The sequence below is a fragment of the Intestinimonas butyriciproducens genome, assembly GCF_004154955.1.
GTDB classification, from domain to species: domain Bacteria; phylum Bacillota; class Clostridia; order Oscillospirales; family Oscillospiraceae; genus Intestinimonas; species Intestinimonas butyriciproducens.
This window is the reverse complement of sequence record NZ_CP011524.1, coordinates 393515-451185: the sequence shown is the minus strand read 5'-3', so window position 1 is coordinate 451185 and position 57671 is coordinate 393515. Positions and strand designations below refer to the sequence as shown.

57 protein-coding genes and 1 pseudogene (2 of these 58 running past the window's edge) are annotated in these 57671 nt (G+C 58.1%); 57 read left to right on the top strand and 1 reads right to left on the bottom strand.

Annotated features, from left to right (window positions below; genetic code table 11):
- The 36 genes and pseudogenes from SRB521_RS02195 to SRB521_RS02015 all read left to right on the top strand — a co-directional run.
- Positions 1 to 477 carry the 3' end of a hypothetical protein gene (locus SRB521_RS02195; RefSeq protein ID WP_116721436.1) on the top strand. The gene continues 561 nt to the left of window position 1, outside the view, so the window shows 477 of its 1038 coding nt (coding positions 562-1038); its start codon lies off the left edge, out of view; the stop codon is at positions 475 to 477.
- Between the two features lie 156 nt (positions 478 to 633).
- A complete protein-coding gene (locus SRB521_RS02190; RefSeq protein ID WP_116721437.1) occupies positions 634 to 972 on the top strand; it encodes a hypothetical protein in 339 nt (112 codons plus the stop codon).
- Positions 969 to 1952 carry a DNA adenine methylase gene (locus SRB521_RS02185; RefSeq protein WP_116721438.1) on the top strand — a complete coding sequence of 328 codons (984 nt, stop codon included), beginning with the start codon at positions 969 to 971 and terminating at the stop codon, positions 1950 to 1952. Before SRB521_RS02190 ends, SRB521_RS02185 begins: the two co-directional genes overlap by 4 nt.
- Positions 1953 to 1954: 2 nt before the next feature.
- Positions 1955 to 2455 (top strand): hypothetical protein, encoded by a 501-nt coding sequence (locus SRB521_RS02180; protein ID WP_116721439.1) that lies wholly within the window; start codon positions 1955 to 1957, stop codon positions 2453 to 2455.
- A complete protein-coding gene (locus tag SRB521_RS02175) occupies positions 2448 to 3176 on the top strand; it encodes a DUF3849 domain-containing protein (protein WP_116721440.1) in 729 nt (242 codons plus the stop codon). Before SRB521_RS02180 ends, SRB521_RS02175 begins: the two co-directional genes overlap by 8 nt.
- 20 nt (positions 3177 to 3196) lie before the next feature.
- Complete coding sequence (locus SRB521_RS02170) at positions 3197 to 3556, top strand: SpoVG family protein (RefSeq protein ID WP_116721441.1); 360 nt, start codon at positions 3197 to 3199, stop codon at positions 3554 to 3556.
- A 31-nt stretch (positions 3557 to 3587) separates the two neighbouring features.
- A complete protein-coding gene (locus SRB521_RS02165) occupies positions 3588 to 4145 on the top strand; it encodes a YodL domain-containing protein (RefSeq protein WP_242976497.1) in 558 nt (185 codons plus the stop codon).
- Between the two features lie 131 nt (positions 4146 to 4276).
- The gene (locus tag SRB521_RS02160; protein WP_116721442.1) at positions 4277 to 4531 is read left to right on the top strand and encodes a DUF6133 family protein; all 255 of its coding nucleotides are present in this window, start codon (positions 4277 to 4279) and stop codon (positions 4529 to 4531) included.
- The gene (locus tag SRB521_RS02155; RefSeq protein ID WP_116721443.1) at positions 4531 to 4938 is read left to right on the top strand and encodes a prepilin peptidase; all 408 of its coding nucleotides are present in this window, start codon (positions 4531 to 4533) and stop codon (positions 4936 to 4938) included. The genes SRB521_RS02160 and SRB521_RS02155 overlap by 1 nt, the downstream gene beginning before the upstream one ends.
- 10 nt (positions 4939 to 4948) lie before the next feature.
- A complete protein-coding gene (cpaB, locus tag SRB521_RS02150; RefSeq protein ID WP_116721444.1) occupies positions 4949 to 5773 on the top strand; it encodes a Flp pilus assembly protein CpaB in 825 nt (274 codons plus the stop codon).
- On the top strand, positions 5770 to 6576 hold the full coding sequence (locus SRB521_RS02145; protein ID WP_116721445.1) for a P-loop domain-containing protein: 807 nt from the start codon (positions 5770 to 5772) through the stop codon (positions 6574 to 6576). Before cpaB ends, SRB521_RS02145 begins: the two co-directional genes overlap by 4 nt.
- On the top strand, positions 6576 to 8072 hold the full coding sequence (locus SRB521_RS02140; protein WP_116721446.1) for a type II/IV secretion system ATPase subunit: 1497 nt from the start codon (positions 6576 to 6578) through the stop codon (positions 8070 to 8072). Before SRB521_RS02145 ends, SRB521_RS02140 begins: the two co-directional genes overlap by 1 nt.
- Positions 8069 to 8998 (top strand): type II secretion system F family protein, encoded by a 930-nt coding sequence (locus SRB521_RS02135; protein ID WP_116721447.1) that lies wholly within the window; start codon positions 8069 to 8071, stop codon positions 8996 to 8998. Before SRB521_RS02140 ends, SRB521_RS02135 begins: the two co-directional genes overlap by 4 nt.
- A gap of 4 nt (positions 8999 to 9002) precedes the next feature.
- Positions 9003 to 9875: a secretion protein F gene (locus SRB521_RS02130; protein ID WP_116721448.1), complete on the top strand. Its 873-nt coding sequence runs from the start codon at positions 9003 to 9005 to the stop codon at positions 9873 to 9875.
- An 11-nt stretch (positions 9876 to 9886) separates the two neighbouring features.
- Positions 9887 to 10282 (top strand): DUF4320 family protein, encoded by a 396-nt coding sequence (locus SRB521_RS02125; protein WP_087295606.1) that lies wholly within the window; start codon positions 9887 to 9889, stop codon positions 10280 to 10282.
- Positions 10279 to 10812, top strand: a complete 534-nt coding sequence (locus tag SRB521_RS02120) for a hypothetical protein (RefSeq protein ID WP_242976498.1) — start codon at positions 10279 to 10281, stop codon at positions 10810 to 10812. The genes SRB521_RS02125 and SRB521_RS02120 overlap by 4 nt, the downstream gene beginning before the upstream one ends.
- A gap of 83 nt (positions 10813 to 10895) precedes the next feature.
- The gene (locus SRB521_RS02115; protein ID WP_116721449.1) at positions 10896 to 11483 is read left to right on the top strand and encodes a DUF6550 family protein; all 588 of its coding nucleotides are present in this window, start codon (positions 10896 to 10898) and stop codon (positions 11481 to 11483) included.
- A gap of 77 nt (positions 11484 to 11560) precedes the next feature.
- Complete coding sequence (locus tag SRB521_RS02110; protein WP_116721450.1) at positions 11561 to 13315, top strand: DUF8193 domain-containing protein; 1755 nt, start codon at positions 11561 to 11563, stop codon at positions 13313 to 13315.
- A 20-nt stretch (positions 13316 to 13335) separates the two neighbouring features.
- Positions 13336 to 13683 (top strand): DUF3852 domain-containing protein, encoded by a 348-nt coding sequence (locus SRB521_RS02105; protein ID WP_116721451.1) that lies wholly within the window; start codon positions 13336 to 13338, stop codon positions 13681 to 13683.
- A gap of 9 nt (positions 13684 to 13692) precedes the next feature.
- Complete coding sequence (locus SRB521_RS02100; RefSeq protein WP_116721452.1) at positions 13693 to 14118, top strand: hypothetical protein; 426 nt, start codon at positions 13693 to 13695, stop codon at positions 14116 to 14118.
- Positions 14119 to 14213: 95 nt separating this feature from the next.
- On the top strand, positions 14214 to 15113 hold the full coding sequence (locus SRB521_RS02095) for a conjugal transfer protein TrbL family protein (RefSeq protein WP_087295596.1): 900 nt from the start codon (positions 14214 to 14216) through the stop codon (positions 15111 to 15113).
- Positions 15110 to 17039: pseudogene (locus SRB521_RS16405) on the top strand (DNA cytosine methyltransferase). The gene SRB521_RS02095 and the pseudogene SRB521_RS16405 overlap by 4 nt, the downstream one beginning before the upstream one ends.
- A 117-nt stretch (positions 17040 to 17156) precedes the next feature.
- Positions 17157 to 17492, top strand: coding sequence for a 4-oxalocrotonate tautomerase (locus SRB521_RS02080; protein ID WP_116721454.1), 336 nt, complete (start codon positions 17157 to 17159; stop codon positions 17490 to 17492).
- 63 nt (positions 17493 to 17555) lie between these two features.
- The gene (locus tag SRB521_RS02075; RefSeq protein ID WP_116721455.1) at positions 17556 to 17813 is read left to right on the top strand and encodes a hypothetical protein; all 258 of its coding nucleotides are present in this window, start codon (positions 17556 to 17558) and stop codon (positions 17811 to 17813) included.
- A 1-nt stretch (position 17814) separates the two neighbouring features.
- Positions 17815 to 18207 (top strand): hypothetical protein, encoded by a 393-nt coding sequence (locus tag SRB521_RS02070; protein WP_116721456.1) that lies wholly within the window; start codon positions 17815 to 17817, stop codon positions 18205 to 18207.
- Entirely contained in the window at positions 18204 to 18785 is a 582-nt protein-coding gene (locus SRB521_RS02065) for a hypothetical protein (protein WP_116721457.1), read from the top strand. The genes SRB521_RS02070 and SRB521_RS02065 overlap by 4 nt, the downstream gene beginning before the upstream one ends.
- A gap of 145 nt (positions 18786 to 18930) precedes the next feature.
- Positions 18931 to 20694 carry a VirB4 family type IV secretion system protein gene (locus tag SRB521_RS02060; RefSeq protein ID WP_116721630.1) on the top strand — a complete coding sequence of 588 codons (1764 nt, stop codon included), beginning with the start codon at positions 18931 to 18933 and terminating at the stop codon, positions 20692 to 20694.
- The gene (locus SRB521_RS02055; protein WP_116721458.1) at positions 20694 to 21890 is read left to right on the top strand and encodes a hypothetical protein; all 1197 of its coding nucleotides are present in this window, start codon (positions 20694 to 20696) and stop codon (positions 21888 to 21890) included. Before SRB521_RS02060 ends, SRB521_RS02055 begins: the two co-directional genes overlap by 1 nt.
- Before the next feature lie 14 nt (positions 21891 to 21904).
- Positions 21905 to 22162 carry a DUF6103 family protein gene (locus tag SRB521_RS02050; protein WP_116721459.1) on the top strand — a complete coding sequence of 86 codons (258 nt, stop codon included), beginning with the start codon at positions 21905 to 21907 and terminating at the stop codon, positions 22160 to 22162.
- Positions 22159 to 22773, top strand: a complete 615-nt coding sequence (locus SRB521_RS02045; RefSeq protein WP_116721460.1) for a hypothetical protein — start codon at positions 22159 to 22161, stop codon at positions 22771 to 22773. Before SRB521_RS02050 ends, SRB521_RS02045 begins: the two co-directional genes overlap by 4 nt.
- A complete protein-coding gene (locus tag SRB521_RS02040; RefSeq protein ID WP_116721461.1) occupies positions 22770 to 23804 on the top strand; it encodes a hypothetical protein in 1035 nt (344 codons plus the stop codon). Before SRB521_RS02045 ends, SRB521_RS02040 begins: the two co-directional genes overlap by 4 nt.
- A gap of 292 nt (positions 23805 to 24096) precedes the next feature.
- Positions 24097 to 24531 (top strand): hypothetical protein, encoded by a 435-nt coding sequence (locus tag SRB521_RS02035; protein ID WP_207215990.1) that lies wholly within the window; start codon positions 24097 to 24099, stop codon positions 24529 to 24531.
- A gap of 3 nt (positions 24532 to 24534) precedes the next feature.
- A complete protein-coding gene (gene mobP3, locus SRB521_RS02030) occupies positions 24535 to 26493 on the top strand; it encodes a MobP3 family relaxase (protein ID WP_116721463.1) in 1959 nt (652 codons plus the stop codon).
- 12 nt (positions 26494 to 26505) lie between these two features.
- Complete coding sequence (locus tag SRB521_RS02025; RefSeq protein WP_116721464.1) at positions 26506 to 27411, top strand: DUF3991 and toprim domain-containing protein; 906 nt, start codon at positions 26506 to 26508, stop codon at positions 27409 to 27411.
- Positions 27412 to 27527: 116 nt separating this feature from the next.
- On the top strand, positions 27528 to 29345 hold the full coding sequence (locus tag SRB521_RS02020; RefSeq protein ID WP_116721465.1) for a type IV secretory system conjugative DNA transfer family protein: 1818 nt from the start codon (positions 27528 to 27530) through the stop codon (positions 29343 to 29345).
- On the top strand, positions 29342 to 29599 hold the full coding sequence (locus SRB521_RS02015; protein ID WP_006572730.1) for a helix-turn-helix domain-containing protein: 258 nt from the start codon (positions 29342 to 29344) through the stop codon (positions 29597 to 29599). The genes SRB521_RS02020 and SRB521_RS02015 overlap by 4 nt, the downstream gene beginning before the upstream one ends.
- Positions 29600 to 29794: 195 nt before the next feature.
- On the opposite strand, the gene SRB521_RS02010 is transcribed toward SRB521_RS02015, so the two are convergent.
- Complete coding sequence (locus SRB521_RS02010) at positions 29795 to 30010, bottom strand: helix-turn-helix domain-containing protein (protein ID WP_116721466.1); 216 nt, start codon at positions 30008 to 30010, stop codon at positions 29795 to 29797.
- Positions 30011 to 30177: 167 nt separating this feature from the next.
- Between SRB521_RS02010 and SRB521_RS02005 the strand changes: the two genes are divergently transcribed.
- The 21 genes from SRB521_RS02005 to SRB521_RS01905 all read left to right on the top strand — a co-directional run.
- The gene (locus SRB521_RS02005; protein ID WP_116721467.1) at positions 30178 to 30732 is read left to right on the top strand and encodes an SLOG family protein; all 555 of its coding nucleotides are present in this window, start codon (positions 30178 to 30180) and stop codon (positions 30730 to 30732) included.
- A gap of 149 nt (positions 30733 to 30881) precedes the next feature.
- Positions 30882 to 32255: an ABC transporter substrate-binding protein gene (locus tag SRB521_RS02000; protein WP_116721468.1), complete on the top strand. Its 1374-nt coding sequence runs from the start codon at positions 30882 to 30884 to the stop codon at positions 32253 to 32255.
- A 22-nt stretch (positions 32256 to 32277) separates the two neighbouring features.
- Complete coding sequence (locus tag SRB521_RS01995; protein WP_116721469.1) at positions 32278 to 33870, top strand: helix-turn-helix transcriptional regulator; 1593 nt, start codon at positions 32278 to 32280, stop codon at positions 33868 to 33870.
- Between the two features lie 174 nt (positions 33871 to 34044).
- Positions 34045 to 34398 carry a hypothetical protein gene (locus SRB521_RS01990; RefSeq protein ID WP_116721470.1) on the top strand — a complete coding sequence of 118 codons (354 nt, stop codon included), beginning with the start codon at positions 34045 to 34047 and terminating at the stop codon, positions 34396 to 34398.
- A complete protein-coding gene (locus tag SRB521_RS01985; RefSeq protein ID WP_165366525.1) occupies positions 34395 to 36815 on the top strand; it encodes a histidine kinase N-terminal 7TM domain-containing protein in 2421 nt (806 codons plus the stop codon). The genes SRB521_RS01990 and SRB521_RS01985 overlap by 4 nt, the downstream gene beginning before the upstream one ends.
- A complete protein-coding gene (locus tag SRB521_RS01980; protein ID WP_116721472.1) occupies positions 36808 to 38250 on the top strand; it encodes a sensor histidine kinase in 1443 nt (480 codons plus the stop codon). The genes SRB521_RS01985 and SRB521_RS01980 overlap by 8 nt, the downstream gene beginning before the upstream one ends.
- The gene (locus tag SRB521_RS01975) at positions 38235 to 38852 is read left to right on the top strand and encodes a response regulator transcription factor (protein WP_116721473.1); all 618 of its coding nucleotides are present in this window, start codon (positions 38235 to 38237) and stop codon (positions 38850 to 38852) included. The genes SRB521_RS01980 and SRB521_RS01975 overlap by 16 nt, the downstream gene beginning before the upstream one ends.
- Positions 38853 to 39002: 150 nt before the next feature.
- Complete coding sequence (locus tag SRB521_RS01970) at positions 39003 to 39371, top strand: hypothetical protein (protein WP_075705364.1); 369 nt, start codon at positions 39003 to 39005, stop codon at positions 39369 to 39371.
- Between the two features lie 241 nt (positions 39372 to 39612).
- Positions 39613 to 44256 (top strand): S-layer homology domain-containing protein, encoded by a 4644-nt coding sequence (locus SRB521_RS01965; RefSeq protein WP_129868760.1) that lies wholly within the window; start codon positions 39613 to 39615, stop codon positions 44254 to 44256.
- A 215-nt stretch (positions 44257 to 44471) separates the two neighbouring features.
- A complete protein-coding gene (locus SRB521_RS01960) occupies positions 44472 to 45806 on the top strand; it encodes a hypothetical protein (RefSeq protein ID WP_129868759.1) in 1335 nt (444 codons plus the stop codon).
- A gap of 29 nt (positions 45807 to 45835) precedes the next feature.
- Positions 45836 to 47260 (top strand): SPFH domain-containing protein, encoded by a 1425-nt coding sequence (locus SRB521_RS01955; RefSeq protein WP_116721476.1) that lies wholly within the window; start codon positions 45836 to 45838, stop codon positions 47258 to 47260.
- Positions 47261 to 47394: 134 nt separating this feature from the next.
- Positions 47395 to 48222, top strand: a complete 828-nt coding sequence (locus tag SRB521_RS01950; RefSeq protein WP_173017902.1) for a hypothetical protein — start codon at positions 47395 to 47397, stop codon at positions 48220 to 48222.
- A 44-nt stretch (positions 48223 to 48266) separates the two neighbouring features.
- Positions 48267 to 48668 (top strand): hypothetical protein, encoded by a 402-nt coding sequence (locus tag SRB521_RS01945; protein WP_087347549.1) that lies wholly within the window; start codon positions 48267 to 48269, stop codon positions 48666 to 48668.
- Positions 48669 to 48690: 22 nt separating this feature from the next.
- A complete protein-coding gene (locus tag SRB521_RS01940) occupies positions 48691 to 49542 on the top strand; it encodes a DUF4428 domain-containing protein (RefSeq protein WP_242976501.1) in 852 nt (283 codons plus the stop codon).
- Between the two features lie 48 nt (positions 49543 to 49590).
- Complete coding sequence (locus SRB521_RS01935) at positions 49591 to 50274, top strand: TIGR00266 family protein (protein WP_116721478.1); 684 nt, start codon at positions 49591 to 49593, stop codon at positions 50272 to 50274.
- Positions 50275 to 50298: 24 nt separating this feature from the next.
- Positions 50299 to 51765 (top strand): hypothetical protein, encoded by a 1467-nt coding sequence (locus SRB521_RS01930; RefSeq protein ID WP_116721479.1) that lies wholly within the window; start codon positions 50299 to 50301, stop codon positions 51763 to 51765.
- A gap of 12 nt (positions 51766 to 51777) precedes the next feature.
- Positions 51778 to 52788, top strand: a complete 1011-nt coding sequence (locus SRB521_RS01925) for a DUF5067 domain-containing protein (RefSeq protein ID WP_116721480.1) — start codon at positions 51778 to 51780, stop codon at positions 52786 to 52788.
- Positions 52789 to 52901: 113 nt separating this feature from the next.
- Positions 52902 to 54101, top strand: coding sequence for a hypothetical protein (locus tag SRB521_RS01920; protein WP_129868758.1), 1200 nt, complete (start codon positions 52902 to 52904; stop codon positions 54099 to 54101).
- A gap of 69 nt (positions 54102 to 54170) precedes the next feature.
- On the top strand, positions 54171 to 55304 hold the full coding sequence (locus SRB521_RS01915; protein ID WP_116721482.1) for a TFIIB-type zinc ribbon-containing protein: 1134 nt from the start codon (positions 54171 to 54173) through the stop codon (positions 55302 to 55304).
- Between the two features lie 19 nt (positions 55305 to 55323).
- Entirely contained in the window at positions 55324 to 56640 is a 1317-nt protein-coding gene (locus tag SRB521_RS01910; protein WP_116721483.1) for a TPM domain-containing protein, read from the top strand.
- Between the two features lie 12 nt (positions 56641 to 56652).
- Positions 56653 to 57671: the 5' portion of a hypothetical protein gene (locus SRB521_RS01905; RefSeq protein WP_207215989.1), read on the top strand. It continues 121 nt past the right edge of the window; 1019 of the gene's 1140 nt are visible here — the first part of the coding sequence; it begins with the start codon at positions 56653 to 56655; its stop codon lies beyond the right edge, outside the window.

The following is a 57671-nucleotide window of genomic DNA, read 5'->3' as shown; positions in this document are numbered from 1 at the left end:
TCCGTGACCGAGTGCATTGCTGTGGATGTGGACTGCTGCCTCCCGCAGCTGAAGGACATCCTCTCCCAGTACGGCTCCGCGTCGGAACTTGTCCGCCATGCCATCGACTTTGGTTACATCTGGGGCGAGCAGGGACAGGGAGAACCCAAATGGCTGGATAAGTGGCAGGCAGTCATGGAGCTGGAGGACTGCCACCGCCTGGATTACGCCTTAGATCTGGCGCAGAACCTCCACTGCTATCACTTCATGCCCCGTGACATGGATCTTGTCGATTTCGGAAAAGAGCTGGCAAAACGGGATGGCATCTATCCCAAGGACGAACTGCTCGCCTCCTGCTTTGACGCTGAGGGCTATGCCAATCAGAGAATGAAGCGCATGGGCCTGTCCGCCGCAGAACATGGGTTTGTATCCTGGAACGGCACAGAGCCGGTCTATGAGTACAGTCAGCCGGAGATGGAGCCGACCATGTCCATGTGAAAAGCTGCCGCACAGACCAGTCTTCGCCGCAACGGAGGTGATGAAATAAAAAGAGTCAAATAGCCTGAAAGCTACAGGGGCCGTTACCCGAAAGGGACGAACGGCCCCTTCTTTTTTTGCGCTCTTTCCGGGTAACTGTCCCGGAAAGGAGTCTTCATGACGACGGACAACCCTATTGCCAAACACCTGAAGGAGTATCACTGCGGTGAGCTGAGAGTCGTCCCCAGCCGTGAGCTGGAGGCCGCTTTTCAGATCCGCGGACCCGACCTGCGACGGTTGATCAACAGCCTGCGCGGGGACGGCATCCCCATTTGCAGCTCTGATGCCGGCTATTATTACGCCGGCACCGAGGAGGAGCTGCGGAGGACGATCCGGCAGCTCCGAAGCAGGATCAAGAAGATCGCCCATGCGGAGCGCGGCCTCACAAAAGCGTTGGAGCAATTTACCGACAGCGGCCAGATATCCCTCCCTCTGGAGGGAGGTGATACCGCTTGAAAAGCTTCATCCCCTGGGTGGGAGGCAAAAGCAAGCTGCTCTGGCTGATCCACAAGCTGTCCCCCTCGCGCTATTCCCGGTTTATCGATGTGTTCGGCGGCAGCGGGACAGTAACACTGAGCCGTCCGATCCAGCAGGGATGCATGGAGGTTTATAACGATTTCAACGGCGACCTGACCAATCTGTTCTGCTGTGTCAAAAACAGAACCATGGCGCTCCTTCTGGAGCTTGGCTTCCTGCCGCTGAACACCCGTGATGACTTCAATGTGCTGTATAAGTTTTTCTCCCGTGAGGAATTCACCGATGACTATCTGGACGAGGAGATGGAACTGACCCAGCGATATCTGGAACCGCCGGATGCCAAAACCATCCGAAGGATGATGCTGGAACGAGCGCCTCGCGGAGATGTGCGGCGGGCTGCTGACTATTTCAAGCTTATCCGGTACAGCTTCAGCGGCGGCGCAAAGTCCTTCGCCGGAAAATCCTGCGACATCCGCCGCTTTTTCCATCTGGTCTGGGAGTGCTCACGCAGACTGGCGGAGGTGGTCATCGAGAACAAGGACTGCGTCGACCTCATCCGCCAATATGACCGGGAAGACGCATTCTTCTACTGTGACCCGCCTTACTACGATGCGGAGGACTGCTATGCGGTGGGCTTTCCCAAGGAAGGCCACCAGCGCCTCCACGATGCGCTTCTGGAGTGCCAGGGGTTTGTGATGGTTTCCTACAACTACTGCCCCTTCATCGTAGATCTGTACAAGGAGTTTTACATCTTCTACACCACACGCCCCAACAGTATGTCCCAGAAAGCCGGAAGCGAATACGAGGAGATCGTCATCACCAACTACGATCCCCGTCTCTATAACTCCGCAAGGCATTGGCAGCTCAGCATTTTCAATCTGTCAGCCGCGGAGGAAGACGACGGGCGCTACACGCTGATCCACGAACCGAAAACAAAATCTGATAAAACGGAGGAATGAAGATGACCTTTATCAAGTACACCAACGACGGCAAGGCCGTTATCCAGCCGGCGGCCCTCACCCTGAGCGGCCTCGAGCGGGAGGAAACGCTGGAGATGCATATCCTGGAAAACGCCATTGTCCTGCTCAAGCAGGAGATGGAGCCGGTGGAGAAAGCCACCGCTATGATGGCGCTGATTCGTCTGGTCAACAGCCTGTGGGCGGATATGATGGCCGGATGGGAGAAGCAGGAGGGCGATGCGGACCCGTGCGACGGTTGTTCTGGCTGCGGCGAGGATATGCTGCCCATTCCTGCGGAGGCCTTTGCGGATGCCGGCATCCTGCACGACAACCTCCGTGTGGTCAGCGTGGACGGCGCTGTTCTGGTGGTATCCGATGATCGCAAGACCAAGTGGGCGTCCGAGCTGGACAAGAGCCTGGAACAGCTCGGCATCGACAGGGTCGATTTCGAGAAGCTGGTCAAGGCAGTCATGGAGCTGGATGAGGACGAGGACGATGACTAAGGATCACGCCTACCTCTACCTCAGTTCCATCTCCGAGGCCAAACGGCAAAACGAGGTGGCTCTCTGGCGGGCAAGCCACTTGGAGAACATCGCCTGTAAGCAGGCCATCGAGGAGGCCATCCGCAAGGGCTTTGATGGGATGCACCTGAGTCACGACTGCGCCAGGGGCGTCATCGAGGACTTTGGCTTCAAGCGTGTGGGATGGGTGCTGGCCGCAACCATTCAGCTGAAACCGGAGGATGGGCGCTTCAGCCGCCGGAACAAGGAATGGGCCGCTGCGACCTTTATCCCCCGCAGCGACCGAAACTATGAGTTCATGGTGGAAAGTCACGTCGGTGTTCTGGACATCTTCGTAAATGAGTTTCGCGACGCCCAGGATGCGCTTGGGATGTTTGTGCGCTCCCACTGCGACGATATGACCGGGCAGGAGCTGGAGGGCAAGGTGCTGGTAATGAGTCCATTCACGCTGAAGGAGTCCTATTGGGCGCCGGAGAATCAGCTCTGGCTGGCGACCGGCGGCTTCGGCTGCGCCCCCAACGCTGCGGGCAGAGCGGTATACGCCACCTGCCTCGGTGACGGGGAGCGAACCCGGTGGAACCGGAGCGATTTCATCGGCATTCTCAAGGAAGAACATCTGCCCGACTGGGCAAGAGAAAGCCTGGAACAGATCCGGCGGGAAGATCCTGCCGAATCTGCCGGCATGACAACCCCATCCATGTGAGTGAAAGGAGCTTGATAACCATGGCAGCGACCAAAAAGAAACAGCAGGAAACCACCACGCCCCAGGTGGAGGCGCGGATCGACCGTCTGGTGGACGGAGATTTCAAGACCAAAGCCTTTGCCAGCGCTACCATCGGCGGGGCCTTTGCCGTCCACGGCATCCGGGTCATCGAGTCCGACAAGGGCCGTTTCATCTCCATGCCCCAGGACTCCTACAAGAAAAACGGTGAGACCAAGTACAACGACACCTTCCATGCCATCACCGCCGAAGCCCGGAACGCTCTGGTGGATGCCGTCAACGACGCCTACGAGCAGAAGCTCCAGGAGCAGCAGGAACAGAAAGGCGACGCTCCCGACCAGGCCATGAGCCAGCAGATGTGAGCCGCTCGCCCTGAAGGGAGGTGATGTGATTTTGGTCCGCTTCACAATAGACAATCGAAACCGCCTGATCTTCTATGGCAACACGGTGGGCTATGTGAAGGATGACGCCGCTGTTGTGGACGAGATGTTCCAGACGGATGAGCTGTCCCGCTACCTGGCCCGGTTGAATCTGACGCCTCAGTGGAAGGAAGGCGTATTTGACCGCCTTGCAGCCGGAGAGGCGCCCGGCGAGGAGCTGGGGCAGCCGCAAAAAGGCTGCCGCATCTGGCAGCTCCGGAAAGGCGTGGATGTCACCATGCGCTTTATCGGATATGAGGATCTGATAAAGCGGTTCGGAGAACCGGACGCAGACAATTATACGCAGGTCTATGACGGCGATCTGGGTACCAACGATTTGGAGCAGATCTACGCCATCTGCCGGGACAGCCCGCCTCCCGGATATCAGGGCTACCGGATGGCTCTGTCCGATGTGGTGGAGCTGTACGATGATTCCGGCAGCGAGTTCTTCTACTGCGACCGCGTAGGATTCCGTCCCATCCAGTTCAACCAGCGTCAGGAGCAAAACGAATGCCACGAAATGACTATGTAGTCTGGGAGGATAGCCGCCCGGATTTTCCTTTGCCCAGCCGAGGCCGGGGGCCTCCCCAAACGCATCCCATGATCTCTTTCCAGCCAACACACTACCAAAAATCATTTTTACTTACAGGAGGAATGTACCTTATGAAGAAGCTGTTCAAGAATATCGCCAAGTCCGCCAAGTCCGCCGCCATCAACTGCCAGACCTCCATCGCCGCCTTCCACCGCCGCGCCGTCTGCGGCAACGCCGGCGAGGGCTATATCGATACCGCCGTCAAGGTGCTGATCGCCGTCGTCCTGGGCGCCCTGGTGCTGGCCGGTCTGTACGCTGTGCTGAACGACACGGTCATGCCCACCGTGACTCAGCGCATCCAGGAGATGTTCGACTACGCCGGCTGATGCACTGGGCGCAGGCGCTGGTCTTCTGCGGCTGCCTGATGGGCGCTTCGATCTATGATGTCCGACACCGCCTGGTGGATGACCGGGTCTGTGTGGCGCTCGTGCTGGCGGGGCTGATCACCATCAGCCCCGCCTCCTTTTTGGGGGCGCTTGCGGGAGGGCTGCCCTTCTATCTGGGGGCGGGCTTTGGGAAAAACGGGGCCGGGGATACGGTGCTTGCGGCGTCAGCGGGGTTTGTGCTGGGCCTTTCCCGCACTCTCGCGGGGCTTACGCTGTTCGCCTTTTGCTACGCCCTGTTTGTGCTGGGAAAAAGTCTTGTTCTGAAGCTCTCCCATCGCCCCACCCGGTTCACCTGCCCACTGGTCCCGTTCATTGCCGCAGGATTCATTCCCTCATATTTCTTATAAGGAGGCTCATATGAAGATTTTCCGTAACCGCACCGTGATTGGTGTGCTGTGTATCCTCCTGGCGCTCGTCATCTGCTTCGGAGTGACGCCTCTGTTCAGCCGCAGCGCCAGTGAGAAGGCTGAGATCGTCCGCGTCACCGCCGACATCAAGGAGGGCGACGAGATCACCGCCGAGATGGTACAGACCGTGGAGGTGGGCGCCTATAACCTGCCGTCCGGCATCATGACAGAAAAAGACGAGGTCGTCGGCAAGTATGCCGCCGCCGACCTGAAGGTGGGCGATTACATTCTGGCCAGCAAGCTCTCCAACAAGCCTGCCGCTGAGAATGCCTATCTCTACAATCTGGACGGCACCAAACAGGCCATTTCGGTCACCATCAAGAGCTTTGCCACAGGTCTGTCCGGCAAGCTGGAGAGCGGTGACATCGTTTCCGTCCTCGTGGCCGACTATCAGGGCATGGGTGAAACTGTGATCCCACCCGAGCTGCAGTATGTAGAGGTCATCTCCGTTACCGCTTCCTCCGGCTATGACGCCAACACCGGCGAGGCGGTTGAGGATGAAAAAGAACTGCCCTCCACCGTCACCCTTCTGGTGACCACCGAACAGGCCAAGGTACTGGCCGGTCTGGAACAGGAAAGCGAGCTGCATCTGGCCTTGGTCTACCGTGGCGCCCCTGAGAACGCCGATGAATTTATCGCAGCGCAGGACGCTCTGATTGAGGAGCTGTACGCCGAGCCGGAAGCCGAGGAGACTGCCGAGACAACTGAGAATACCGAAACCGGGGAAAGCGAGGGTGCTGATCCTGCCGCAGAGAGCGAGGCGGATGCGGAATGAACTTCATGAAAGGAACCCTCTTTCACCGCAGTACGGAGCCAGAGGAGGTGGAAATCACCCAGGAATCCGGCGGCGGAGTCCTGGCCGTCTGGGGAAGCCCCGGCTGTGGCAAAACTGTGACTGCGGTAAAGATCGCAAAGCATCTGGCGTCCCAGAAAAAGAATGTGGCGCTGCTGCTCTGCGATATGACCGCCCCCATGATGCCCTGCATCTGCCCGCCCTCTGAGCTGGAGTGCGACAAATCCCTGGGCAGCATCTTCGCCGCCCAGCGGATCTCCGTGAATCTCATCAAGCACAACCTGACCACCCACAAGAAGCTGTCCTACCTGACCATGCTGGGGCTTCGCAAGGGAGAAAACGAGTACACCTATACTGCCTGCACCAAGCAGCAGGCAGAGGAACTCATCCGCGGCCTGCGAGAGATTGCCCCCTATGTGGTCATCGACTGCTCCAGCTATATCGCCAATGACATCCTCTCCGCCGTGGCGCTCATGGAGGCCGACAGCGTCCTCCGGCTGGCCAACTGCGACCTGAAATCCATCGGCTATCTTTCCAGCCAGCTCCCGCTCCTTCGGGAACTGCACTGGGATGAGGACAAGCAGTACAAGGCGGCGTCCAATATCAAGCCCCTCCAGGCGGCCGACCGTATTGGAAAGGTGCTGGGGAGCGTCGCTTTCCAGCTTCCGCACTCCCAGGAGCTGGAGGAGCAGTATCTGGAGGGCACGCTCTTGAATGATCTCTCCATGAAAGACAGCAAGGCGTTCCGCCGGGAGATCGAGAAAATCTGCAAGGAGGTGTTCTGATGCTTGGCAACAAGAGAAGCAATTCCATATTTGCCGCGCCCCCGGCCACCGCCCCGGTGGAAACCAAGCCGGAGCAGACCGAGGTGCATGACATCTCCTTTGAGGAAAATACCGGAAGGGCTATTTTTGCGGAAACCAAGGTCGCCCCCAAGGCGAGCGATGTCTTCTTCGCTCCCCAGGCCGAGGGGATGCCCTTCGCGGAGGTTCTCACTCAGGTACAGTCCTACCTCTCCGGTACCTACGCTACCCTGATCACGGAGAGCGGCGACGAGGCCAAGGAGCAGATGAAGCGCCGGATCGCCCGCTATTTGCAGGACAATCGCATGGCGGTGGACGGCATGAGCCAGAGCGAGCTGGTGGATGCCCTTTATACGGAGATGGCCGAGTATGGGTTCCTGACCAAGTACATCTTCGCCGACGGCATCGAGGAGATCGACATCAATTCCTGGCGCGACATTGAAATCCAGTATTCCGACGGCCGCACCGTCAAGCTGGAGGAACACTTCGACTCCCCGGACCATGCGGCCAATGTCATCCGCCGTATGCTCCAGAACTCCGGTAAGGTGCTGGACAACGCCAGCCCCATCATCACATCCCGTCTTGCCAAGAACATCCGTGTTTCGGTCATCAAGACCCCGGTGCTGGACGAGGACGCGGGCGTCGCGGCTTCCATCCGAATCGTCAACCCCAAGAATCTGACTAAGGAGGACTTTGTGGGCAGCGGCACCGCCACGGAGGAAATGCTGGATTTCCTGTCCGCCTGCCTGCGCTACGGCGTCTCCATCTGTGTGGCAGGCGCGACCAGCTCCGGCAAGACTACCGTGGCGGGCTGGCTCTTGTCCACCATCCCTGACCGCAAGCGGATCTTCACCATCGAGGACGGCTCCCGTGAGCTTCAGCTCATCCGGGAGCAGAACGGCAGGGTGGTCAACTCCGTCGTCCACACCCAGACCCGCGACAGCGAGAACGAGCGGCAGCGCATCGACCAGATTGCACTACTGGACATCGCCCTTCGCTTCAATCCCGACATCATCGCCGTGGGCGAGATGCGAGGCCCGGAGGCTAATGCTGCCCAGGAGGCCGCCCGCGTGGGCGTGGCCGTTCTCACCACCATCCACTCCAGCTCCAGCGAGGGCACCTATCGCCGCATGGTATCCCTGTGCAAGCGGGCCGTGGACACCCCTGACGATACGCTCATGGGCTATGTCACCGAGGCATATCCCATTGTGGTCTACTGCCGCCAGCTGGAGAACAAGGAGCGCCGCATCACCAACATCTCCGAGTGCGAGATCCTGCCGGATGGGAGCCGACGGCTTCACAAGCTCTACGAGTACAACATCACCGAAAACCGTCTGGAGGGCGACCGGTTCATCATTGAGGGACACCACCAGAAGTGCGAGGAGATGTCCGAGAGCCTGCAGCGCCGCTTTATTGAGAACGGTATGCCCCGCGGTGAGCTGGAGCAGTTCATCCAGAGAAAGGAGGAAACTGCATGACAATGATCCAACTGATCGCCTGCATCGGCATGATCGCCGGGCTTTTTATGGTGCTGGGGATCTCCCCTGCAGAAATGAGCGACAGCATCTTCTCCCGGCTGACTGCCGCCCCCGGCAGCATCCGGGCGGATATCAACGAGACGACCAAGCGAAAAAAGGCCGGCTTCTTCCGCCGGGAGATCACGGAAGCCCAGGCGGTGCTGACCGCATCCGGGCGTGAGGGGAAGTTTCCCATGGTGTGCATGGCCTCCCTGGTGCTGTTTGCCCTGGGCGCCTGCATCGCCATTCTCGCCGGGAACGCATTCCTTGTCCCTGTGCTGGCCGTCGGATTTATGCTGGCGCCGTTCTGGTATGTCAAGCTGACAGCCGGCAGCTTCAAAAAGGATGTGGCCGCAGAGCTGGAAACGGCGCTGTCGGTCATCACCACCGCCTATCTGCGCACGGAAAACTTCCAGCAGGCGGTGGAGGAAAATGTCCGATACCTGCACCACCCGGTGCAGGAGGTGTTCCAGCGGTTTCTGACCCGCATCAAGCATATTGACCCGGACATGGACGCCGCACTTCACGACCTGAAATACGCCATCGACAATGAGGTGTGGCAGGAGTGGTGCGAAGCGGTGATGGCGTGCCAGACAGACCGCAGCCTGAAAAGCACCCTGACGCCCATCGTCAGCAAGCTGTCGGATATGCGAGTGGTCAACGGAGAGCTGGAAAATCTGGTCTTCGGCCCCCGCAAGGAGTTCGTCACCATGGCAATCCTGGTGCTGATCAATATCCCACTGGTGCGGTTCATCAACACCGATTGGTACCACACCCTGGTGGACACCATCCCCGGCCAGATGGTCATCGCCGTCTGCATCGCAGCCGTATTCGTGTCCTTTGCTTTTGTGGTGAAGCTGACCCAGCCTATTGAGTATCGGAGGTGAGGAAATGGGCGTACTTTTATTCCTGTTCGGGACCGCGCTGGCCGCCGGACTGTATTTCGTCCTCGCCGACCTTCTGAAGATTCCCAGACTGGCCACGGAACGGGCGCTCATCTCTGCCGGACGGCGGGAGCGGAGCCTGGTCAAAGCTCTGGAGGCGCTGATCCTCGGCTGGGCACTGAAGCTGGCACCGCTGATCCGAATGGACGAATACAAATACCGCCGGCTGGAGAGCAAGCTCACGGCGGCAGGGCTGGATATGACGCCCCAGGTCTACATGGCTTATTCGATCCTGAAGCCCTGTCTGATTCTGCTCGGCATCATCCCGTGCCTGCTGATCCTGCCCATCCTGAGCCCCCTCATCGTGGTGCTGGCCGTGCTGACCTGGTTCAAGGAGAGCCGCCGGGCGGATGAGCTGGTCAAGGCCAGAATGGAGCTGATCGAGGGCGAGCTGCCCCGGTTCGTCGCCACCATCCATCAGGAGCTGGCAGCCAGCCGGGATGTGCTGCGGATTCTGGAAAACTACAAGAAACACGCCGGGCCTGACTTTGGTCGTGAGCTGGATGTGCTGACGGCGGATATGCGTTCCTCCTCCTATGAAGCGGCGCTCATCCGCTTTGAAGCCAGAATGGGCTCCGCCATCATTTCGGACATCGTCCGCGGCCTCATCGGCATACTGCGGGGTGACGACGGGCGAATGTACTTCCAGATGTTGTCCCACGATCTGAAGGCATTGGAACTGCAGCGCCTCAAGGCCAAGGCCGCCAAGATCCCGCCCAAGATCCGGGTGTTCAGCTTCATCATGCTCATGTGCTTCATGATGACCTACATCGTCATCATCGTGTACCAGATCGTCAATTCTCTGGGAAGCCTGTTCTAAAGGAGGTCGCCATGAAAAAAATACTGAAACGGCGCTCCGGCGAAGGCTATATCGATGTATGCGTCCTGGTGGTGTGCGCTATGCTGGTGCTCGCGCTGGTGGTTCGTGTGCTCCCGGTCTACATCACCAAACAGCAGCTGGACACCTATGCGGTGGAGCTGGTGCGCGAGGCGGAGATCGCCGGCCGGGTTGGCACGGAGACCACCCGCCGGGCGGCGGCGCTTACCGACAGCACCGGGCTTGACCCCGACATTCGGTGGTCCACCACCGGACGCATCCAGCTCAATGACGAGGTCACCGTGACCCTGACGCTGGAAACGGATATCGGCCTGTTCGGAGGATTTGGCTCGTTCCCGATCACGCTGACGGCTTCCGCCACAGGCAAGTCGGAGGTGTATTGGAAGTGAGAAAACCGATTTTTCGCCGCCGCTCCGGCGAGGGCACCCCCATGATCCTTGCCATTGTGCTGGTATTGCTGATGCTGTTCTGCGCCATTGCCGAGTTCAGCCGGCTGTGGATCATTGCCCAAGGCGTAAAGGAGGCCGCGCAGCAGGCGGTCATTTCCACCGTCAATGACAACTATGACGATGTGTACCACGCCGTCCGCGAGGGATACGCCGCGGGCTGGTATCCGGACGGCACAGGCCGCTGGGATGAGAGCATCGACACCGGCGATGTGTACGGCCAGCTCTCTGAAACGCTCGGCCTGGAAAATACAGCGGGCGGGTATCAGAAAATTTCGGGCGGCGAGGTGGAATATACCATCTCCGACCTGTCCGTGGTTCTGGAAAATAACAGCCTCGGTTCCGGCCAGAGCGAGGGATATACCGCGCTGGTGGAGATCCGTCTGGAGGTGCCCGTCCGGTTTCTGGGGAATCTTTTGCCCGCCGCCAGCATGACTTTGCACACAGAGGCCAAATATGTGCCTCTCTTCTGATCCATCCGGTCTTTTCAATAGACTTCCACAGAAAAATGTGGTATTGTCCCATTAACAAGAAATATATCAAGGAGGCATACACCATGACAGACAAGACAAAGAGGATCGTCCTCATCGCCGTCTGCTGCCTGCTCTGCGTTGCGGCGGCCGTTGGGATCGCCGTCCGGTTCGGCGGCAATGCCGATATTTCTTCCGGTGTGGTTTCCGATGATCCCACCCAGAGCGGTGATCCCAGTGTGGATATCGACAATAACGGCCAGACTGATCTGGATGTCCAGGTGGAAACGCCGGACGCATCCGAAACCGATCCCGCCCAGGGTGCGGACTCCAGCGGTCTGGAGCAGACCATCCAGGCAGATCCTGTAAAGCCGGAGTCCCCTGAAAAACCGGAAGCACCCGCCGGCACCACCACGCTGCCGGATGACCACGACGGAGCGGATGTGCCGGAGGAGGAGCGCAAGACCGAAGATGAGGCGCCGCCCACCTATGAGGAGACTCCCACAGTGACTCCCACTGAAACGGAGCCTGCCGCGGGAAGCACCAACAGCTCCGGTCAGGTCTATGTACCCGGCTTCGGCTATGTGGAAAACAGCGGTGAGAACACCGGAGTTCAGGACAACAACATGTACGAGAACGGAAATAAAATCGGCGAGATGGGCGGCGGTGATTGACCTCTCATCCGCAGTAACGGCGCAGTCGGAAGTGACTGCGCCGTTTTTATTTGAAAAAATCGGAAAGGAGGGCACCTGTGAAGCGAATCCTTGCGCTTATTCTCTCCGTTGCTCTGATGCTGTCCATCGCTGTGCCTGCCTATGCAACCGGAGATGAAAACATCGACGGCGGTGGCGGCAACATGGGCAGCGGAACATCTACAAGCTATTGGAACCCCGGCATGGATGGCGTCCGCGTATCCGTGATCAATGTGGACAGCCATGCCGTAGTGGGCAATGTGATCGACCTGACCAACAAAACGCCCGCATCTGGCATCATCCATTTCGGCAAGGTCAGCAAGCTGTCCTATAACACCGGACGGAGCATCTCTCCGGTAGTGGGAAACTACAGCTACATTAATCCCTCGCAAAGCCTGCCCCGAATCATCTCCTCCGGCAGCTATCCGGCCAGTATTGATGCCATCCGCAGCTACTTCACTGATGAACAGGTCATCCGAGCCATCGCTGGATATGTGGGGATGGACTTCGATACGCTGATCTGCGGCGATTATAAAATCGTCATCGAGCCGATTGCGTATCTGGTCTATAACGGTTCCAACTACGCTATGACTGCCACGGAAGCCGCACTCTATGACCAGGTCGTTGACGGAAATCTCCGCTACTGGATGGGGTCGCTGACACACCAAAATCTCCCGCTCGCCATCTTTCTGGAGGAAGCCGACCTCGGGTATCCCGCATGGTCAGGCAGCACTACCAGCAAGGTCAGCAATGAACAGATCATTTCCTCGCTGGGGATCGGCATCGTCCGCTTCAACGATGAGGTGGAGGAACCGGAGGTGAATGCGTTTGACTACGAATACCGGGTGGACACCGATGTTATCACCTCGGTGGAGGTGTCCGGCGGGCAGTCAGACCCGGACAACCCGGTCACCGTGCAGTTTGTGATCGAAGGCAGCACCTATACCATCAGCAATGTGTACTATCCGGATGGCGACAGCCAACTGGTCTGGGTGAAGTGGCACACCCCCGATGAACCTTGTGTCTGCACCATTCAGGTCAGGGTGCTGGGCGGAGGCACGGCGCAAAGCACCATCACCGCCAACATCGTGGATCTGGACGGCAACGACCCGCCCAATCCCGTGGCCGATGACCGAAACGATACCTTCACCCTTGCGGATATCCCAGAGAAAGAAGAAGTGGCCTCCGCCTCCTGGGGCATCTGGTCTCCCTGGTGGCAGGAGAATTGGGTGTGGGTCGAAAACTGGGAGAAGTGCTGGCACACGGATCGGTGGACGGACAGCGAGGGCAAATCCCACACGGACCGCTGGTACCACTGGGTGGACAACGGCTGGTGGGAGGATCAGGGCTGGTGGGAATTTGACTACAACGCCTACACTGCCAGTCTGACGGCAACCATGGTCATCACGCCGGATAACCTGTCGCCCACGGCATCTTCCTCTGCGCTCAAGAGCGGATACGGCATCCAGCAGAGCGTTACAGCCAGCGTCAGCACCACGCAGAGTTCTGCCGTGACTGCGGCTCAGAATGCGGTGACCTATTTCCCGGAGTTCAACTACGAAGGCTTTTGGAGGCTCCTGGATCGAAGCATCAGCGGCAAACGCTCCACTTTTGCTTTCAAGGACAACCCCTACAGCACCTATAACCGGCCGACCCATTTCACACCGATATGGTATCCCGATGGAAGCTATACGCCATATACCTGGCTCCTGGATTGCTGGACGCCGGCAGGAATGCTGTCGCTGAACCTCACGGACTCCCTCCGGATTTCCGGCGATCTCTGGGAGGACTGGCATATCGCCCCCACAACTTAATAACACAATGGAGGAAATCTATGCGTAAATTCAACTATAAGCGCCTGGTCGTTATGCTTGTCGTGGTCTTGGCAATGACCTGCCTGATGGCGACCACAGCTTTTGCCGCCGGTACCGGAGATGTGGCCGGCGCCGTCGAGAGTACCTGGTCCACCGCATCCACCCAGATCAAGTCGGTGGTCGACAATGTGGTGTTTCCCGCCATCGACCTGATCCTTGCCGTATTCTTCTTCGCCAAGCTGGGCACCGCCTACTTCGAGTACAGAAAATCCGGCCAGTTCGAGTGGGCGGCTCCTGCCATCCTGTTTGCCTGCCTCGTGTTTACCCTCACTGCGCCCATGTATCTCTGGAGCATTATCGGCATCTAAGGAGGGCATATGAACTTTTTCGAACAGGAGCTTCACAAGATCGTTGCTCCAAAGTATCCGGACGCCACCTATGTAGGCCGGGCCTGCTATGTGCGTCTCGATGAGCTGAATCGGGCAAAGATCCAGCTCGTCACAGGGATCGTAGCAAATCAATACCATGCCCTTCGCATTTCCATTCTGAATCGGAACGAAGGCCAGGTGGATGTGCTGCTTCTGAATTTTTCCGACATCCTCGGGAAAAAGCAAACCGGCAACCCGAACTTCCGCAATGGGATCAATCCGTACATCTGGGATGACTACGGGAAAGCGGATTGGTATGTCTACCATCCCAACAGCCAGGACTACCAGCGGCTCACGGATGCGGTATCGGATTATCTGGAGGTGTTTCAGGAGCAGAGCCAGACCGCTGACCCTCAGTGGCAGCAGACCATGTAAAGAACTGACCCAGGGGCCGTACCATCTGTACGGCCTCTGGCCTTTTATCCCAAGCAGTTGGTGCGGCCTCACCCCGAAAAGAGGTGAACGAACCATTGTTTATTTGGGATTTTGTTGCCGACACCATCCTCGGTCAGATCGTGGATTGGATCTACGGTCAGGTCATGGGCTTTCTCGGAAACTTTTTTGCCGAGATGGGCAACATGGGCGTCGAGTTGTTCGAACTGAGCTGGGTGCAGAGCATTGTGCTGTTTTTCTCCTATCTGGCCTGGGCGCTCTATGTGACCGGCCTCGTGGTGGCCTGCTTCGAGTGCGGCATCGAGTATTCTTCCGGCAGAGGGAACCTCAAAGAAACCGCTCTGTGTGCCATCAAGGGCTTTATGGCGGTGAGCCTGTTTACGGTTGTGCCGATTCGGCTCTATGAGCTTTCCGTCACATTGCAGGCAAGCCTCACCGCGGGGATCACCGGGTATGGCACCTCCATCGGCGAGGCGGCAACCGAGATTGTGGATTCACTCAGCGGCATTGATTCGCTGACTGGAATGACCACCGGCTCATACTTCGGCTTTGCTTCCATCACCAGCCCAATCATGCTTTTATTCTGCATCATCCTGATGGCCTATGCCGTGATAAAGGTCTTCTTCGCAAACCTAAAGCGCGGCGGGATTCTGCTCATCCAAATCGCAGTGGGCAGTCTCTATATGTTCAGCGTCCCACGCGGTTATACGGATGGTTTCATCCAATGGTGCAAGCAGATCATCGGATTGTGCTTGACTGCTTTCCTGCAATCCACCATTCTCATCGCCGGACTTATGGTATTCAAGGACCATGCCCTCCTTGGCCTCGGCCTGATGCTGTCCGCTGGCGAGATCCCGCGCATTGCCGGAGCTTTTGGCCTGGATACCACCACAAGAGCCAATATCATGTCTGCAGTCTATACCGCCCAGGCTGCGGTCAATACCACAAGGACCGTTGTTCAGGCGGTAGCCAAATGAAGACGCTGACAATGGGCAGCTTGTTTGATGGGATTGGCGGTTTTCCCTTGGCTGCGGTTCACAACGGCATCGTACCTGTGTGGGCAAGCGAGATCGAAGCCTTTCCCATTGAGGTGACAAAGATCCGCTTCCCTGACATGGCACATGTGGGCGACATCACAAAGCTTGACGGAGCAAAGCTGCCGCCGGTGGATATCATCTGCGGCGGCTCTCCCTGTCAGGATCTGTCCGTGGCCGGAGCGAGAGCCGGAATCTTCGGAGAACGCTCCGGCCTTTTTATGGAACAGGTGAGAATCGTAAAGGAGATGAGAGATGCAGATAGACAACGAGGCCGAGCAGCTCTCTATATACGACCTCGATTTATGGTGTGGGAGAATGTTCCAGGAGCCTTCTCCAGCGGAACCCCAAAAGGAGAGGATTTCCGGATCGTCCTCGAGGAGATCGTCCGAATTAAAGTCAGTGGTATTTCAGTCCCTCGACCTGACACCGGGCGCTGGGAATCTGCTGGGCGAATTCTACTGGGAACTGATTTCTCCCTGGCGTGGCGATGCCTTGACGCTCAATACTGGGGTGTCCCCCAGAGAAGAAAAAGAATCTTCCTTGTCGCAGATTTTGCAGGACGATCCGCCGGACAAATATTATTTGACCAGGAAAGCCTGCCTGGGCATCCTGCGCAGAGCCTTTGAACGCGGGAAAGAACTGCCCAGAAAGCTCAATCAGGCACTTGAAATTCAGTCAGGAGTCGCTCCACCGGCTGATTCGGTTCACAATCAGCAACCTCCTCACACCGACCAGAAGGACGGCTCCATCGAGGGCTTTGATGGCTATAACGGTGATCTGACCGGTGCGGTAGCGGCTACCCTTGGCGTGAACTGCGGGATGTCCACTGGCCGCAATGGCCTTATCCAGCCGATTGCGTTTGCCGCAAATCAGCGGGATGAGGTCAGAGATCTGCACGATGTGGCCGGAGCGTTGGGCGCCCAGCCGGGAATGAAGCAGCAGACTTTCATCGCGGAGGGTGTCGTGGCCAAAGGCAACGGCGATTGTTTTCTGACGCCGGAACGGCACACATCTCTGAGTGCAGGCGGCGGTCAGGCCGGTCAGGGGTATCCCTGTGTCCTGACTGCTGGCTTCTCTGCCGGGGCAGGAGCCTCTGCCGGAAGCATCGGCTACGGCGAGGAGCTTGCCCCCACCTTGAAAGGCAGCGCCAGCGGAAACTGTATGCCATCCATCTTATGCCTGAACGACCAAGGCGGTAGCGTGATGGAGTGCAGCTTGGACATCACAGGGACGCTTCGAGCTCAGGAACACGGGCATCAGCCACTGGTTTTTGATAACCATGGACAAGATACTCGTTTCTGCGGTCCTGTCAAATCGGCACAGACAGTATCCGCCACATTCGGCATGGGCGGAAATAACCAACCGCTTGTTGTAGATGAAAATTCCAGTTCTGATGACCCTCCACCGATTGCTTTTGAACTCCCTGCTTGGAACAATGCACCACCAGCGCAACAAGAAACTGTATTTTGCATCACCGGCAATGCTATTGACCGGCAGCCTCAAAACGGCGGCAATGGGATCGGATACCAAGCAGACCTCGCCTATACGTTGACTGCCACCGATCACCATGCCGTGTTCAGCAGACAGCGAGTCGACATTTTCAAAGATGGAGAGGTAACAAGCACTCAAAGCGCACGCCAGCACAAGGATGCCACGGATCTGGTGCTGCAGGGTACAGATCAGCCAAGGCTCATCCGCAGGCTGACACCTCTGGAATGTGAAAGGCTCCAAGGTTTTCCGGACGGTTGGACTGACATTCCCAACGCATCGGACTCTTCCCGGTATAAGGCGCTGGGCAACAGCGTGGCCATTCCATGCGTGGACTATGTCCTTTTCGGCATTGCTCTGGTGCTTCTCGCCGGCTGAGCCGGGCTTGTTGCTTATGCTTCGTTTGCAACTTGCTTCTTCGTTGGGTTCTGTGAATAGCTATTTGCCGCCGGGCGCAGTATGCTTTGCTTACAAAATCAGAGAAAGGAGTAACCCATGGAAGCAAAGAAGAATCTCTGCGGAATGATCCCGGAAGAACTGCACGCCAGAGCTGTGGCAGAAAAGGAACAGCTTGGCCTCAAGACTCTGGGCGAGTATGTGGAGCTGATACTCAAAGAACACTTCGAAGGAGGAGGAATCACTATGGCAGAAACCAAGACTCTCGCATTCAAGATCACCGAGGAGCTGGATCAGCGGCTGAAGGACTTCATTGCCGCAGAAAAAAAGCGCGGCAGAAAAATCACGCAGAAAGAATTCGTCATCGGTCTTATCGAGCAGGCGCTGGCTGAGTACGAGGCGCAGAATCAGCCCGCCGAGATGACCGAAGCATAAATATGCCGCACCGGCCGCTGGGGAGCATATCCCCGGCGGTTTGTTTTTTGGAGGTGAACCACCCTGTATATCTACCCTGACAATCTGACTGCCAAGGCCATGCTGTGGCTTTGGGAACTCAGGGATGTGGGCGTCATTGGCGTAGGGCTTTTGGTCTCTATCCTGGCGCTGACACAGACCGGAATTTTTATTCCGCTGGTGCTGACGGCAGTCTATGCCTTCCTCAGCATCCGTTTTGACGGCACGAGCATTCTGGATTTTATCCGGTATGCAGTGGCCTTCCTGATTACCAAACAGCAATTCTATGAATGGAGAATGTGATATGTTCCACGCCGACACACTCTATGACAATGAGGAAAACTTCGGCCTGCCGGAAATCGAGGAGCGGGATCTGTCCGCCTCCCTGACGCTCCGGTGGAGCCGGAAGCGCAAGCGGTGGGAGTGCCGCAACGCCTTCTTCTGGCAGGATGCCAAGAACAAGTGGAGCTGCCGCAGCCAGGACGGCAGATATTACTATGGCTTCCGCAGCCTGCGGGCCCTGCTGAAAAGCTATGTGGGCGGCCTTCTGTGCGAGAAGTCCCTCTGCTACAGCGCCAAGAACGCCAGGGCAAAATACTGGTTCAGCCAGAACCCCAGACGGGTGACCTGCTGTGTCACCATGCGCTGCACCGGCTTTTTCCCGCCTTGCTTTCCCAAAGGAGGAATGAAGCTATGAGCAGAAAGAAAAAAGAGAATGCCGCGCAATCGACCCGGCAGCTCATGGGGATCGACGGCATCAAGGACTATTGCATCGCCACCCGCATGGGCGATCTGGTCTTTTTTATCATCAAGCCCACCAACATCAGCGTCCTGTCCGATTCCAGCATCAGCGCCAGGATCTACGCCCTGCTGAATGTGGTCAAGGGGCAGGCGGAAATTGAGATGCTGGCCCTCAACTCCAAGGAGTCCTTTGAGCGAAACAAAAACTTCTATCAGGAGCGCATGGGCAGCGAGGAACTTCCTGCCATCCGGCGGCTTCTGGAGCAGGACAGCAAGCATTTGGATCGCATCCAGGTGCTGATGGCATCCAGCCGGGAGTTTTATATCATCATCCGGCTGCGAAGCGAAAAGGAAACGGATGTGTTCCCGTATCTCAGCCGCATTGAGCAGAGCATCAATGACAATGGGTTTACCACCCGCCGCGCCACCGAGCAGGATCTCAAGCGGATGCTGGGCGTTTATTTCGAGCAAAATGTGACCACCGAGAAGTTCGAGGACTACGACGGGGACCGCTGGGTCATCGTGGGCGAGTAAATCAATTCATCATAGGCCGTGGAGGTGTTCCACTCCATGGCCGGGATGCCTCCACGGAGAATAGGAGGCATCCATTTTGGCAAAGAAAGCGAAAAAACCGGTTCCGCAGAGCCGTGAGGAGGCGTCCATCAAATCCTTTTTGGATATGATTGCCCCCTCTGGGGTCAGCTTCATGCCGGATCATTTCATCTGCGGCAACACTTTCCGATGTGTGTGGGCACTCAGGGAATATCCGACCAGCACGGATGAGCAGGCTATTCTCCGCCATCTGGGAGAAAAGGACGGCGTCACCCTGCGGATCTACACCCGGCAGGTCACCCCGGCAGAGGAAAAGCGCATCATTCAAAATGCGGCCAACAAGAACCGCATGAACAGTTCCAACACCAACGACCTACAGCAGACGGTCACCGCTGAGAGCAACCTGCAGGATGTGGCGACTCTGGTGGCCACCATGCACCGCAACCGTGAGCCTCTGCTCCACTGCGCTGTGTACATCGAGCTGACCGCATCCGACTACAACAGCCTCAAGCTGCTCCAGACCGATGTGCTGACGGAGCTGGTGCGGAGCAAGCTGAATGTGGATAAGCTCCTGCTCCGTCAGCAGCAGGGCTTCCGCTGCGTCAATCCCTGCGGCCACAACACATTCGGCGTCCAGTTTGAACGAGTGCTGCCCGCCTCCAGCGTGGCGAATCTCTATCCCTTCAACTACTCCGGCAAGCTGGACTCCAAGGGCTTCTACATCGGCAAAGACAAATACGGCAGCAACATTCTGGTGGACTTCGACCAGCGGGACGAGGACAAGACCTCCGCCAACATCCTGATCCTGGGCAACTCCGGCCAGGGCAAGTCCTACCTGATGAAGCTGCTGATCCTGAATCTGCTGGAGTCCGGCAAGTCCGTCATCAGCCTGGACGCCGAACATGAACAGCAGGAGATGTGCGAGGCGGTGGGCGGCTGCTTCGCAGACCTGATGGCCGGGCAGTATATCATCAATGTGCTGGAACCCAAGTGCTGGGATGACGGCGGAGACCCCAACGCCACCGACGCGCCGGAGGCCTTTCGCAAAAGCACCCTTCTGGCGCAGCATATCTCCTTCCTCAAGGACTTTTTCCGGGCCTACAAGGATTTCAGCGACGCCCACATCGACACCATCGAGATCATGCTGTCCAAGCTGTATCGCAAGTTCGGCATCACCGAGCGCACCAACTTCAACCGGATGTGCCCGGAGGACTATCCCATTCTCTCCGACCTCTACGATCTCATTGAGGAGGAATTCAAGACCTACGATGCCGACCGTCACCAGCTCTACACCCAAAAGCTCCTGCAAGAGGTGCTACTGGGGCTGCACTCCATGTGCAAGGGCGCTGACGCCCAGTTCTTCAACGGGCATACCAACATTACCTCCAGCCGTTTTCTGGTGTTCGGCGTCAAGGGAATGCTCAGCGCCGCCAAAAATGTCCGCAACGCCATGCTCTTCAATGTGCTGTCCTTCATGTCCGATAAGCTCCTGACCGTGGGCAATACCGTGGCAGCTCTGGATGAGCTGTATATCTGGCTGTCCAACCCCACCGCCATCGAGTACATCCGAAATTGTCTGAAGCGTGTGCGAAAGAAGGAATCGGCGATGCTGCTGGCCAGTCAGAATCTGGAGGACTTCGATCAGGAGGGCGTCCGTGAGATGACCAAACCCCTGTTCAGCATCCCGCCTCACCAGTTTCTGTTCAATGCCGGCTCCATCGACAAGCGGTCCTACATGGATATGCTCCAGCTGGAGGAGTCGGAATACAATCTCATCAAGTTCCCCCAGCGCGGCGTCTGCCTGTACAAGTGCGGCAATGAACGATATCTGCTGGAGGTTCACGCCCCGGCCTACAAGGAGAAACTCTTCGGAACGGCAGGTGGTCGCTGATGGCTGTTTCCGCTGCCGCAGTGGCCAAGGCCGCTGCCATGCTGCTTACCAACGAAAAGACCCGGAAAGGTTTGGGCTGGATTCTGGTGGCAATCTTTTCACCCGTCATTCTTTTGATCGCCCTGCTCTGCTCCCTTGGCTCAGGCGGGGCGGAGCATAACAACTATTCGGTGGAGGCATGCTTCTACGGAGCGGAATTCTCCGCAGAAGTTCCGGCGGAGTTCCGATATCACATCGAGGAAATGCGCTCGGCCTTTTCTCTTCTGGATTCGGCGGTGTCCTCTGCCAACGGGCAGATGGACAGCGGCAACAGCCTTGACCCGATCAGAGTCAAGGCTGTTTTTTATGCCCTCTGCTTTGGGGACGACGCCCCGTCCACACGGGCGGCGAACAGCTTCGTGGAGTGCTTCTACACCACCGAAACCCGAACACGAACCGTAGAAGTGACACTGGAGGACGGGACTACAAGTACAGAGGAAGAAGAATACACCGTCGCGGTGCCGGCCTCTCTGTCCCAGGCCTACGCCAATCTGGAAGCCCATCTGGGCAGAGAGATCACGGAAGATGACAAGAGCAACATCGACCATATCTATACCATGATTGCGGGGAGCGCCGGGGGCGGCAGCTACAGCGGCGAGTATCTCAGAGGGGATGGGAGCAGCATAGAGCTGGACATCTCCGCCTTCACCGATCCAACCACCAAGAACGCCGCAGACCTTGTGACCTACGCCATCCACGCCTGGGAGTCCGGCTGGGGCTATGTCTGGGGAACATACGGCAGTGTCCTCACCGATTCGCTCTTCGCCTACAAGCTGGAGCAGTACCCTGACGGTGTCGGCAGCTATGCGGACTTCATCCGTGCCAACTGGCTGGGAGGCAGAACCACAGACTGCGTGGGCCTGATCAAAGGGTACGGATGGCTCAATCCCGACACCATGACTATCGAGTATGGAACCAACGGGATGCCGGATCTTGGCGCCAACCAGATGTATTATAACGCCTCAGTATCCGGAACCATCGACACCATGCCGGATATCCCCGGCCTCGCTGTCTGGCATGACGGCCACATTGGCGTGTACATCGGTGACGGTTATGTGATTGAAGCTATGAATACCAAAAAAGGTGTGGTGAAAACAAAGCTGGAGGGTCGGGGCTGGACCCACTGGCTGCAGATCGAATACATCAACTACGACTGAGAAAGGAAGTGCCAATGAAGCAAGTGAACCTGACCATCACCTTCGACGAGGAGAAGCTCTCTGCGCTCAAACGCTATATGGGCAAGAAGGAGCTTGACCTGGACCGTGAGATGACGGATGCGCTGGTGAAGCTCTATGAAAAATATGTGCCCGCCCCCGTGCGGGAGTATATCGATGAGAGCGATGTAAGCGCCGCCGCTCCGAGCAAGCCCCGGCGCAGCCCGAGAGCCGTCGCACCGAAGCCTGACCAGGAACCGGAGGTGATCCAGTGAACAAAGATGAGATCGCCTTGGATTACAAGAAAGAGCTGAAGAAGCGGATCAGCGCAGACTATGAGCGCCGGGTCAAGCAGTGGATGGCAGCCGATCCCTCTCAGCTGATTGATGCCGCTGAGGAGATCACCGCCGCACGGTTGATCCGTGACAATATCGAGGACGCCATCAATGAGGAGGACGCCAGATTTCTGCTGGGGCTGGACGAGCCGCTGGATGAGCTGGCAGACCGCTGGATTTCGGAGAATGGTCTGGATGCCTCCCATGGTGAGGAGCTGCTCCACTGCGTCTGGACGCTTCGGGAGGAACTGTCTGATGACGCAGGCACACGCACGGTTCGTGATTTCCTGGCCACGCATGTTGGCGGCGTCTTTTCCCTGATGACCCCGTGCGGCTTTGTGCCCCTGACCGCAGCTCAGGCGGAAGGACTGATGAGCGGCCAAAGTGCCGCGGCGCATCCCGGCGTGCCCGGTATCACGATGTCGCTCTCTGCCGACGATCTTCTCAGTCAGACGGTCAACAGCGCCAACTACGCAAACGGCGTGTGGCATCTTCTGACCGAGTACCCTGAGATGAAGCAGTGCGGGCCGGAAATGGGAGGAATGCAATGAGGGGCCGTGAGATCACACTCTGGCTCGACGAGCGGTGGTACGACGCTCTGAGCAAACAACTGAAGGGGGAAACGCTGGAGGAGCATCTGGAGAATATCCTTGATGAAATGTGCAACCAGCTTCCTCAGCGGGAGTACGAGCGCATCAGCCATGAGCTCTGGGCAGAGCAGCAGGCGGAGGAGGAGGCTCGGGAGGCCGCACGGCGCTTCGCCGTCTTTCATGTCACGGAGAACGGCGGCTCCGATTATATTCTGGCCGAGGAAAAACTCGAGCTGCTCTCGACCGCCCGCCGTCTGCGCAGCTACATCCGCAAGCCGCCCGACGAGGCGCCCCACCGCTTTGTCGAAACGCTGCTGCACACCCAGCGAATCTCTCAGGAGGAGTTCAACTCCTATGTGTCGGAGCGGCTGGACAACACCGGCCGGGTGGTGGGTGCCTACGACATCGACCTCGACAGCGGAGATATGGAAGCCGTCAGCATCATGGATGGCTGGAAGCGGTTCAGAATCCGGGATGTGAGCACCGCCGCCTACTTCGCTATGAAGAAGGGCAACGCTTCGTCGGACGAAAGGTGGCGGATCTTCCTGGACCGGCTGGAGGAGAGAACGCTCCATCAGGAGCCGGAATCGGAATACCTCTCCGGCAGCCGGCGGCTCTGCGCCGAGGACATTTCCTTCGCCGAGGACATTATTCAGAACGATAACCTGCTGGAGTTCTACATGGAAGTATCGTTCAATGCGGATCAAGTGTTCGGAACTGATGTCTGCACCTCCGAGAATGACGACTGGCTGAACATCTGTGCCAACTACGATCTGGATGCCCGTCGTGTCTGTGACACGCTGGAGGTGTATCTGCAGCGTGGCAACGGCGACGAGGAGGCATTCAAGTACCGGCTCAGCGCCGAGGAGCAGGCTCTGCTCCTCCCCAAGATGAACACCTACTGTCAGGAGCACTGGGGCCAGAGTCTGGAGGAGTGCAGTGCGGACTATCTGGCGGAGCAGAGCCAGGAACTCCCAGAGATGCAGATGTAGCCCCCGTTGCCCCCTGTGAGCCGCTGTGTGCGGCTTTCAGCGGCCAGTCGACCGTGTACCCCTCCAGAGGGAAACGGGCGGAATTTGGGGCGCTTTCCAAGAGAGCGGGAAGCTGACGAAAGCAAAGCAGGAGAAAGAGCCGGGGACAATGCCGCCCCCGGCTCTCCCACTTCTGCCCGCAGTGCGGGCAGTTTCCGGCTTTTCGCAGCGGGGACAATCCGGCGGGTGGAAAGAGCTGTTGGACCCTATGATGCGGAAAAGCTCCGCTGTGGCAAGGGTTCTCAGCGGGGACTTGACGAAAAAAGGAGTGGTTTTACTGAAGTCCGAAAGCAGAAAAACGAAGAAGGGGTTCTGGATCTCTGAGGATCTGGACGAGAAGGTAGACATCTACCTGCGCCTCGACAACTGCGCCAGCCGGAGCGAATTCGTGGAGAATGCCCTCCGGTTTTACATCGGCTATCTGAACACGAAGAACGCCGGCGGCTTCCTGCCCGAAGCACTCTCCGCCATGCTCACCGGCACCCTGGACAATTTTGCCGGACGCATGGGCTCGCTCCTGTTCAAGCAGGGTGTGGATCTCAATGTGCTGGGGCAGATCATCGCCTACGACACCGATATCGACGAAGGCGAGTACCAGCGTCTGCGGGGACGCGCCATTCGGGATATGAAGCGCACCAACGGGCGCATCTCGTTCAAGGATGCGCTGGACTTCCAGAAGTCGGTGTAACTCATGGCAAAGCTCGTACAGAAAAGCGGCTACATCAAATCCGAAAAGGCCGGCGGGTACATGAAATACATTGCCACCCGCGAAGGTGTGGAGAAGCTGACCGGCAACGGTCCCGTCACCAAAGGACAGCGGGAACTGATCCAAAAGATCCTGCATGATTTCCCTGATGCCGTGGAGCTGTTCGAGTATGAGGATTACCGTAAGACGCCTACCCTTGGTACCGCATCAGCCTTCATCACCATGGCGCTGGATGCAAACCTCCACGAAATAAATTCTGAGAGCGGATACCTGTCCTACATTGCCACCCGCCCCCGTGTGGAGCGCCGCGGGGCCCATGGCCTGTTCAGCTCCGCCGCCGCAGTAGACCTCGACGCAGCCATGTCCGAGCTGGAAGCCCATGACGGAAATGTGTGGACCATCATCTACTCCCTGCGCCGTGAGGATGCTGCCCGGCTGGGGTACGACAATGCGGACGCATGGCGCGGCCTGCTCATGATGCACGCACAGGATCTGGCCAAGGCCATAAAGATACCGGCTGATCACTTCCGCTGGTATGCGGCCTTCCACAATGAGGGGCATCACCCCCACATCCACATGATGGTCTGGTCAGACGATCCGAAGGAGGGCTTCCTGACCAGGGAAGGCATTGCGACCATGCGCTCCAAGCTGACCAACACCATCTTCCGGGATGAGATGATCCAGATCTACGAGCGGAAGGATGTTGCCTATAAAGAGCTGATCGAAGTGGCGCAGGATACCATGCGGGAGCTGATTCAGAAGATGGAGCATCAGCTCTGCGACAACCCTGTCATCGAGAAGCAGATGCGCCAGCTGGTGCAGGCGCTGGAAACCACCACCGGGAAAAAGCAGTATGGCTATCTGAAGAAACCGCTCAAAGCATTGGTGGACACCATCGTGGACGAGCTGGCCCGGCAGCCGGAAGTAGCAAAGTGCTATGAAACCTGGAATCAGATCCGGGATGAGCTGAACGAGTGCTATGGCAGCCGTACACCGCGGGAGCATCTCCCGCTCTCTCAGCAGAAAGAGTTCCGCCGGATTAAAAACGATATCATCCGGGAGGCCGAGAACATCCGCCTCGGCCTCCCGACTTTTGAAGATGAGAAGATGCAAGATGAGCCGGAGCCGGAGGCGGCACATGAGGGGCAGCGATCCAGCAGCGTATATGAACAGGCTCGACGCTATCGTGCCGCCAAAACGGTTCTGAAGGATGTCTATGCGCTGGATGAGGAACACGCCGAAGCCGTCCGGGTGCTGGAACAGCTCTGGGTGGAAGGATACACGGTGGCGGCGCATCAACTGGGAAAGTTCTACCGGGATGATCTCTCCACCATGCGGGATCATGAAAAAGCGGAGCGTTGGTTTCGCTTATCCGCAGAGGCCGGAAATGACTTTTCGGCATATGCACTCGGGAAGCTCCTGCTCTCTCAAAAGCGCACCGATGAGGCGGTGCGCTGGCTGGACAAGGCCGCCGGGCATGGGAATCCGTTTGCCCAATACCGCCTTGGGAAGCTCTGTCTCACCGGTGAGTCCGTAAAGAAGGATGTGAGAAAAGCTCTGGAGTACCTGACTGCCGCCGCCAGACAAGGAAACCCGTTTGCTCAGTACACACTGGGCAAGCTGTATCTCCTGGGCCGGGATGTGGAACAGGATCGGGAGCAGGCCAGGGATTGGTTCACCCGCTCCGCTGCCCAGGGCAATGCGTATGCTCAATTCTTCCTTGACCGCTTTGACCAGTTCCGAGATCCGTCCGTCATGCTGGCGGCAACCAAGCTGCTCCATCACATGAGCCGGATCTTCCGGGACAATTCCATGCCGCCTCGCAATCCGGCAGGGATTCGCATTGATTCCAAACGGCGCAAGCGGCTGACGGAAAAGCGGATGGCCATGGGCCACAAGGCGGATGATCATGAGGAGCAGGTATCCTATCAGCAGACCATGTAACAGGAGGAGCCTATGTCGACTTACATTCATTTCACGGAAAAACAGAAGCAGCGAGCCGCCTCCGTTGATCTGGAGGAGTTCCTCCGCTGCCGGGGCGAAAAGCTCCTTGCCTCCGGCAGAGAGAAACGGCTGGCCCGTGACCATAGTGTCACCATCCGCGGCAACGAGTGGTACGATCATGCCGAGGAGCGGGGCGGCCACGCCGTCAGCTTCGTGCAGCGGTTTTATCACCTCAGCTATCCGGAGGCGGTGACCATGCTTCTGGGAGGCGAGCTGGGAACGGTTTATCCCTCTGCCGAAGAACGGGTAGATGAGCCGCCGAAGCCCTTTGTCCTTCCGCCGGCCAATTCCAATATGCGCCGGGTCTATGCCTATCTGGTCAAGCACCGGAATATCGACCGGAGCGTTGTGGCGCACTTTGCAAGAGAGAAGCTGCTGTATGAAGACGCCGATTACCACAATGCGGTTTTCGTGGGTACGGATGAAGACGGCGTCCCCCGCCATGCCCACAAGCGCAGCGCCAACAGCTTCGGCAAAGCCTTCCGGCTCAATGTGGAGGGCTGCGATCCCCGCCACAGCTTCCACCACATCGGCACAGATGGGAGCCTCTATGTGTTCGAAGCTCCCATCGATATGCTCTCCTACATCACGCTCCATCCGGAGGGCTGGCAGAGCCACAGCTATGTGGCCTGCTGCGGCACCTCCATTCAGCCGGTGCTGAAGCTGCTGGAGCGGCAGCCGCAAATCAATACGGTCCTGCTCTGCCTCGACAATGACGAGGCTGGCCATCTGGCCAGCCGGCGCATGAAGGAACAGCTGGCAGAGAGGTACACGGTGGAAAGGCTCATTCCCGCACACAAGGATTGGAATGATGATCTGACCGCTGAGGAACCGTCCTACGCACAAGTCATGCAGTAAATAACAACAACGCACACCACTTCCTGTTCGCCCGAAGTAGGCCGTAACAAGAGTGATGTGCGCATTCAGAAGTATGGAACCGAGCAGGAAGTGGTGTGCCCTGAAAGGGGTTAACCATGCCACACCAAGTCCTGATTTTGTTGGCCGCCGGCGGGCTGATGTTTCTGGTCATCGGCTGTCTGGCCGCCTTGTCCCACTACTATACCCTGAGCGGGATCAAATCCAAAACGGTCGGCGACGGCCAGCACGGCACCGCAAGATGGGCCACAGCCAAAGAGATCCGGCAGACCTATGCCCATGTCCCCTTCGAGGTGAAGAAATGGCGCAGCGGCCAGAACCTGCCCACGGAGCAGGGGCTGGTGCTGGGGTGCAAGGGAAAGAAAGGCGAACTCACCGCCCTCGTGGACAGCGATGACATCCACTGCCTGATGATCGGCGCTTCCGGCATCGGCAAGACCGCCTATTTTCTCTATCCCAATCTGGAGTACGCCTGCGCCAGCGGCATGAGCTGGCTGGCGCTGGACAGCAAGGGCGACCTCGCCCGCAATTACGGCGCCATTGCCAAGAACTGCTATGGGTATCAGAATGTGGCCGTGATCGACCTGCGAAATCCCACCCGCTCAGACGGTAACAATCTGCTGACGCTGGTCAACCGGTATATGGACATTGCCCGGAGTGACCCGAACAATCTCGCGGCCCGGGCCAAGGCCGAGAAATACGCCAAAATCCTGTCCAAGACCATCGTCAATCCGGACGGCGATGACAGCAACCGCGGCCAGAACGCTTTCTTCTACGATGCGGCGGAAGGGCTTCTCACCTCGGTCATCCTGATGCTGGCCGAGTTCCTGCCGCCCGATAAAGACCACCCCCAGGAGCGCCGCCATATCGTCTCCGTGTTCAAGCTGGTGCAGGATCTGCTGGAGCCCAGCCGTGTCAAGGGCAAGAGCCACTTCCAGCTCCTGATGGCAAAACTGCCGCCGGATCACAAGGCGAGGTGGTTTGCCGGTGCCGCCCTCAACAGCGCCGAGCAGGCAATGGCCTCCGTCATGTCCACCGTGCTGTCCCGCTTGAATGCCTTTCTGGACAGCGAGCTGGAGCAGATCCTGTGCTTCGACAGCGCCATTGACGCTGAGAAGTTTGCTTCGGAGAAGTCTGCCATCTTCCTGATCCTGCCGGAAGAAGACACAACCAAGAACTTCATGGCCGGTCTCATGATCCAGAACCTGAGCCGGGAGCTGTTCGCTGTGGCCGATGAGAACGGCGGCAAGCTGAAAAACCGGGTGGTGCTTTTCTGTGACGAATTCGGCACCATGCCCCCGTTTGATATACTGCCCCTTTTCTCCGCTGGACGCTCTCGCCGGTTAACGCTCGTGCCGATCATCCAGTCCTTAGCGCAGCTCGAAAAAAACTACGGGAAAGAGGGCCGCGAGATCATTCAGGACAACTGCCAGGACACCATCTTCGGCGGCTTTGCACCCAACAGCCAGACCGCCGAAGTGCTGTCCAAAGCCCTGGGCAGCCGCACCGTCCTCTCCGGCTCGGTGAGCCGTGGCAAGAACGATCCCAGCCAGAGCCTGCAGATGATGGAGCGCGCCCTACTGACGCCCGACGAGCTAAAATCCATTCCCAAGGGCAGCTTTATCGTCATGAAAACCGGCACTCATCCCATGCGGACCCGGCTCCAACTCTTCTTAAACTGGGGCATTACCTTCGGGGAGCCGTATGTGGTGCCGGAGAGAGCCAACCGAGCGGTGGCCTATGCCAACCGGGTGGATCTGGAGCGGAATCTCCCGCAGCTCAGTGAGCCGGAGGAGATGAACGAAAGCCGCGGCTATGCGGTATCCAGCCGGGGCGGCATCGCCCATGCTCCGGCTCAGGAGAGGGCTGTAAAAAGAGGAAAGCAAATGAAGACATTCGGAGAGGAGGAACGATGAGTTACTTCGGAACGATTTACGCCGACACTGAGCTTCCCTCCAGAGCGAAGGCGGTCTATATGTACCTGCGGGATCGCTCCGATGCCGAGGGAAAGTGCTGGCCGGGCATTAAGACCATTGCCTCGGACATGAAGCTGTCCCGCTCCACGGTCAAGCGGGCGCTGCACGATCTGGAGCAGCACGGCTATCTGAAAAAGGCTTCCCGGCACAGGCCGAATGGGAGCAGCACCTCCAATCTCTATACCGTGAAATAAAAGAGAGAGTGGTTTGTACCAAAATGTAGTACAAACCACTCTCTGAATCAATGGCAATTTCAAAATCTTCCGCCAAGGGAGAACTGCGCCCATTCGCTGGACCCAGGAGCGGTTCATTGTGAACCACCCAGAAGGACTCACTCTATCAGAGATTTAGGTCAGAGAAAAGACTTATCATCATCTTAATGAAAAATCTTACTTCTCAAGTCGAAATTTCAGCAGCAGATACGGCTCCACTTCAAGGACGGTGGCTATCCTAAACAGCAGATCCAGAGACAGGCCATGACTCATGCCGGGCGCTTCAACGGACGCGAGATGCTGGCGGCTAATATCAAGGATCTCTGCCAACTGTTCCTGGGAATATCCCTTTTTCTTGCGATAGTATCCGATAGCATAAGACAGGTTTTCCATGCGCTCGGAAAAGTCAAAATCCCATTCCAGAGTTATCACCACCTTACGGAATTAGTTTATCCGAAGGCAGCGCATACTAAAATTAACCCTAAAGCATTATTGATGCTTATAAAGCGTCAATATATAATTAAAACACTATTTTGTTCGATGTTATGTGAGGTGTCAATATGACAAGGGGACTTGCCTGTGCCATCATCGGCCATAGACCGACACGCTTTCGCTTCAAATATGATGAAAACAACAACGGCTGCAAGCGGATCAAGAAACGCATCCGGGATCAGTTGATCCAGCTCTATGAGCAAGGCTTTCGCCAGTTTTGGGTAGGCGGCGCTCTGGGCGTGGATATGTGGGCCGGGGAGATATTGCTGCGGCTCAAAGAACAGCCGGAATATAGCGAGATCCAACTGAAGATCGCTCTGCCCTTTGAGGGCCACGACACAGACTGGGAAGATCGCAGCCGCAGCCGTATGTCTTTTCTGATCCGACACAGTGCGGAAACGGTTATCGTGGGTAATAAAGAAGCGCCCCCGGCGGTCAATTACCGGAGACGCAACGAGTATATGGTGGACCGTGCAGGCTACTTACTGGCAGTCTATGACAACGACCGTTCTATCCGCAGCGGAACGGGAATGACCGTCAACTATGCCAGAAAAAAGGGGCTACCCATCACTCTGATCCACCCGGATAAGGCAACGATATCAAAAGAAAAACCTGAACGATGAAAACTACCCGCTGCGGATAGGGCAGGTTTATGGAATCCATGTTATACTGAACTGAAATGGATACTCCACGAAATGAATTCAATAAAGTATCCTGTTTCAACTGGCTTTTTTTACCCTCAGCAGATATAATGAAAACGAGGTGATGCGATGTGAAGGTACGAAGAATTGCGGCGTTTTTGCTGGCAGGTATCTTGCTGGCCTACTGCTGCGCGAGCTGTTCCGACACGGCCAAAAAAGAAGAGACGCCGACCACCATTACGGTCTGGCACGTCTATGGCGGTCAGACAGATTCCCCACTCAACGACCTCATCGATGCGTTCAACCAGACGGTGGGAAAGGAGCAGCGGATCAACGTGCAGGTCACCTCCGTGTCCAACACCAACACCATCCACGAGCTGGTGCTGGCCGCCGCCAACGGAGAGCCGGGAGCTCCGGAGCTGCCCGACCTTTTCGTATCCTATCCCAAGACGGTGATGGCGCTGCCCGACGACAGCATTCTGGTGGACTATCAGGACTACTTCAGCGAGGAAGAACTGTCCGCTTTCCTGCCGGCTTTCGTGGAAGAGGGGATCGTCAATGACCGGCTGGTGGTCCTTCCCGTGGCGAAATCCACAGAGATCATGTATATCAACCAGACGATCTTCGACCGCTTCTCCCAGGCGACCGGCGTGACGCTGGCGGACCTGGACACCTGGGAGGGGCTTTTCAAGGCAGCAGAGGTCTATGCGGACTGGACCGACGCTCAGACGCCGGATATTCCGGGCGACGCCAAGTCCATGTTCGTTCACGACTACTATTTCAACTATTTCCAGGTGGGGGCGGAATCCCTGGGCGAGGATTTCTTCCAGGGTGACAAGCTGGCCTTTGGCCCCGCATTCCAGGCGGCGTGGGAGCCGCTGGCCCGGGCCGCGCTTCGTGGGGGCGTCTGGCTCAAGGGCGGTTACGCCACAGAATCCATCCGCACCGGCGACAGCATTGTGAGCGTGGCATCCTCGGCCAGCATCCTCTATTACAGCGATGTGGTAACTTATCCGGACAATACCTCCGAGGAGATCACTATCATCTCCCGGCCCTGTCCGGTCTTTGAAAACGGGGAAAAGCTGGTCATGCAGCGCGGAGCCGGTTTCTGCACCGTACGCTCCACCCCAGAGAGGGAGCAGGCCGCCGTGACCCTCCTCAAGTGGCTGACCGAGCCGGACCACAATGTGGAGTTCGTGACCCGAACGGGCTACATGCCGGTGACTCGGGCCGCCTTTGAAAACGAACTGCCGAAGGCCATCGAGGGACTGGAGAGCGCCAAATACGCCTCCCTCTATCAGGCGTACCTGGATACCCAGGCAAACTATGAGTTTTATGTGCCGCCCCAGCTGGAGAGCTATCTGAGTCTGGAAACGACCCTGGAAGATCAGGTGCGCTCACAGCTTGCGCTGGGCCGTCAGGATTATCTGGGGGCCGGAGAAACCGGATTGGAGCAGATCAGCGCAGAGCGGCTCCAGGCCTTCCGGGAGATCATGGAGCGATAAACAAAAGAGAGGAGGAAACACCGTGCTGAACAAATTCCGGGAGTTGCGGGCGCTGAACGCCTTTGCCAAAAAGCAGAGCGTGGGCATGCAGAGAAAACTGATGCTCTACTGGGTGTCCATGATCCTGGTGGTCTTTGCGGCGGTGATCCTCCTTCTGTCCATCGCCGGGGCCTTTTCCCAAAACGACGAGCAGCTCCATGAGGTGATGGAGCTGCAACTGAAAAATACACAGGATAGCCTGGCCAGTCGCCTGGATCGGCTGACCGCCCAGAGCTTGAATCTCTCCAAAGAACTCAGCCGCGAGATCGAAGGGGAGCTGGTACGGGAGGGCATTTCACTGCAAGAGGTCAACGATGACCCGGAGCGGCTGCTGAAGCTGCAGCAGATCATGTACCCGCTGGTCAATACCACCCTCCAGACCGCCAACTGCAACGGAGCCTATGCAATTTTGAATGCCACGGCCAATACCACCCTGGAGGTGGCAGACCACTCCAGAAGCGGGATCCACCTGCGTTACACCAACCTCAGCGCCAGCAATCCGGTTGCCCCTACCGTGGTCTACTTCCGCGGTATCCCGGATATTGCCCGGCAAAAGGATCTGGAGTTGCACAATCGGTGGAATCTGGAATTTGACACCGATCAGATCCCGGGCTGCCGGGAGCTGATGGACACGCCCTTGGACCGCCCTGCGCAGCGCTATTTCTGGTCCCGCCGCATCGACCTGAAGGATACTTGGGAATCTGCTATACTGCTGTGCGTCCCCATCGTGGGCAGCGATGGGAGCGTATACGGCGTCTGCGGCGTGGAGCTCAGCGCGCTGTACTTCCAGCTGTCCTATCCCGCGGCGGAGGGGCAGTTCGGCTCCGCCGTTACCGTTCTGGCTCCTATTCAGGACAGCCGTCTTCTGCTGTCGGATGGATTGGTGGGCAGCGTCAACGGTACCTATCTGGACGGTCAGGAGACGCTCGCCATCCATCAGGGACGATACTATAACGAATATGACACAGGCGCCGAGCGGTATATCGGCCTGCATCAGACCATCTCCATCTCCAAGGGAGAGGCGGAGGACACCGCCTGGGCCGCTGCGATCCTGATCCCCCAGGACAGTTATGCGGCATACACCGCTGAAATACAAAAAACATGGATCATTGCGGCCCTGGGACTGCTGGTGGTGCTGCTGGCCCTCTCCTTCTTCCTGGCGCGGAGATTTGTCCGGCCTATTACCGACAGCCTGAAGCGGTTCCAGCAGGAAGAACTGCCGGAACAGGGGCTGTCCTCCGGGATCTCGGAGGTGGATGAACTGGCGGAGTTTCTCAACGCCCGGGCCCGGAACCAGCGTCTGGAGCAGGGGGAACTTCCCCCCAACGTCGCAGAGCTCTTCGACCAGTTTGTGGCACGGAAGGATCTGCTGACAGAGGCAGAGCGGAACATTCTCCGCTACTACATCGATGGACGCGAGATCGCGGACATCCCGGATCTGGCATTTATCAGCATGAGCACAGTCCGGAAGCACAACCGGAGCATCTACGAGAAGCTGGGGGTCGCCTCCCGGGACGAGCTGATGCTCTACATTGACCTGCTCCGCCGGTGCGGACGGCTCCAGGAGCTGTTTTGATGCACCACCCACAATACAGCAAAGCGCACAAAACCAAAGGATTGGTTTTGTGCGCTTTCTCTATTATCCAATGGATACCTTTTGCAAAAAACGGGAAAAAGTATCCGGCAGACCATATACGCACGCTCCCTCCTCCTGTTATAACAGGAACAGAAAGGAAAGGAGGCGCGCCCTATGAGAAACTTGTTGTTCGGTCATCTGGAGGACTGCTCCACGCCCCAGTATTTCTGCTTTTCCATCCGCTGCGAGGTGTGCGGAGAATTTTGGTACAGCAGCAGCATCCCCTTTTCCAAAGCGCTGCAGGCGGCGGAACACCGGGAGAAGAAGGAACTCTATGACGCCATCTATCAGCGGGAGAAGCAGCGGGCCATGCAGGCGGCCGGTCAGGAGGCCAGGGAGCGGTTCAGCCAGTGCCCCATCTGCCGGCGGCTGGTCTGCGACGCCTGCTTCCTCATCTGCGATGAGATGGATCTGTGCCGGGAATGTGCCGGCCGGATGGAGGAGTCCGGGGAGCCGGTGGCTCCATGAAGGGGCGTTGGCTGCCGCTCCTCCTGCTGTGCCTGATCCTGGCTGGGTGCGGCACGGTGGACGCAGGGGACCGTCTGATCGCCGGAGCGGAGGGCGCTGAGGCATACAGCGCGGCTCTCGTTCCCTTCCTCCCCGGGTATTCCCTTCAGACGGCAGAGGATACCCTCTACGCGGAGGTGAGCCGAGGCAGCGCCGTGGCCTGCTTTGATGTACAGGCCATCCCGGCGCTGGAGCGGGGCATCGGCCGGTATTGGTATCCCCATGTCACGGCCACCGTGATCCTGGCGGTAGACCGCACGCGGACGGATGCGGTCATCACCGGCTGGAACAGCCTACGGGAGAGCCCGGTGCCCGTAGGCATCAGCAGCAGCTCCGTGAACAGCAATATGCTGGCTCTGGGCGCCCTGTCCTACGGGCTGGACCGGGAGGCGCCCTCCAAGCGTGACGCTCTGGAGCTGCTGGAACACCTTAGTCAGAACGGCGGCTTTGAACTGGACGCGCCGGACGCCCCTATTCTGATCTGTCTGGACTGGGAGGCCGCCGCGTGGAACCGGAACGGAGGAAATTATGAGATCATCGTGCCGGCGGAGGGCACGCTGTCCTGCCGTATGGGGCTGCTCTCCGATATCCCTCTGACGCTGGAGCCGGGGCTGGATGAAACCCTTCTGTCAGCAGGGCTGCCCCTGGCGGACGGAGAGAGACCGGCTGATTTTCCCGATGATTACCGGTCGGCCCGTACCCTGAGCGAGGAGGACTACGGCTGGTTTCTGAAACTGACCGGGGACAGCAGCCGGGACCTGCGCCGGCAGGTGCTCCACATCCGGCGCTATACCACAGCAGATCTCCGGGAGCATATTTTATCCGCCCTGCTCATCGCCGCCGCCATCCTGCTGTGGAAGGGGACGGTATCCCATCGGATGATCCGCCGGGATGTCCGCCGAGTAGTCGGGGTCATGGGCTGGCTGATGGTGGGATGGTTGCTGCTGCGCCTGTTCAAATATCAGCTGACAGCAGATGGGCTTCTGTGCCGGATGTGCTGGTACGGCTATTACATCTTTCAGCTTGCCCTTCCGGTAACGCTGCTGTATCTGGCCGTAATCCTGGACCATCCGGAGGGTGAGAAAAAGCCGCTGCGCCCTCTGTGGCCGCCTCTGGCCTGCTATGCCCTCTCTGTGCTATTGGTACTCACAAACGATCTCCACCAGCTGGTGTTTCGTTTTGACCCGGCCGGGGACTGGGCCTCAGACTACCGGTACGGTCCGGGATACTGGGGCGTAATGGCTTTATTCCTCCTGTTCCTGGCCTGCGCAGTCTGGAAGCTGCTCCACAGGGGGCGGTATAGCCCCTACTGGGCCGGCAGGGTGGTTCCGCTGCTGTTCTGCGTGGGATTGCTGGCCTACATCACTGCTTACATCAGGCGGGTGCCTCTGGCGTGGGAGAGCGATCTTACCGTGAACATCTGCGTGCTGTCCGCCCTGTTTTTTGAGTCGGCCCTCCACGCGGGGTTTATCCCGGTCAATCTTCAGTATCAGCGCCTGTTCACCGCCACTCCCATTGGGCTGATGCTGCTGGATGAGCAGGGCCGCACCGTCCTGTCCTCCCGGGGCGCGCCTCCCGTCTCCCGCTCCATCTGGCGGAGGATCTCCATGGATATGGCCCATCCGCTGCTGCGGGACAGCGACACCCAGCTTCACGCGGTTCCTATTCACGGCGGTATGGCGGTATGGCAGGAGGACCTCTCCCAGCTCAACCGGCTGCGCAGGGAGATCCAGGCTGTGCAGGCCCGTCTGGAGGCGGCCAACGCCCTGCTGCGTGAGGAGGGCGATGTGAAAAAGCGCCTGCTGGCTGCGGAGACAAACCGCGCCATGTTTGAACAGCTGGACCGGGACATGGAGCGCCGCATCCAGACGCTGGGACGGCTGATCGAGGCTCTGCCGGAGACCCCCCATCCCCGGGACCTGACCGCCTACATCACTCTTTGCCTGTGCCATATCAAACGCAGATGCAATCTGTTTTTCCTGGCACGTCAGGGGGATGGACTGCCCGGAGAGGAATTGAGCATTTATCTGGATGAGCTGGCAGAACTGGCCCGCTATGCAGGACTGCAGCTGCTCATCCGCTGCGGGCAGCGTGGAGTGCTGGAGATCCGCAGGGCGGCACTGTGCTACGACTTTGCCTTTGAAGCCATATCCTGGGCCCTGCGGGAGAACGCCTCTCCTCTGCTGGGGTATCTGGAGCCGGAGGGCGCCCATCTGGTTTTCCGCTTTCTTCCGGGCGGTAATCCCGGACAATGGCGCTTTTCGGAGGAACTGACGACGGCGGTTGCCGCGCTGGGCGGTCAGATCGCCTGCAAGGATCTGGACGATGCCGTTGGGATCTGCATGACGCTGCCCTTGGGAGGTGAGTCCTGTGGCTGAATTTTACCGGTTTCCCCATTGGGCGCTGACCACATTGGTGATGGCGGCCGCCCTGTGCATCGTGTTTCAAACAAGGGCCATCTCTTACAGCATCCGACGTCTGCCCACCGGCTGGGTGCGCCGGGTGGAAAATGGGATGGAGTGCGCCATCCTCGGGGTGCTGTTCCTCTTCGCCGCCCTTCTTGCACAGGTGCAGTATGGGCTGTTCTGCGGCTTTTTGGCGCCCAGCGCCTACGACCTTGTCCGGCAGGCGGTGTTTTTGCTGACTGCGGTGCTGGGAACCACCGCCGCGGTGGGGATGGAACTGATCTGGCCGTTTTTTGCCGTGGGCGGGGCGGCTGTCCTGCTCCCCCTGACAGAGACGGTCACAGGGCCCGCCTATCCCGTCTTTTTTCTGATGAGTATGGCGTTCTTCCTGCTGCGCAGCGTACATATCTGCCTGTTGCGCCGGCGGGAGCTCTACACCCAGCTCTCCTCCGTATCTGTCAAGGAAGCCATTGATACCCTGCATACCGGTTTGCTGTTCTTTCGGCGGTCGGGGGAGCTCCTGCTGTGCAACCGCAGCATGGAGGCGCTGGCACGGCAGATGACGGGGCAGCCGGTACAGGACGGAAGGCTGTTTCAGCGGCTGCTGGAGTGCGGCCCGCTGTGCGGCGGCTGCGCACGGGAAGTTCTGGGTGGACAGCAGGTGTTTCGCCTCCCCGATTCCTCCGTATGGAGCTTTTCCGCCCATGAGCTCCCCATGGGGCGCCGGACCATGCTTCTGCTGACTGCCGATGATGTCACGGAGCATTGGGACGCGGTGACCTTTCTTGCCCGGCAAAACCAGGCGCTGGAGCAGCGCGGACAGGAGCTTCGCAGCACCATTGCGCATTTACAGGCCATCTGTGAAGCGGAGGAGATCGCCCGAAGCAAGGCGAGGGTACATGACCTTTTGGGACAGCGGATCAGCCTGCTGCTCCGGGCGCTGCGGGATGACCGGCAGATGGATGAGTCGCTGCTGCTGGACTTTGCCCGCAGCCTTCCCACGGCCCTCCGGGAAGATCCCACGCCCAGCCCTGCTCATCGTCTGGAGATGCTGCGGGAGACCTTCCAGGGCATGGAGGTGTCGGTGGAGTTCCAGGGCGCGCTGCCGGAGGATGGGGCGGTGGCGGACAGTTTTGCCGAGATCGCCGTGGAATGTGTCACCAACGCCGTGCGCCACGGGTATGCCACCCGCATCCAGTTCCACTTTTTCCAGAATGACTGCTGGCGCATGACGGTCACCGACAACGGTATCCCGCCCGCCGGACCCATCCGGGAGGGCGGCGGCATCGGCGGGATGCGCCGCCGCATGGCCCGGCTGGGAGGCAGCATGGAGCTCTACACCTCCCCCCGGTTCCGCATTGAACTCTCTGTTCCAAAGGAGGCTGAGCGAACATGGCTAAAGTGCTGATCGTGGAGGACCACGCATCTATGCGGGAGTCCCTGACCACGGCGCTGACGGCTGCGGGAGACTTTTCTGTGGTAGGAGAAGTGCCCAATGCCGACTACGCCCTGGATTTCTGCCGCCACCTGCACCCCGACCTGGTGCTGATGGACGTTTGCACCGAGGGCGGCGCCTCTGGGCTGAAGGCGGTGGAGGCCATCCGCAAAACAGATCCGGAGGTCAAGATCATCGTCATGACCGCCTTTGACGAGATCACCTATATCCCCCGGGCCAGGGCCGCCGGGGCCAACGGCTTTGTCTACAAAAGCCGGAGCCTGCACGATTTTCTGGAGGTGGCCCGGACGGTGATGGCGGGGGGCAGCAGCTTCCCGGAGCCCAGGACCATTCCCATGCCCCAGGGAGAGGCTCCCCTCACCGACCGGGAGATGGAGGTACTCCGGCTGATGTGCAGACACATGACCAACAAAGAGATCGCCCAGGAGCTGTTTATCAGTGAAAACACCGTCAAGTATCACAAGATGAACATGCTGGGCAAGACCGGCTTTTCCAAGGCGGTGGATCTGGCCTTCTACATGATCTCCAACGGCTGGATCAATCCCCTGTATTAAAGAATTGCACTTCCTATCCACCGGCTTTGTGCCGGTGGATTTTTTGTTTCAGGGAAAAGACTACCCGCAGCGGGTAGGGTGCAAATTCGAAATAAGCTCTACAATAAATCTGTAATACAGAAGGTATGGGAGGTGGGGAGGCTGAAAACTGTGCTCCTGATTATGCGGCGGGCATCGCTGGCTCAGGGCCTGATGGCGAAAGTGCGGGACGCCCCGGGAATACAGCTGTGCTATGAGCCGGACTATGCCAACGCGGATGTGGCCATCCGCAGCCATCTGGCCTCTGGGGCACTGCTGGAGGTCTCCGAGGACGGCGATCACGGCATCGACTTCTGTCTGGCCCTGTGCGCATGGCTGCGGGAAGTCACGCCCCACTGCCGGCTCATGCTGATGTGCCCCGAAGGACAGCCGGAGGCTGTGAGCCGCGCCATCGAGGCTAAGCGTAGGGGCGAGATCGACGACTTTGTGTTTTATGATGTATCTCTGGACTATTTGGCCGCCAGTCTGCAATCCCTTTGAGATAGGCAAAGATCATTTTGAAATGGGGGGTACCCCCCATTTCAACGCCTACCGTGGTAGGCGTTGATCCGGCTCTGGTCGATTCGGTTTTATACACAAAGACGGCCTGGCGACGAACACCAAGAGACAACGGAAAAAGTGCTGCGGTTTTAGGGGGCAGAAGGGAGGAAAAAAGAGGCCGCACGCCGAGAAACAATGCGCGGACAATGGGTATCCAATCAAAATAGGAGGAAGATAGAACATGAGAAAACGAATTACCAGTTTACTGCTGACGCTGGTGATGCTGCTCTCTCTCGTGCCCGCCATGGGCGTGACGGCGAGCGCGGCGGACGATACTTACGGATACGGCAACATCAAGGACTGGAGCGGGTTTAAAAGCTATCTCAGTTCGCCCACTTCAAGAGATCTCACGCTGGAAAATGACATCGATTATACGACGGGATATGATGATGATGCGATCATTATAAAGAAAAGCCAAAAACTGGACCTGAACGGCCATAAGATCAGGATCGACGCAAGCAAGCGGGCGGAGTTTTACAACCTGATCACAATTCGCTCCGGCGAATTCACGCTGTACGACAGCAAGGGCGGCGGCGCGATCGAGGTTGAATTTGCGAGGGACTCCAAGGGGCACTGCATCATCATGATAAGCCCCGACAGTGCTGGCGCGCCTGCCAAATTCACAATGAACGGCGGCACGCTGACAAGGCTGAATCCGCTGAAATCGGGAGCCTATGGAAACAACGGCTGCATCAGCGACAACTATTTTGTTCCGTTCAAGGGCGGTGAGCGCCCGCAGATCACGATCAACGGCGGCACGATCAACTGCGCATACGATTGGAACAACAGGGAAAGGAACACCATATCGGGGGTTCAGTATATGCCGACGGCGCTGCTGCTGCGCTATTCGCAGCTCACGGTCAACGGCGGCACCTTCAACGGCATAGTCTGGACAGATGAGCTGTCATGGAGAGAGGGAGATGCGGAGCCGCGCGTTCTCCTCAACGGCGGCGTGTTCAACTTCCCGTTTGCGGTGACCGGCCTGCTGAAAAATAAGACGCAGATGGTCATAGACGGGGCGCGCTTCAACGATGGCCTTTATGTTGCCAAAGGCATAAAATTACTCTCTTATGAGGGGAACGAGCCGGCGATGCTGATCAAAAGCGGCGTATTTGACGCGTCCGGCCAGAATCTCAAGCTCGATATTCGCAGTGTCACCGCAGACGGATGGTACACTGCACAGGGCAGGCAGAAGGCGATAAAATATGCTATGAAGCTCTTCCCGAACAGCGCGATAAAGCTGAACGGGAATATCTATACCTCCGAGAACATCGGCTCGCGCGTGAAATATGCCGACACGGATGGTTACTACCTGAATCTCAACCTGAAGGGCCCCATCGAGGTCATCCCCAACGCATGGGGCATGAAGTCCGTCACGCTGGACGGCAACCCCATCAACTACTTCAAGGACTGGAAGGGCACCGTTGAGAATCTGACCAACGACAAAGCGCATACCCTCAAGTTCGAGTGGTATCCTCTGGCGAGTGATTTGGTAAATGCGGGCTATACCTATCGAACCAAGTGCGAGCATTATATCTCCGGTTCTTCCGCGGTACAGCAGACAGATACCATCGATGCCGATAAAACCTCGCATACGATCACCATTGAGAAAGGTGCACACCCCAAGGTCTATTCCTATGATTTGCAGCTGAATCTGGATAAGAACGGCAGCTCCGTCGGTATCATAAGCAACGAGCATATCGTTAAGCTGGTGGTGAGCGAAGCGGCAGATACCTTCATTTCTACCGTTTCGTTCAACGTGGACAAGGCTGACGTCGGTGCGCCGGGTGAATTGAGCTTCGAAGCAACGGACAAAAACGGAAAGCCCGTGGCAATCAACCCTGATGTAACGTGGGACCCCACCAACATCAAAGAGGGCATCAACCATGTCTCCTTTACGATTCCCGCCCCGGATGGCTATACCTTTAGCGGCGAGAACGGCAAGATCACGACCCTGAAGTTCGGCGGCGTGGATGTCATCGGCTACGTCGATGGCGACGGTGCGCTCAATTACAGCTTCCCCCTGGATGTAGTTCACCGGCATAAGGCAGATCACGTGAGCTATAACGCCAAGTATCACTGGGAGGCCTGCTCCTGCGGCCAGAAGATGATGAACACCAGCGAAAAGCACAACATGGGCGGTTGGGTCCCGGGCGCTACGCTTCCGAGCGGCGGCGTGGTATATAACCGCTCCTGCACCAGTGGCTGCGGCTATACCGAGACCACCATTGACTACTCCGGCGTGAAGCACGTCACCAGCCTTGTGCTGAACATGGAAAACTACCCCATGGACGGCATGAGACCGCATAACTTTGTGTATCAGGAAGGCGACGAAAAAGTCAAGGATGCCGATACGGATGAGTATTTTTATAAGCTGACCAAGCGCGATGATACGATCCCGTATCCGTCCTTCTCTATCGCGACCGGCAGCGAAAAGGTCAAGCTGTCCGCAACAAACCCGGAAGCCTATGAAGAGCCTGCCACAAATCCCGACTTTGCAAAGTGGACTACGGCAACTGGAACTCTTTGGCTCGTACCGGATGCGGATTACTCTAGTTATGAGCATGAGTTCAAGACCGGCGCTAAGTACAAGGCCCATTTGACGCTTGACGCCAAGGACGGCTATGCATTCTACGAAGATTTCAAAACCAACCAGGAGAACTTCAAGCTCTACACCGACATGGAAGGCATCACCATCGAACAGTACGGTGTCCGGCGGTGGTATTATGACAGCAAGAGACCTTCGTATGATGATCCGAATGTCCCCGAAGGTTGGGGCTGGTATACTCAGGCGCCTGATGACGATAGCGCCGGTGCCAGCAGGGTTCAGATCACGTTTGTGATCACCGCAAGAAACGAGGGCGAGCTGAACATCACCCTGCCGGAGCTGAAGGCCGGCGACGATCTCAAGACAACGTGGGCCGATTTTGAAGGTATTGGCGCTGGCAATTTCGTAAAGGACTGTTACGGTAGCGAGACAATGGCGTGGTGGGGCGGCCCCAGCTGTGTGATTCACAATAGTGCTGTCACCGGCGAGAGCGTGAGCGTGATCGCGCAGGCCGGACAGACCTACAGGCTGACCATCCCTGCTGTGAATGAATACGTTCTGGCACACACCACCATTAAGAATCCGACGGCCGCAACCCGGATTGACGAGAGTCCGGACGGCGCGATCACCGTAACCTACAAGCTGCCCGCCGCTGCCGACGATAAGACCGTGAACGGCGCAGCCGTCAGCATCACGCCTCCGGCCTACGGCGTTGCGCCCGACACCACGGCGACGGTTGCCGGTACTGCTCACTGCACGGCTTCCGCTGTGACGTGGAACCCCACTGATGCAGCATTTGAGGCGAAGGAGTATACCGCAACCGTTACGCTGACCGCAAACGATGGCTATACCTTCGCAAGCGATGCGGTATTTACCATCAACGGCCACATGGCTGACGTTACCAAGAATACGGACGGTAGCGTGACCCTCAGATACACCTTCCCGGCACTGACTGGGCCCCATACGCACACCTATGGCGGTAACTGGATCTTTGCAACGCCTGATACGCATATCCGTTACTGCACGGCGAACGACGGTTCTTACGAGGAAGTCCCGCACAGCATCACCAGCTGGACGGACAATGGCGACGGCACCCATACCGGCACCTGCACCGATTGCGGCTATGTAAAGACCGAGAACCACAGCTGGGTATTCGTTAGCGAGGTTGCGCCCACCGTGACCACGGAGGGGACTCGTCATTACAAGTGCTCTGCCTGCACGGCCACCAAGACCGAGAGCATCCCCAAGCTCACCGAGTACACCGTCACCGTGACCAGTGGCGGCAACGGCTCCGCTTCTGCGGATCACGCCAAGGCAGTCGCCGGGACAGAGATCAAGCTGACCGCCAAGGCCGACAGCGGCTATCACTTCAAGGAGTGGCAGGTCGTCAAGGGCGGCGTGGCCATCACGGACAACAAGTTCACCATGCCTGCCGAGGCTGTCGAGATCATGGCGATCTTCGAGAAGAACGCCTCCACCGGCGGTGGCGGCGGCGGTGTCACCACCTATTCCATCACTGTGAAGAGCGCCAAGAACGGCGATGTGACCGCCAGCCACAAGTCCGCCTCCAAGGGCACCACCGTCACCCTGACGGTCGATCCCGACAAGGGCTATGTGCTGGATACCCTCACCGTTCTGGACGGCAAGGACAAGGAGATCAAGCTGACTGAGAAAAACGGCAAGTATGTCTTTACTATGCCGTCCGGCAAGGTTACCGTAGCGGGCAGGTTCAAGGTCGAGCAGCCTGCCGGCAAGCATCCCTTCACGGACATTCCCTCCGGCGCTTATTATGAGAACGCTGTGATCTGGGCTGCGGACAAGGGCATCACCGGCGGCACCAGCGCCACTACCTTCGCCCCCAACGGCATCTGTACCCGCGCCCAGGCGGTCACCTTCCTGTGGAGGGCTGCCGGATCTCCCGCCCCCAAAAGCATGAACAGCTTTGCCGATGTCCCCGCGGATGCCTACTATGCCAAAGCGGTGGCCTGGGCCGTTGAGAACGGCATCACCAGCGGCACGGGCGGCGGTAAGTTCAGCCCCGACGCTACCTGTACCCGCGCTCAGATCGTCACCTTCCTGTACCGTGCGGCGGGCAGCCCTGCGGTCAGCGGAGGAAGTGTATTCAGCGATGTAAAGGCCGGCGCTTACTATGCCGACGCGGTCACATGGGCGGCGAACAAGGGCATCACCGGCGGGATCGGCAATGGCCTGTTTGGTTCGGATAACAACTGCACCCGCGCCCAGATTGTCACTTTCCTCTATCGGTATATGGAATAATAACAGGATATTCTTACCAAGCGGAGCGGTAAATGCCGCTCCGCTTTTTTGCGTTTTGTCCGAAATACTACCCGCTGCGGGTAGGGCGCAAAACAGCGGCACCCGGTAAAATGAAACCATAGTAGAGCGCAACGGAACAAAAACAGAAAGAAAAGAGGTGTCGTCATGCAAGTAACTGCAAACAGGAAAATGATGATGTCAAGGTGTGCAGTGAGATGAAACGAGTATGGAAGTCTATGCTGGTCTTGCTGTTGGTGCTCTGCCTGACGGCCTGCGGCGGCACCCCCGGCGGCGGAGAAGAAGGGCCGCCCGAGTCTCCTGATGACACAGCGACCTCCGCCCCTCCGTCCGACCATAACTCCGACAGTTCATTGGGCGGTACCTATTGGACGGCTGTACAGCACGAGTCCTACAACGATCTCTTTGACCGCACAGAGGTGAGCCAGATGCCCACGGAGCGGTGGTGGGCCGATCTCTTTCTCAACGAGGACGGAACGGCGCAATTCCGTGAGGTCCTGGGCGACAGCTTTAACAGCTATCTGGGCAGCGGGACCTGGTGGCTCGGCGCGGATCACACCCTGCGGCTGACAAGTTCGGACGGCGATGAAGATGGTGAGATGAATGGCCGCATTGAAGATGGCCGCATCATTTTGGAATCCTTCTATGGGGATCGATTCTATTTTGAAAAAGCGGAGCGGCCGGGCCCGGGCGGCGAACTGTGCATCGCAAATCTGCATGGGACATGGCACATGACCACAGGCGAGGTGGAGAGCTGGAGCTATAACGCCCGGGAAGAAGGCCTGGCCTCCACGCTGGTTTTTGAAAGCAGGTGGAGCGACGCCATCGAGGGATATGTGCTGAGCGCGGATTATTACTTCGCGGACTTTCTGGATACGGATGAGCCGGAATACCGGCAGGAAGCCGAGCTTCGGACGGAGCTGCTGGAGGAACCGCTGTTCCGCGGCCTCTCCAACGAGCTTTGGAGCGTCCGGCTCTATCATGATGATACCGGCGCGGAGTTCTTTCTCACCCTGACCGATCCGGATACGCTGTATCTCCAGGAGCATTACGAGACGGACGGCGCTCCGGCGCTCCGCACGGCGGTCTATCAGAGAGTAGACGCATTCCTGCCGGAAACGCTGCAGACGGCTTTGTATGAGGAGCCCTCTGACTGCCTGACCTTCTACTGGCCCAACCCACCGGACGATGTATCCGCATGGCTGGAGGTACTGCCGGTCACAAAGCTGGAGCCGGATGGACTGGACAGGCTGCTGGTGGTGGGGCGCTGGTATGAAACACAGATCCGGTTCTGTACGGGCGAGCCCCTGTGGGATGACAGCGGACGGCTTCTGGATTGGGTCACGGACGAGATCCTGTACGACGAAACGCTCAACATTGATGAGCCTCGGTGGTTTTCCCTGACGATCCCGGAAGGCGTACCGAACCTGTGCCTGCACATCAAGCGCTCCTGGGAGGATTTTTGGTACCTCTGGCCCATCACCGACACAAACGGGTATCTGGTGGATGGGTGGACATTCCTGACACCATAACAAAATAAAACAAGAGAGGAGATCGCATTATGGGACTGATCAAAGCTGCATTGGGAGCCGCCGGCGGCGTGATGGCCGACCAGTGGAAGGAATTCTTCTACTGCGAAGCGATTCCCGCGGATGTACTGGCCGTCAAAGGAAAAAAGAAGGTCACGGGCCGCTCCAGCAACACCAAGGGTGATGACAACATCATCACCAACGGCTCTGTCATCGCGGTGGCAGACGGCCAGTGTATGCTCATCGTGGAGCAGGGCAAGGTGGTGGATATGTGCGCCGAGCCGGGCGAGTACACCTACGATATGTCCACCGAGCCCAGCCTTTTCTCCGGCGATCTGGGCGAATCCATCAAGGGCGTGTTCCAGAACATCGGCAAGCGCTTCACCTTCGGCGGCGAGGCCCCCAAGGACCAGCGCATCTACTATTTCAATACCAAGGAGCTCACCGGCAACAAGTACGGAACCCCAAGCCCCGTCCCCTTCCGGGTGGTGGACCAGCGGGCGGGTATCGACATCGATATCGCCATCCGCTGCTTCGGCGAGTACAGTATCCGCCTGAAAAACCCCATGCTGTTCTATACCAATGTCTGCGGTAACGTCAGCGAGGACTTTAAGACCGAGCAGATCGCTGGGCAGATGAAGACGGAGCTGCTCACCGCCCTGCAGCCCGCATTCGCAAAGATCTCGGAAATGGGTATCCGTTACTCCGCCCTTCCCGGCCACACCCTGGAGCTGGCCGATGCCCTCAACGAGCAGCTTTCCTCCCGGTGGCGGGACCTGCGGGGCATGGAGATCGTTTCCTTTGGCGTCTCCAGCGTCAAGGCCAATGAGGAAGATGAGCAGATGATCAAGGAGCTGCAGCGCAACGCGGCCTTTATGGACCCCACCCGGGCGGCGGCCCATCTGGTGGGCGCACAGGCCAGCGCCATGCAGTCCGCGGCCAGCAACCCCAATGCCGGTCCCGCTATGGCTTTTATGGGCATGGGGATGGCTGGACAGATGGGCGGCATGAACGCCCAGAACCTCTATCAGATGGGCGCGCAGCAGCAGGCTCAGCCCGCACACGCACCTGTACCCACGCCCCCGCCTGCCGCCCCTGGCTGGACCTGCGCCTGCGGACAAAGCGGCATCACCGGCAGCTTCTGCCCTAACTGCGGCAGCAAAAAGCCGGAGCCCAAGCCGGCAGCAGAGAGCTGGCAGTGTACCTGCGGTGCAGCCGTCACCGGAAAATTCTGCCCAGAGTGCGGCAAGCCCCGGCCCGCAGCGGACGGCTGGACCTGTTCCTGCGGCGCGGTGAACAAAGGGAAATTCTGCGCGGAGTGCGGGGCGAAAAAGCCCGCTGGCGTACCCCAGTACAAATGCGACAAATGTGGCTGGGAGCCAGATGATCCCGCCCATCCGCCCAAGTTCTGCCCGGAGTGCGGCGATCCCTTTGACGATGGCGATGTGCAGGGATGACCCGTGGAAGAAAAACCGCCGTATTTTCTGTTGTAGGTCTGTTCCTGCTTCTGGCGGCTGCGGGATATTGTTTCAGAGGTCATCAGGGAGGTGATTCATCCATACAGAAGAAATCTGCCGTGCCGCCCGGTACCTTGACCGGCGTCACATACAGCCACACCAGCGGCATGGTTGCCAGAGCGGATTTTGCCATCACGCTTTCGCCGGAGGCCATTCTGGAAACAAGCTATTATCCGGCCCTTGCTCCGGATACGGCGGAGGACGAGGACTGGTATCATCCGTCCACCAAAGAGAATGTCCCCATCACCGCGGCTCAGTGGTCGGATGTGGAGCAGATCATTCTGGAGCTCTACCCGCTGATGGAGCCCATCCCGGAAAACCGGCGTGAGGTGAAGCTGCCACCGGGGATCGAAGTCATGGATGGCGGGGACTCCACCAGCCTGATCCTGACCTGGAGCACAGAAGACGGAACACGGAGCATCCGTTATGATCCGCCAAACGACCGCCGTATCCATACGCTGATCGCTCTGCTGGAGGAGCTGGCCGACCCCATTGGACGGGAGATCCCCCGCTATGCCACGCCGGAGCTGAGCGGCTTCTATATGGGTCAGTCTGGGGCTCTCTTCTCCAAGGACTATTCCTTCCAATTCGACCGGGGTCCGTCTGTTGTGTACGGAGAGGACGCCCCCTATATCCTCCGGGCCAGATTTACCCCGTCCGGTCGGAAGCAGGAGATCTGGAGTGACTGGGCCGTGTCAGATGAGGAGTGGGATGCCTTCACCGCGTTTGCGGAGGAGATCCGTCTGGAAGAACAGCCGGACGGCAGCTCGGAAAAGCCGGCCTGCACCCTCTATTACTCTGACGGCAAACAGCAGCAGAAGAAATTGGATCAGGAAACAGCGAAGCAGCTCCGGGCGTATTTTACAGAGCTGGCCCTGTGCCTGCTGGATGAACAGCCATAGTACGCAAAGCGATCCATAAAAACAGAACATAGGAGGTACTACAAATGAAAGGTCAGAAGATTTTGAAAGTCACATCCATTCTCATGATCATCGGCGGCATCATCGCCGCCATCGCCGGCGTCATCGCCATTCTCGGCGTCAGCGCCCTGGCAGCCCTGTCGGGGAGCGCGGAGGGTACCGGCCTGCTCTATGCCAGCTCCATTCTTGTGACTGTGGCCTCTGTGATCCAGTTTATCGCGGGCATTAAGGGCATCGGGGCCTGCAGCGCACCCCAGAAGGCCGCTTCCTGCGTCAAATGGGGCATTATCATTGCGATCTTAGCGATCATCTCCATCATCATCGGTTTTGTAGGCGGAGGCCAGTTCAGCATCACCAGTCTGGTGCTCAACCTTCTGCTGCCGGGATTGTATGTCTACGGCGCCATGCAGATGAAGGGCACCGCGTAAGCGGCTTCAGAAAGGGGTGCAGATGATGGGGCTCTTTGGAAAACTATTTGATAAAAAGGAATGCTCGGTCTGCGGCGGCGAGATCGGGCTGCTGGGCAACCGCAAGCTGGAGGACGGCAATCTGTGCAAGGAATGTGCCGCCAAGCTCTCCCCCTGGTTCAGCGACCGCCGCCAGAGCACGGTGGCGGAGATCCAGGAGCAGCTGGCCTACCGGGAGACCAATCAAGCCAAGGTATCCTCTTTTCGCACCACCCGTACTCTGGGTGAGCGTACCAAGGTGCTGCTGGACGAGGATGCGGGTCTGTTTATGGTCACCTCCGCCAGAAATTGGGAGGAGGCCAATCCGGATGTGCTGTCCTTCTCCGATGTGACCGGCTGCAAGTTGGACATCGACGAGCGCAGGACGGAGATCGAATACAGGGATAAGGATGGAGAGCGGCAGAGCTTCAATCCCAAACGGTATGCCTATTCCTACGATTTCTACATCGTGATCAACGTCAACAATCCCTATTTCAGCGAGATCCGCTTCCAACTCAACAGCAGCTCAGTGGATAACGATGAGGAAACACTGCTGGATGGGCCCGACGCCATGCGCAGACCCCGCGGGGGTCTCCGGGCTAAAGCCGGCGGAATAGGCGGCGGCTCCCTGACCTCCAACGCGGAGGAGGTGCGCTCCAGCGTGGAATACCGGCAATATGAGGAAATGGGCTGTGAGATCCGGGATGCGCTGCTGCAGGTCCGGCAGCAGGCGCGGGAGGAAGCGGCCGCGGCCGCATCACCCAAGGCGGCGGTGACCTGCCCGTACTGCGGGGCGACCACCACACCGGATGCCAGCGGCTGCTGCGAGTTTTGCGGCGGCGCAATCAACGGATAAGAATACCTTGGAGCAATAGAAAACAACGAAAATGAAAGGAGCTTCACCATGAAGAAGTATGAAATTTTAGGAGAAAATCTGCCGGTCGTCGTATGTGAATTGTCCCCAGGCGAATCCATGATCACGGAGAGCGGCAGCATGAGCTGGATGAGCCCAAATATGAAAATGGAAACCACCACCGGAGGCGGTATGAAGAAGATGCTGGGGCGGCTGGTGTCCGGCGATTCCGCATTTCAGAACAAGTTCACTGCGGAGGGCGGGGACGGGTTCATCGCCTTCGCTTCCAGCTTTCCCGGGGCCATCAAGGCTCTGAACATCAGTGCCGGCCGGTCCATGATTGTGCAGAAAAGCGCGTTTCTTGCCTCTGAGGAGGGTGTGGAACTATCCATGCACTTCCAGAAAAAACTGGGCTCCGGCATCTTTGGCGGCGAGGGCTTCATCATGCAGAAACTGAGCGGAAACGGGATCGCCTTTATTGAGATCGACGGTCACGCGGCAGAGTATGACCTGAGCGCCGGACAGGAGCTTCTGGTCAGCACAGGGTACCTGGCGGCTATGGAGGAGAGCTGCACCATGGATGTGGTTGCGGTCAAGGGCGCAAAGAACATGCTCCTGGGCGGAGAGGGTATTTTCAATACCGTTGTCCGGGGACCCGGCAAGGTGATCCTGCAGACCATGCCCATCAGCAAGGTAGCCGAGCTGCTGACGCCGTTTTTCAGCAACAAAAAATAAGAAAGGACAGAGAGGAGAATGGCCATGAAAACCAAGTTCAAGCTGTCGTGCCTGTTCCTTGCGGCGCTGATGCTGTTCAGCCTCACTGCCTGCGGCAAGGACAACCCGGAGCCCAGCTCGACATCGGAAGGAACCGAGCAGACAAAGCCTCCTGTGGAAGCGGGAAGCGGAACAACGATCCATACAAATCTGTGGGATCTTACTTACGATGAGGCGGACGGCTGGGTCTATGAGGAGGACGACCTTCATGACGATGAAACATCCTCCAAGATCATCCTGACGCTTCCCAAGGAAGGCGAGGATGGAAGCATCGTCGATGCGGAGATCCGCGTTTCTGTGGAAGATCCGTATACCTTCCGGGACTATCTCACCAGCTACGGCTTTGACGAGTACGAATATGCAGTCGATCAGACCTATGATCTTACTCCCGTCGGCGGCATCGATTGCCTCAAAGCAGAAGGAAACTATTGGGGTTCCCCCTGCCTGCGGTATATGAACCGGGTGGAGGGCGCGGGAGCCACCGTATTTATGGAGATCATCGGCGAGTACGAGGATGAGCGTGTAGACAAGCTGCTCTCCGGCCTGACGATCCATCTGGAGGATACCGGAAACGAGGATGGCCCCTGGTACTGGGAGGGTGAGCCCTTTTCTGCCCAGCCCCGCAGCGTCATGGTGGGTACGCACACGCTCAGCAGCCAGTGGCTGCCTATCACAGACTGCATCATCACAAAGGAGACCTTCAATCACGCGGCTGCTGTCACAGGAGATCAGGCTTACCTTCTGGTGGACGGAGAATTGAAGCGCTTCGATTACGACGGCGTCTCTTTGAAATTTGCGGAGGATATTGTGCTGGACGCGGAATATGAGGATATTTCCGCCGACACCACAGGGACCCTCTGGCTGGCGAATTTTATGGAGCCGCTGATCAGCTGGAAGGACGGCGCACAGACGGCGTCCTATGAGGGCCCGGATCACGTCACCATGCACCCATCCGGGACCTGGGGCGTCAGCTGGTTCTCCGGCCCGGAATGTGAAAAGATCACCCTCTCCGGCGGAGCCCTCAAGACGGAGCCCATTGTATTCCAGGAAGTGGATATCCTCAGTCATCTGCTGATCGACGACAGCCACATCTATGTCTGCGGGTCTGCCGTGGATGGCAGCGGTCACAAGGTGTTTGTCTATGACAGCAATGGCGCGCTGCAAATGACTTTGGCAGATTCCGACGGAAGCGGCCTGGGAAGCATTACCTTTATTACGCAGACCGCAAATGGCTATCTGGCCCTGGACGGAAATATGCGTGAGGTGGTGCTCTGGACCAAGGACGGCGCCTATCTCGGCGAGGCGGATGACGGCGACCTGTTCGGCACGGACTATCCCTGGTTCTGCGGCGGCGCGAAGCTGGCTGACGGCAGCATCCTTGCCATTATGACCGAAGACAGAGCGGACGAGTCCGCAATGGAACTGGTTGCATTCAAACTCAGTGGCTTTTAAGGAGGGCCTGACATGAAACGCACGAGGTTATTCTGCGTCCTGCTTGCGGCGGCGATGCTGCTCAGTCTGGCCGCCTGCGGCAAGGACGACCCGAAAGAGTCCAATTCGCTCCAGATCGGGGACTATGCGCTGCTCTACAAGGGGGCCAGCATTATGGAGGACTCAGATGGAAACGACGCGCTGGTCCTGACGCTGGATTTTACCAACAACAGCAAGGACAGCGGCTCCTATGTATGGTCCATCTCTGAAACAGCGATACAGAACGGCGCAGAATTGGCTATCGCCACCGTCTTTGCGAACAGCGACTCCTACGACACGGTGATCGACAGTCAATTTACGGATGTCGCGCCGGGTGAAACCCTTGAACTCCGCACCGCCTTTGTGCTGGCGGATACCACCAGCAAGGTCGAGGTGACCTTTGAGGAGGCGTTCGGCGACAAAACCGGTAAGATCACCGTCGATCCGTCCACACTCAGCCGGGAAGCGGCGGGAAGCGGTACGGGTCAGGATACTGGAACCGGAGATATACTGCTGGACTGGTGGAACGGCGACTGGTACGGCTGGTGGATCATGACCGGCTGCTCGGGCGACTACGAGGATCTGGAGGGCGCCTGGTGGGACATCTGCGGCGCCATTGACATCGGCGGGGACGGCACGGGCACTGTCACCCTCTGGGATGAGGACTACACGAAGTCGGAACCGATGGTCTCCGCGTCGGTCAGCCTCAGTGATGATGGGACCAGCATATATGGCACCATGACATCCGAGGGCGGCGCCTTCACGGATATTGCGCTGGAGCACGGGGACTGGATCGTTGACCCGGGACTGGTGGACTATGGGGACATGATCCACATTGACGGTGATTACGAAAACGGCGGAGATGCGTTCCACTATGATATCTACCTGCGCCCGTGGGGGACCTATTGGGTGGATGTGGACGAGGAGGATCTGCCCAATCTCTATGACAGCTGGTATCTGCCTCTGATCGATGCGGAGGAGCCTATGCCGGACAGCATCGGATGACACCAGAATGGGGATCGTTCCCGCCCCATTTGGGGCGGAGCGATCCCCGTTTGCGCAATGGTATGGAGCAGTGACGTTTGAAAGGAGCAGTTATGAAAAGGACATCAAACCGAGTGATCGCATTTTTTCTAATACTGGTTCTGGTGCTGTCTCTCTGTGCCTGCGCGCAAAAACAGCAAGCGGGAACAGACGAACCAAATCGAAGCGCCGATGGTGAGACGCTGTCTGGTATGCCCGATCAAAAACTGCCGGAAAAGCTGCGCCCGGGGGCCGGGGGATCGGATATGCAGCCGACACCGACCGGATTCTCCGCGGAAGCGGAACAATCTCTTGTTTGGCTGCGGGAGAGAATGGCTTTTCCGCAGACCATGTTCGGCGCGGCCTTCCTGGGCTATACCGGAGAAGCGTCTGATGGAGATTGGCTGTCAGAAACAGACCAAGCGACGCTGCAGAAATACCCTTTTATTTCCGAAATCGATACGGGGCATACCATCGGGGAGGATGATTATCTGTATTGTCTCGTGCCGCTTGATGAAAATGCCACGGTTTCCGTCAATCTCATGCGGTGGGATTCGAAATCAGATACTGAAGAGGTCATCGAGGTTCTCTACCGGTCTGAAGTTGGAGATCCGCTGCTGATCTTTGCAGCCGGCGGGGACGATGCATACGTATACCTGTCCTACATACAGGTCCAGATCGTAGACAACGCAGGCAACAGCTGCGTGTGGGAGCCGCAGCTCTATACATCAACGGGGCACATCGTGCCATGTTTCTCGGAAAACGGAGACTACCTCTCCTTCGACTTTACGGAATACGGCTGGCAGGGCGTTCCTTCCGAGCTTGCACCGTGGCTGGCAGACGGCTGGAGCGGCGTCTATGCCTCCGGGCTTGGCGGCAGCTGGACAACGCAGGCAGCGGCATGGGATACGGACCGTATCGCAAATTACTACCTGTGGTTCTTTCCCGAGGATGAGATGGGAGGAACGGTCGAACTGTATTGGGAATACGAGGGTGCCGATCCTTCTAAAACGACGTGGGAAGAGGTGTGGAGCGGTTTCTGGACGACCACATCCGTCATGGATGGGCCCAGTTATGTGACCGTCAGCCTGTCCCTTGTTGGCGGTGATAACTATGGCGTCACAGACGGCCCGTATTATATCTCGGAGACTTATCCGATTTTGATGAGTCCCAGCGGCGAGGAGATGGTGATCGGCGCTGGGGAGAACGAAGTCAGCCTGCCGTTTATGCCGAAGTACGACGCGCAGCTGTGCGTCCTGACGCTGGACAGCTTGCTCACCGACCCGCTCGGCTGATCTTCTGCGGATTACGGCCTGTTTCGGTATAGACCGTTACAGCGCCGGCATGGGAAGGAGGAATTTCAGATGCCAACACAGGTAACAAATTATCAATGCCCCAGCTGCACGGGACCGCTGCATTTCTCCGGTGCGTCCGGCCGGTTGGAGTGCGAATACTGCGGCGCCAGTTATGATGTTGCGGAGATCGAGGCGCTCTACGCAGAGAAAGAAAAAAAGGCGGCAGAAGCCCAGCAGGCGACGGAGGAAGGCGGCGCCGGGCAGGGCGCGCCAGCCGCGGATGGAGGCGCATGGGACACCTCTGACTTTTGCGAGGATTGGGGGGCTGAGGGCGACGGTATGCGGGCCTACGGCTGCCCAAGCTGCGGTGCGGAGCTCATCTGCGAGGAGAGCACGGCGGCGACCTCCTGCCCCTATTGCGGGAACCCCACCGTGGTGCCGGGCCAGTTCTCCGGGGCACTGCGGCCGGATTTCATCGTTCCGTTCAAGCTGAGCAAGGAGGATGCGGTAAAGGCCCTCAAGTCCCACTACAAAGGGAAGTTTTTCCTGCCGAAAAGCTTTACCGGTGAAAATCATGTGCAGGAGATCCGGGGGATCTATGTTCCCTTCTGGATGTTCGACGGCGAGGCGGAGGGCGACGCCCATTATGAGGCTGCCCGCTCCCGTACATACCGCTCCGGCGACTACGAGATCACGGAGACGAAACACTACGATGTCTACCGGGCCGGAACCGTCACCTTTGAGAAGGTGCCGGTGGACGCCTCCAGCAAGATGCCGGACGGCCACATGGACTCCATTGAACCCTATGACTACAAGGAGCTGAAGCCGTTTTCCACCGCGTATCTCCCCGGCTTCCTGGCCGATAAGTTCGATGTGACGGTGGAACAGAGCCGGCAGCGGGCGGATCAGCGCTGTGAGGGGACCCTTGCCTCCGCGCTGCGCGGCACAGTGAAGCGTTATGACCTCTGCGTTCTCAGAGACAGCAGCGTTCACCTGCGCAGGGGCAAGGTGCATTACGCCCTGATGCCCGTCTGGATGCTGAATACCAAGTGGCATGGGAAGGACTTCCTCTTTGCCATGAATGGACAGACCGGAAAGCTGGTGGGCGACCTGCCGGTCAGCTGGGGGAAGTTCTGGGGGCTGTTTGCCGCCATCGCCGTCCCCCTGTCTGTGATCAGTTCGGCGCTGGTCCTATTGCCGTGAGAAAGGAGGCGGACCGGATATGAAGAAAGCATATACTGCTCTCGCGCTGGCGTTCCTGTTTGCGCTGTCCCTCTGCACTCCCGCAATGGCGGCAATGGAGTACGGCGTGATCTATGACGAAACGGAATCCTTGGGATCGCAGGAACTGACCATGCAGGGAGAACAGACCCTCCCCCAGCTCTCCCAGGCGCTGGGCCTTGATCTGCGGGTGGATGTATTGACCCAAAACAGCTATGACGGACTTGGCGACGCCGCCGCGGGGATCTATGAGGAATATGATTACGGCTATGGCGAGCACAAGGAGGGCGTTACGCTGACCATTCTGCTGGAAGCGCAGGATGGGGATACTTACAGGATGGTTGACGAAAATGACTGGTGCGTCTACGCCAGACTGAGCGATGAGCGGGGCAGCGGCCAGGAATTGTCCGGCGCCGTCTACGATGCGGTACAGCCCTATATGGCGGCGCGGGCGTGGAACGGCGAGGACATGACCATGAGCGCCGTGGCGCTGACCCAGGCAGTGGACGCCATGGCAGAAACGGCGGAGGATTACATCCTCACAAATTGCCCGCCGGCCGGCTCCGGCGAGGATGTCGGCGTGGAAGAACCGGTGCAGGGCAGTGTCACGATGCAGTATGTATTTGATGTTGCAGACCTTCTCCCCTATGAGAAGTGGGAAAAGCTGGAGGCGCGGGCCGAAGCTATTTCCCAAAAGCAGGATTGCGGCGTTTATTTTGCTCTTGTGGATGATTACACGGAATACGGAAACGGCAGCGTCTTTGAGGTCACCTATCAGCTCTATCACGGCAGTGAGCTCGGTATGGGCAGCGGGCGGGATGGGATCATCGTACTCCTGAGCATGGCCGAGCGGGACTACGCCATGTTCGTCTACGGCGAGTACGCCGAGTATGCCTTTGATGAATATGGGCAGGAGAAGCTGGAGGAGCAATTCCTGGGCGATTTTGGGGAAAACGACTGGTATGGCGGCATTTCCAATTACTTAGACGCCTGTGAAGAATATCTGACGAAGGCCGACGCCGGCAAGCCGGTGCGCCGTCCTTACTGGATCTGGTTCGTCATTTCAGCAGGATGCTCCTGTCTGGCCGCGGGGACGGTTTGCCTGTGGCTGCTGCGTAAGATGAAGTCCGTCCATCAAAAGGCGGAAGCCGATGCGTACCTCACCGCTGGCGGCTTACACCTGACAAAGCAGTACGACCAGTACACCCATACCACTGAAACACGCACCAAGATCCAGAAAGAGAGCTCGGGCGGCAGCGGCGGCAGCACCTACAGCGAAAGCGGGGGCGGCGGCAGCGGCCGCAGCGGGAAATTCTGAGAAGGAGGCCGGATGATGAAGAATTTGCTCCGGAGCCGCTTTCTCCCGGCGATTTTGTGCATGGCGCTGGCCCTTGGCCTGTCCGCCTGCGGAGGAAAAGACACACCGCCCGTTGAAACGGAAACGGACGGTGCGATGGGCACCCTTTCCGGCAGCAAGGGAGAAAAAGATTCCGGGGTGGGTGTGTTCTCCGGCAGCGGGGAAGAAACAGCGGAGGCGGAATTGGCGGAGGAGTCCCTGAACCTGTTGTATGACGCCATGGCATACGATGACCAGTACGCCGGCGCGGTCGCCTATCTGGGATACAGGAAGCAGGGGGACTCCACCCCGCTGTCGGACTGGCTGGTGGAGAATTGTGCCGGATTGGTGGAGGCCATGCCGTTTCTACTAAATATACCGGCCGAACATATCCTTGGCCCGGGCTATGGTGATTTATTCTGCATCGTTCCCCGGGATAAGAATACCAGCCTTGCCGTGAACCATGTCACCTGGGAATCTCTCGGTAACGGCGTTTGGCCTGTACCGGGTGAGGTGCTCTACCGGGAGGAGTGTGCTCAGTCTGTACTGATATTCGTAAATTATGAGCAATGGCGGGATGAACCGGACACGGAGATCGTCCTTGTGACAAACGATGGCGTGGAGGTGAAGTGGCTTCCGCTGACCGATGAATACGGCATTCCCATCGTGCCCACCGGGGAGAACTACCTTCCCATGCTGATGGATTTCGGCATCTGGGGCTATGTGACCGGGTTGGACTACCCCGAGGACTGGGAGCCGTCCGGGGACGACTGGTGGCTGCCGCCCACAGACTGGGGGCTGGCTTACACAAATTGGACCTGCGAGCAGTGGTACATGGAGTTCGGCTGGGGCGACAGCGACCCGGACTATTCCGGACGCATCGATCTCTACCATCAGCCGGAGGATGGGCAGGAGTATGCGTACTCGTATTCCGGCATCTGGCGTATGGAGGGCGACTGCCTGTATCTGGACCTCTCGGACGGCGCGGGCACCCGCATGAGCGGCAGCTTCCC

What these genes read in the sequence shown, in the direction of transcription:
- SRB521_RS01990 (WP_116721470.1), top strand. Translation starts at nt 34,045, where the DNA reads ATGAGAAACTTGTTGTTCGGTCATCTGGAGGACTGCTCCACGCCCCAG.
- SRB521_RS02155 (WP_116721443.1), top strand. Translation starts at nt 4,531, where the DNA reads ATGCACTGGGCGCAGGCGCTGGTCTTCTGCGGCTGCCTGATGGGCGCT.
- SRB521_RS02080 (WP_116721454.1), top strand. Translation starts at nt 17,157, where the DNA reads ATGGAAGCAAAGAAGAATCTCTGCGGAATGATCCCGGAAGAACTGCAC.
- SRB521_RS02145 (WP_116721445.1), top strand. Translation starts at nt 5,770, where the DNA reads ATGAACTTCATGAAAGGAACCCTCTTTCACCGCAGTACGGAGCCAGAG.
- SRB521_RS02125 (WP_087295606.1), top strand. Translation starts at nt 9,887, where the DNA reads ATGAAAAAAATACTGAAACGGCGCTCCGGCGAAGGCTATATCGATGTA.
- SRB521_RS02025 (WP_116721464.1), top strand. Translation starts at nt 26,506, where the DNA reads ATGTCGACTTACATTCATTTCACGGAAAAACAGAAGCAGCGAGCCGCC.
- SRB521_RS02005 (WP_116721467.1), top strand. Translation starts at nt 30,178, where the DNA reads ATGACAAGGGGACTTGCCTGTGCCATCATCGGCCATAGACCGACACGC.
- SRB521_RS02055 (WP_116721458.1), top strand. Translation starts at nt 20,694, where the DNA reads ATGGCTGTTTCCGCTGCCGCAGTGGCCAAGGCCGCTGCCATGCTGCTT.
- SRB521_RS01935 (WP_116721478.1), top strand. Translation starts at nt 49,591, where the DNA reads ATGAAGAAGTATGAAATTTTAGGAGAAAATCTGCCGGTCGTCGTATGT.
- SRB521_RS01915 (WP_116721482.1), top strand. Translation starts at nt 54,171, where the DNA reads ATGCCAACACAGGTAACAAATTATCAATGCCCCAGCTGCACGGGACCG.
- cpaB (WP_116721444.1), top strand. Translation starts at nt 4,949, where the DNA reads ATGAAGATTTTCCGTAACCGCACCGTGATTGGTGTGCTGTGTATCCTC.
- SRB521_RS02060 (WP_116721630.1), top strand. Translation starts at nt 18,931, where the DNA reads ATGATTGCCCCCTCTGGGGTCAGCTTCATGCCGGATCATTTCATCTGC.
- SRB521_RS01960 (WP_129868759.1), top strand. Translation starts at nt 44,472, where the DNA reads ATGAAACGAGTATGGAAGTCTATGCTGGTCTTGCTGTTGGTGCTCTGC.
- SRB521_RS01940 (WP_242976501.1), top strand. Translation starts at nt 48,691, where the DNA reads ATGATGGGGCTCTTTGGAAAACTATTTGATAAAAAGGAATGCTCGGTC.
- SRB521_RS02100 (WP_116721452.1), top strand. Translation starts at nt 13,693, where the DNA reads ATGAACTTTTTCGAACAGGAGCTTCACAAGATCGTTGCTCCAAAGTAT.
- SRB521_RS02140 (WP_116721446.1), top strand. Translation starts at nt 6,576, where the DNA reads ATGCTTGGCAACAAGAGAAGCAATTCCATATTTGCCGCGCCCCCGGCC.
- SRB521_RS02180 (WP_116721439.1), top strand. Translation starts at nt 1,955, where the DNA reads ATGACCTTTATCAAGTACACCAACGACGGCAAGGCCGTTATCCAGCCG.
- SRB521_RS02190 (WP_116721437.1), top strand. Translation starts at nt 634, where the DNA reads ATGACGACGGACAACCCTATTGCCAAACACCTGAAGGAGTATCACTGC.
- SRB521_RS02130 (WP_116721448.1), top strand. Translation starts at nt 9,003, where the DNA reads ATGGGCGTACTTTTATTCCTGTTCGGGACCGCGCTGGCCGCCGGACTG.
- SRB521_RS02050 (WP_116721459.1), top strand. Translation starts at nt 21,905, where the DNA reads ATGAAGCAAGTGAACCTGACCATCACCTTCGACGAGGAGAAGCTCTCT.
- SRB521_RS02160 (WP_116721442.1), top strand. Translation starts at nt 4,277, where the DNA reads ATGAAGAAGCTGTTCAAGAATATCGCCAAGTCCGCCAAGTCCGCCGCC.
- SRB521_RS02105 (WP_116721451.1), top strand. Translation starts at nt 13,336, where the DNA reads ATGCGTAAATTCAACTATAAGCGCCTGGTCGTTATGCTTGTCGTGGTC.
- SRB521_RS02070 (WP_116721456.1), top strand. Translation starts at nt 17,815, where the DNA reads ATGTTCCACGCCGACACACTCTATGACAATGAGGAAAACTTCGGCCTG.
- SRB521_RS02040 (WP_116721461.1), top strand. Translation starts at nt 22,770, where the DNA reads ATGAGGGGCCGTGAGATCACACTCTGGCTCGACGAGCGGTGGTACGAC.
- SRB521_RS01925 (WP_116721480.1), top strand. Translation starts at nt 51,778, where the DNA reads ATGAAACGCACGAGGTTATTCTGCGTCCTGCTTGCGGCGGCGATGCTG.
- SRB521_RS01930 (WP_116721479.1), top strand. Translation starts at nt 50,299, where the DNA reads ATGAAAACCAAGTTCAAGCTGTCGTGCCTGTTCCTTGCGGCGCTGATG.
- SRB521_RS01985 (WP_165366525.1), top strand. Translation starts at nt 34,395, where the DNA reads ATGAAGGGGCGTTGGCTGCCGCTCCTCCTGCTGTGCCTGATCCTGGCT.
- SRB521_RS02170 (WP_116721441.1), top strand. Translation starts at nt 3,197, where the DNA reads ATGGCAGCGACCAAAAAGAAACAGCAGGAAACCACCACGCCCCAGGTG.
- SRB521_RS02010 (WP_116721466.1), bottom strand. Translation starts at nt 30,010, where the DNA reads ATGGAAAACCTGTCTTATGCTATCGGATACTATCGCAAGAAAAAGGGA.
- SRB521_RS01910 (WP_116721483.1), top strand. Translation starts at nt 55,324, where the DNA reads ATGAAGAAAGCATATACTGCTCTCGCGCTGGCGTTCCTGTTTGCGCTG.
- SRB521_RS02115 (WP_116721449.1), top strand. Translation starts at nt 10,896, where the DNA reads ATGACAGACAAGACAAAGAGGATCGTCCTCATCGCCGTCTGCTGCCTG.
- SRB521_RS01945 (WP_087347549.1), top strand. Translation starts at nt 48,267, where the DNA reads ATGAAAGGTCAGAAGATTTTGAAAGTCACATCCATTCTCATGATCATC.
- SRB521_RS02135 (WP_116721447.1), top strand. Translation starts at nt 8,069, where the DNA reads ATGACAATGATCCAACTGATCGCCTGCATCGGCATGATCGCCGGGCTT.
- SRB521_RS02015 (WP_006572730.1), top strand. Translation starts at nt 29,342, where the DNA reads ATGAGTTACTTCGGAACGATTTACGCCGACACTGAGCTTCCCTCCAGA.
- SRB521_RS01975 (WP_116721473.1), top strand. Translation starts at nt 38,235, where the DNA reads ATGGCTAAAGTGCTGATCGTGGAGGACCACGCATCTATGCGGGAGTCC.
- SRB521_RS01965 (WP_129868760.1), top strand. Translation starts at nt 39,613, where the DNA reads ATGAGAAAACGAATTACCAGTTTACTGCTGACGCTGGTGATGCTGCTC.
- SRB521_RS01955 (WP_116721476.1), top strand. Translation starts at nt 45,836, where the DNA reads ATGGGACTGATCAAAGCTGCATTGGGAGCCGCCGGCGGCGTGATGGCC.
- mobP3 (WP_116721463.1), top strand. Translation starts at nt 24,535, where the DNA reads ATGGCAAAGCTCGTACAGAAAAGCGGCTACATCAAATCCGAAAAGGCC.
- SRB521_RS02020 (WP_116721465.1), top strand. Translation starts at nt 27,528, where the DNA reads ATGCCACACCAAGTCCTGATTTTGTTGGCCGCCGGCGGGCTGATGTTT.
- SRB521_RS02065 (WP_116721457.1), top strand. Translation starts at nt 18,204, where the DNA reads ATGAGCAGAAAGAAAAAAGAGAATGCCGCGCAATCGACCCGGCAGCTC.
- SRB521_RS02175 (WP_116721440.1), top strand. Translation starts at nt 2,448, where the DNA reads ATGACTAAGGATCACGCCTACCTCTACCTCAGTTCCATCTCCGAGGCC.